Here is a 57671-nt window from a genome sequence, read left to right as displayed (position 1 = left end):
ACGGCCGTGGGGACTGCCACCGCGCTCAATGTCGACGAAAGCTTCCTGCCGACGGGATCGGGGACGGGCCCTACGGGTTCGACGGTGGACACGGAAGCGTTTGCCGGCGCGTTCACCCATGTGAACGGAGCGGATGGAGCGAGCATCAGCTATGGGCTGTCGGTCAGCGCGAGTGGAGTGGACAGCGGGTTGATTGACTCGTTGACCGGCAATCATGTGTTCCTGTTCCTGGAGAGCGGTGCAGTGGTGGCCCGCGAGGGGGCGACCTCGGTCGCGGCAGCGACCGGTTCGATCGAATTCACCTTGTCGGTGGATGGATCGGGTAATGTGACGGCAACGCTGGATCGCTCCGTGCATCAAAATTCGCCGGACTCTCAGGTGGACGCGAATGAAGCAGTCTCGCTGACCTCGGGTTTGGTCACCTTGACGGCGACGATCACCGATGGGGATGGCGATCATCAAGCGGCGAGCATCGATCTCGGCTCGCATGTGAGCATCCATGACGATGGCCCGACGATCACGGCGATCCAGAATCTCATCATGCCGAACATCGACAATACCGTGGACCACGGGACGTGGGTCCCGGTGTTCGGCGCCGACGGTCCCAGTGCGACGAGTGCGGTGAGTGTGTTGATGGGCACGCCGCCGGCGGGAACCACTTACACAGTGACCGACACCCTGACCAATGTCAGCGGTCACGAGCTGTTTGAGGTCGACGTGAGCAGTTCGACTTTGTCGTACACCTTCTACGAGTACTCCGACTACAATACGCTGACCAACAACGGCGAGATGTTCGCCTTTACTGATCTGGCTCACACCACGTCGTTTTTCGAACTCCTGGCCAACACCGGTGGAACCTACAGTTTCCATCTGGATACGAATAGTCTGCAGTCCTCGACGACGATCAGCCTTACCGGTGGAGCGCACAGCGGCACCGGCGACTTCCTGACGTTTGTTGGGACCACTTCGACGTTTGCCAACGGGAACGATCCGACGACGGGTTACGACATCCTGGTCGACGGATGGAACACCGCCGATACCAATCCGAATGACCACACCGTGCACGTCAATAACAACGGCGGGGGCATCGATAGTGCAATCTCAATACCAACTTCACCACGATGTTCCGGTTCCAGGATCACGTGACCAACCTGGCCAATCCGCAAACGATCTTCGAGTTGGGTGTTGGGAAGGGGGGAAACTCCACCTTCGAGCATTTCACCATCACGCTCAAGGATGCCTCAGGCAACACGATCGGGACGGAAGACGCTTTACTGGCGGATGGCACGCAGGTCGTCGTCAGCCAGCAGGAGTGGGGCAAGGTAGCGGATGGATATACCCAGACATCCGGCACATTTGGCGCCTTCACGGAGGTGGATGTCGAGAACGTGGCCAGCGCTTCCAATCAGGATCCGAAGGTTGTGCTCACCGGCTTCAGCGCCAGCGAGCATGTTGTCGTCGGCGATACCCAGTTGAACTTCGGTCTCGGGATCACCGATGGGGATGGCGATACCTTCACCAGCACGAATCCGCTGGACGTCTCGCTGGTCGGCACGCACACCGGCGCCGGTTATCAACTGACCGGCACGGCCATTGGGCGATGCCTTGCGGCCAGCGCCGGTGCCGACACGATCGTCGGCAATTCCACCAACGACACGGTCGACTACAGCAACTCCACCGCGGGCGTCACGGTGAACCTCACGGTGAATCCGCAAGTCTCCGGTGGCTACGCCTCGGGTGACACGCTGACGGGCATCGATAACATCCTCGGTTCCACCTTCAACGATACGCTGACCGGGAGCTCGGGTGCGAATATCCTCATCGGCGGTCAAGGTAATGACACCCTGAGCGGCGGCGGAGGAAACGACACCTTCAAGTGGATGTCAGGGGACGGCGGCACGACTGCTACCCCAGCCGTGGATACAGTCTCCGACTTCAGCAACGTGGCCGGCAACACGGATCGGATCGACCTGAGCAGTCTGTTGATCGGGGAAACCCATCCCATCGACAACAGCTCCGCGGGCAATCTGGCCGACTATCTCCACTTTTCCTTCAGCGGCGGGAACACCATCCTGGAGATCAGCACCACGGGCGCGTTCGCCGTGAGTACGGAGACCAACGTGACGGCCCTTGGAGCGGGCTTCGACCAGGAGATCATCTTCAATGGAGTCAATCTGGTGGGAGCCAGCACCGATCAGAATACGATCATCACCAATCTGCTCAGCTCGGGCAGATTGCTCACCGATGCCTCGGCGACGCCGGTGGTCCTCGACCTCGATCACAACGGCCTGCAATTTGTCTCCCTGCAGGATTCCAACGCGAGCTTCGACTACAATGGTGACGGAACGCTGGTGCATACGGCGTGGGTGGGTGGAAATGATGGCATCCTGGCCTACGACCCCAATGGGAGTGGGGCCGCGAATAATGGCCTCGTCATCTCCTTCACCCACTACGCGCCGGGCACCAGTACCGACATGCAGGCACTCGAAGCGGCGTTCGATACGAACCATGACGGCGTGCTGAATGCGCAGGATGCGCACTTCAACCAATTCGGCGTGTGGGTCGATGCCAATGGCAACGGTGTCGTCGATCCCGGTGAGTTCCACACGCTCGCGCAAATGGGGATCGCGAGCATCAATCTCACGAGCAATGGCCAGAGCTACCTGGCCGCAAATGGCGATGTGCTCGTCAGCGGTGAATCGAGCTATACCATGGCGGATGGCAGCCATGGCATCGCGGGTGACGTCGCCTTCGCCACGAATCCCTACTATCCGACCTCGACGATCACCACCGCCTCGACCACGTCGACGGTCGTAACCGCGCCCATCGTTCTCGACCTGGATCATTCCGGGCTGCAATTCATCAGCCTGCAAAACTCGCAGGCGCACTTCGATAGCACCGGAACCGGCACCTCGCTGCATACGGCGTGGGTCGGGCCGCACAATGGGATCCTGGCCTTCGACGCCAACGGCGATGGTGCCGTGAACAACGGCCTCGAAACCACCTTCACCCACTATGCGCCGAACGCGCACAGCAATCTCGAAGCGCTGGCCATGGCGTTTGATAGCAATCACGACGGCGTGCTCGACGCGAAGGATGCCATGTTCGCCAAGTTCGGCGTGTGGACGGATGCGAACAGCAACGGGGTGAGTGATCCCGGTGAATTCCACACGCTGACGCAGTTGGGCATCACGAGCATCAACCTGACGAATGTGAGCCAGGCGTCGTATACCGCGGCGAATGGGGACGCGCTCATCGTCGGACAGACTACGTTCACGAGTGCCGATGGCACCTTGGGGCTGGCTGGCGATGTCCTGCTGGCCACCAGCACCAATGGCCAGACGGCGAGCACCGCGTCGGCCTCGGTATCGTCGCAGGTCACGTCGACCAGTTCGGTGCCGTTGGATGAAATCCTCACTCCGGCGGACAACCTGGATGCGATGCTCCAAAAGGCGACCACGCAGAATTCGACGACCGCCGCGAGTACCCAGAACGGCAGTTCCACCAGCAACACCACCGCGGTGAACGATGTTGCCACCGGTGCGACGGCGACGACGACCGCGGCCAGCACCTCGAGCACCACGACCGCCAGCACGACCACGGCGGCGGCGACGGGTTCGGCGGCCGCCGATACTGCGACCACTCCGACGAGCAACCAGCCCGCGAGCGAAACCCAGACGGCGACCAACTCGACGGCGACCTCGACGGCGCCGAGTGATCACACATCATCGTCGCACGACGGTGCGGTGGCCTCGGTTCCGTCCAATGTGGCGCCGACCGAAGACGCCCACCACCACGCCGCCGCAGCGGCAGCCTAAAGCCGCGGCGAGCGCGGCCGCGGCGCAGAAATTTTAAAATGAATACAGAAGCGATCCCACCGGATCGTGTCGCGGAGGTACCCGGGCACGATCCTTTGTTGGAGTGTTTGGAACAGGTAGCGAAGTTCCACAGTATGGAAGTCAACCGGGAGGCAATCCTTTCCGGGTTACCTTTGGTGGGCGGGCGGTTGAATCCGGCCTTGCTCCTCCGCGCAGCGCACCGTGCCGGGTTCCGGGCACAGATGGTGGAGAGGTCGATCCGGCGATTGCCGCGCTCGGTGCTGCCGGCGATCGTACTGCTGGATCAGAACCGGGCAGGGGTGCTCTTGCCCGGCAAGGCCGGCGCCGTGGAATTGCATGTTCCCGGCGCGGGAAGCACGGAACCCACGGAGCGGACGTGGAAACGCGCCTACAGCGGCTTCGCCGTGCTGCTCCAGCCGCACGCCTCGGATGCGGAAGAAATCCGGCCGGGGGCGAAGTGGTGGTTCTGGCAGACGATGTGGCGGTTCCGCGCTTACTATGTGCAACTCATGCCGGCGGCGTTTCTGCTCAGTGTCCTGGGGATGGTGATGCCGATATTCACGTTGCTGGTGTACGATCGCGTCGTTCCCCACGACGCCTCTGAAACTCTTTGGGTCCTGGCGTTGGGGATTTCGGCGGTATTTGTCTTCGACTACCTGCTGCGATTGCTGCGTGGCTCCGTCCTCTCCCGGGCCGGACGCGAGGTGGACATGGTCCTGGCCAGTGCTTTGTATGAGCAATTGGTGTCGCTGGAGATGCAAGCCCGGCCCTCATCTCCCAGCGTGCTCGCGGCGCGGATCAAGGCCTACGAAATCCTGCGCGATTTCTTCATGTCCGCGACCATGCTGGCCATCGTGGATTTGCCGTTTTGTCTGCTCATGATGGCGGCGCTCTTTTACATCGCCGGGCCGATTGCCTGGATAGTCGTGGCGAGTGCGATCGGCGCCGTGCTCATGGGCTTCCTCTTTCAGATGCCCCTGCGCCGCTCGGTCGTTCAATCGTCGGAAGCGGGACTCGAGCGGCAGGCGATGGTTTCCGAAACCGTGAACGCGCTGGAGTCCGTGAAAGGGGCGAACGCCGAAGGCGCGCTGCAGCATCGGTTTGAGGGGATTGTCGGAGCCGCCGCGGAAAAGGATGTGGGGATGCACTGGTATTCGCTGCTTGGTAACTCGACCACCACGACGATCATTAACATGACCAACGTTGCGGTCGTAGTCGCGGGGGTTTATCGAGTGCACGCGGGGGAAATGACCATGGGAGGCATGATCGCCAGCCTGATGTTGAGTTCGCGAACGATGATGCCGATCGCCATGATCGCGGGGATGATGACGCGGCTGCAGCAGGCGCTACAGGCCCTGCAGAGCTTGAATACGGTGATGGCCTTGCCGCGGGAAACGGGCGGCCACCGGAAATTCGTGCAGCGCAGCAGTTTCGATTTCAACTATGCGCTGGATAACGTCACCGTGCGCTACCCGGGGCAGATGATCCCGGCGCTGAACGGAGTATCGCTCCGCATCAATCAAGGACAGAGAATCGGGTTGGTGGGCCGTATGGGTTCGGGAAAGAGCACGGTGCTGCGGCTGTTGGCGAAACTCTATTCGCCGACGGATGGGAAGATCCTTCTCGATGGCGTGGATTTGGCGCAGTACCACCCGGCAGTGGTGCGTCACGATATCGGATACCTCGCGCAGGATGCCGCGGTTCTCAGCGGCACGATCCGTGAGAATGTCGCGCTCGGGGAACGCGGGGTCACTGATGAGGAGATTTTGCGGGCGATCCGGTTGGCGGGTCTCGAGGATTTTGTGAAGCGGAACCCGAAGGGAATTCATGCGCCGGTCGGCGAGCAGGGGACCATGCTTTCCGGTGGCCAGCGGCGGGCGTTGGTGCTGGCGCGTGCGTTCCTGCGGTTGCCGAGATTGCTGCTGTTGGATGAGCCGATTTCCAACATGGATCCACAATCCGAAAAGGAGTTCATTCACGCGCTCAAAAACTATCTCGAGCAGGATCCGCGGCGCACGCTGATCGTCGTGACCCACCAGTCTTCCATGCTCCAATTGGCCGAGCACATGATCGTGCTCAATGAAGGGCGGGTTTTCATGTCGGGCGAGAAAAGCGAAGTGCTGGCGAAACTGGCCGGCACCGCCCATCCCCATCCCAATCCCAATTCCTCGGTTCACACGGAGCCGACGGTGGCGGCGCCTCCGCCGGCGCGTTCCACGTTGCGCGTCCACCAGGCGGCGCCCCCGAAAATCACCACCCGGCGATAGAACTGAAGAGCTATGGAAACTGTCTCTCCGAAATCACCGTCCAAAGAAGAAGTCCCGGCATCGTGGGAGCGCTCCGCGCTGCAAGAACTCGCGCGCCCGGCTCGCGTGGGGGAAAACGATGAGCTCAGTGGGGAGGACCTCTCCTATGTGAAAGACGCGCGGTTCCTCATTCGCCGCCGCGTGGCGGGCGGTTTCCGGGGCTGGCTGCCGTGGCTGTGCCTGGCGCTCGTCGGCGGCTTGGTTTGGTGGGCGTCCTGGGCGGAAATCGAAGAGGTGACCCGCGGGGTCGGCAAGGTGATTCCCTCTCAGTCCGTGCAGTTGATCCAAAGCCTGGAAGGAGGGCTCGTGGAGGAGATTTACGTGAAGGAGGGGCAGGTCGTGGAAAAGGACCAGCCATTGCTGCGGATCCGCGATGCGATCTTCGCCTCCAGCTACAACGAAAACCTCGCGAAGCGCGATACGCTGGAGGCACGCCTCTGCCGGCTGGCTGCGGAGTCACAAGGCTTCACTGAACTTACGTTCCCGGACAGCGTCCGGCCGGATCTGGCCGAGTTGGAACGCAAACTCTACGAAAAGCGCAAACAGGATTACGTGACGACCAAGCAGTCGCTCGAGGCGCGACTCAAGCTCGCCCGAGAGGAGGAGAGGTTGCTAAAGGATGGGACGAAGTCGCGGGCAGTTTCGGCGGTCGAATTGATCCGGGCCTCGCAGGAGGTGCAGCAGCTCGACGGTCAGTCGCAGACACTCGATACCAGCACGCAGCGCGATGCGATGGAGCATTACCACCAGGACAAGGCGGACCTGGATTCGCTGGTGCAAGCGCTGAAGCGGGACAAGGATCGTCTGGATCGAACCCTGATCCGCGCCCCCGTGCGAGGCACGGTGAACAAGATCTATATCAACACGGTCGGTCGCGTCATCGGGAGTGCCGTCGATATCATGGATATCGTTCCGACCGACGACACGCTGTTGATTGAAGCCAATGTGCGCCCGGCGGACATCGCCTTCATTCGCCCCGGTCAGCCGGCCATGGTGAAATTTACGGCCTACGATTTTGCGATCTATGGCGGGCTCAAAGGAACGCTGGAACGGATCAGCGTGGACACGATCAGCGCGGATAAGAATCGCACCAAGAGCGATAACAAGAACGAGAACCGCGACGAGAGCTTCTACCAGATCAAAGTACGCACGGCGAAGAACTCATTAGGTAAGGACCGCCAGGGCAAGGAGCTCGAGATTATCCCCGGCATGGTGGCCGAGGTGGATGTCCTCACGGGGAAAAAGACGGTTCTCACCTATTTGCTCAAGCCGATCAACCGCGCGAAAATGCGGGCGTTCCGGGAGCGTTAGGCTCGATCCCTTCCGTTTGAATTACTTCGTGCTGACCGCCGTGATCGAAGCGGGATGAGCCTGGATGGGCGCCTTTTGCGAATCCGCCGCCATCGCGCCCACCGTTGCATTGGCGGGCATGCCCGGAATCTGCGAAGCATAAGCGCCCAGCTCACCCAGGAAGGTGTGGTTGCCAAAGGCCACGTTGGCCCGCTGTTGCGAAACGGCGATGATGCAGCCCACGAGCTCCCAGCGGTGTTGCTCCAGATTGTAGGCAAACGCCGCGCCGCCGGAGTCCCCGTCGGCCGCCTGGCCGGCGAAGAAGGTGCGGTCGAACTGAGTGGTGAAGCAATGGGTTAAAAGAGCCTTGCCGGTTTCGACGGGCTGATCGAGCTCCTGGCTGGCGCGATTGAGGCCCCAAGCCGTATTGCGACGCGGTTCGATGCGATAGCCCAGAACGCCGAAGGCTTTGCCATTGATCGAAAAGGTCATCGGTTGCTCGCTCTGGGTGTAGCCATTGCCGAGCAAGAGAACCGGGCTGTCCGCCTGATGGGAGGCACCGAGGACGATCCGGCCGAGCTTGGCTAGACTGGACGAGGCCGGCACATGAACCCGGAAAAGAGCGAGATCACTTCGGCTCCCGTCGCTGTTCTTCAGCACCGTCCAACTCGCGTAGTCAGGCTCATAGTGGGTGCCGTCACCCAGGCAGAAGGGATAGCAACCGACATGAGTGCTGGTCAGGACGAAGCCGTCGCCCAGATAAACGCCGCTGCCCATACCGACCGTGCCCACGTGTTTCCAGTAAGGGAAAGCGCCCACGCTGGCCAATTCAGAACTAATGACGCGGTTCAAACCCTCCGCCTGCCGCTCGACATGGCCGCTCTTCGCCGCTTGCGAACTGGGCAAATTGTTTACCATCCCGAAGCTCGTCGAGCCCACGTTGAGCGCAATAATAATAACGGCTATGGATCGCACGGTAAGTTTGAAAAGTTGCATCAATTTTAGGAAATGCTGTCCGAGCAATAGGCATTAACTGTGCCACATTCCCGGACGAAAAGCGGTGCCTCGTTTCGCACAGACTTCCCCTTCCGTCAACGAAGAGGGGAAAATTATTTTAGCGCCATTTCTATAGGGTAGAACCCCAATTTCGGCGGCGTTTGAAAATAATTTCTCTGACAACACTGATACCGGCGCAGCGTAGTCATACGTCTGTGATTTGGATTATCTTTCCTAATGATTAGGATAAAACAATGATTAGGCGTTTTCCCATGCATCGCAGCCCAGAAGGAAGCGGCTCCCCCTAATCCCTGACCTGAGCCGCGAATACGGGTGCCTCCGCATTTCGGCCTGCTATTGCTGCGAACGGTCCGCGGGTCAGCGCCGTTGTCGTTTCTGCTTCGCCTGATTGCATTAGGTTGTTGTTTACGAATTTCGAAGGAGCGCAACGGCAGACGCGTCCCGGAGGGACGCCATAAATTAGCCGGTGGCGTAAGCCACCGGATCTCGAACCAAATGGCCTTCGCCCCGGAGGGTCGGCGGAATGGGCGCGAGCTGAACCGTTTGCGTACTTTCGTTGCGCCACCCCTGCCGGGGTGGAGAAGAGGGGCGACGGTTCCGGTGGCTTATGCCACCGGCTAATTTATGATGCCCCTCCGGGGTATGTCCCGCCGCCGGCACAGCGGCACACTGCGAATTCGTAAACGGAACCTAGAATGTTAGTGGGCGGTCACCCGCTTTCGGTGCGTTGCCCGGCTGCTGCGGAAGCTAGCTAATTCTAACCGTGAGAAAGACACCGTTCCGCGCATCGCCCCGGCATAACTTTGCGGGTGAGCCCTCAGCGAATCCATACACTGGCCCGGTGTGGTTTGCCTTGCAACCAGTTGTGGGACTGAGACTGAAATAAATAGCTTTACAAAAGGTAGATATGTGCCACGGCATCCGCTGCCACGAAGACGGACCCTGCCGAAATGTAGACTATCGTATATTAAATGCTTGCCGGACGTCAGGGATTTGCATGATCCTAGTGTCATGCAAAGGAACCTGTGTGTAATGTGGGCGGTCTCTGTCGCATGTCTGTCGACACCTGTCGTCGCTCAAACAACCCTCAACGAGGGCAATTATTCAGTCCCTGGCTCATGACCCCGTGATCGATAAAGTTCACGCGGATGTCACAGAAGCCCAGGGATTCGCTAAGACGGTGAAAGCGGACCTGTTACCCCAGCTTTCGATCGAAGGCCGGTTTGGTGCGGCGATGCATGACCAGGTGGCGGCGGGTGCCGAAGGCGATACCCTCATGAACCGACGAGGTTCCGTTTTAGGGAGGCAGCACCTTTGGGATGGTGGATACTTCTGGAACCGTTGGCAGGACGCCAAACAGCGGGTGGTGGCCAAAGAGTTGCTGGACAAGGCCCAGCGGGAGAGCACGGCGATCGGGATCGTCGAGGCTTATCTGGATGTGGTTCGCGCGCGGAAGCAGATCGAACTCGCGAAGCAAAGTGTGGCGGCGCACCAGAAGGTGCTGGACCTGGCTAAAAAGCGGGCGGAGGCGGCGGGCAACCAGGCCGACATCGAGCTGTCCTCAGCGCGCTACAATCTGGCCCGCACGCTCGTCCTCGAGCGCGAACTGGCGTTGCATCAGGCTGAAGCCGCTTTCACCCGGTGGGTGGGACACAATCCGCCGGCGCACTTGTCCATGCCGGACGTGCCGGAGGTGAACTCCCTCCGGGAAATCGATCCCACGCAGAACTTCCACTATCTTGCGACGCTGAAGCAACGCGAAGCCGCGGAGCTGGAGAAAAAGGCGCTGCTCAAGAAATACTACCCGCGGTTTTACCTCGAGGGCGCGGCGGGCCTTGGACAGGACGTCTACGGAACCAAGGGAAGAGACAACGATGCGAGCATCCTCATCGTTGGCAGTTGGGACATCCTCGATGGAGGAAAACGGAAAGGCGAAGTCCAGCAAGCCACGGCGGATATCGATCGGCAGATTGCCATCATCGAAGAAACGCTGGTCCTCCTCAACCAGGACATCAATGCGCGGTGGCAGGATTATCGGAGCATCGATCAGCGGCTCAAATTGATTCGCGACTACGCCAACAGCCTGGACAAGACCGTGAAGCTGTATCAGGAGCAGTTCGACCTCGGCTCGCGACCGCTTTTGAGCCTGCTCGATATTCAGAATGAAGTGATCTCCGCGTCCATTCGCATCGAAGACGAAGTGCACGATCGTGCGCTTCTCTCCTATCGTTTGCTCTTTTTCGGTGGCCGTTTGATCCGTGACACCGTCGGCGCCGCTTACCTCGAGCCCGCTTCGACCAGGCGAGGAAAGGGGAAGGAGATGATTTCCAAGAATGTGGTGCCGACCCGGAATGCTTCCACGGAAGCCTCGGGTAGCACGCCGGGAATTGGATCCAAGCAGCAGGGACCGAAGCCCGTCGTCGTCTTCCGGACGACGACCAACGTCCAGCTTGTCTTTACCGAGGATTCGGCTGGTGGTGGGGCGTTGCTGGATACGGATCCTGTGGACTAAGTGCGGTGTGCCCGCGCTGGGTGAAAACCCCAGCGAGAACGTAATGATCAGAGAAAAAGTCCACATCAACCCGGCCGATCCGACCAGCTCCGAACTCGATGTAGCACGAACCGGTTTCCTGGTGAGTCACCGGAACCTCCTCGTTTCGGCAAGCGCGCAATCAGGGCGGCGGCGACGGCCCGCGCGGCACCCCCGGCGAAGACGCCGGCCTTCGGCGTGCCTTGTCGGGCGCAATCACCGAAGGCGTAAAGCCTCTTGTCAATGCAGGCGAACTGGTGAGCAGGCAGCGCCGTTTTCATGAAGGCGACATCGTTTCGCGACTCGTGGGTGAGGGGCGGTCCGATTGATATCGGAAGTGGTTCCAAATGGCGGCTTAAATTTTCCCAAAAAAAAGGTTGCCGGACCCAACCGAGTGAGGCATTCATACCGCCCCTTCGCAACCCGGAAAGTCCTGAGTAGCTCAGTGGTAGAGCGATCGGCTGTTAACCGATTGGTCGTAGGTTCGAATCCTACCTCAGGAGCCACCGGATGAGCTTGCCTCAAAACCGCCGGAGGCGCTTACCGGATGAACCTACGGGACCGTGGGGTTAATCCTACCTCAGGAGCCATGCGGATGAGCTTGCCGCCCAACCGCCGGAGGCGCTTACCGGATGAACCTACGGGACCGTGGGGTTAATCCTACCTCAGGAGCCATGCGGATGAGCTTGCCGCCCAACCGCCGGAGGCGCTCACTGGATGAACCTACGGGATCGTGGGGTTAATCCTACCTCAGGAGCCATGCGAAGCGATGGCGGATGAGCTTGCCCCAAGGCCGCCGGAGGCGCTCCCCGGATGGACCTATGGGATCGCGGGGTCAATCCTACCTCAGGAGCCATGCGAAGCGATGGCGGATGAGCTTGCCTCAAAACCGCTGGAGGCGCTCACTGTAACGCCCGAGGCAGTCAGCGACTGCGGAGGGACGGCAGGGCTGCTGCGTGGTGGGTTCTGAGGGAAACACTGGCATGACGTCCTGGAGGAGTTCGCAGCGCTTCGTTGGGCGCTATTCGGGAAGATTCCGCCATATGATCACTGAGTCTCCCTGTTCGCTTTCTATTGTAATCTTCCGGGCGCGTGTCTCGCCCGTGCTACGGACGTAAAACAAGCTCGTATCTGCCGCTCTGAAAACCTGAACGCCAGGGCCATGCGCGGTAAGGATCGCCTGAATCTGATCCGCGTCCTTCTCGCGGATTTCGGGTTGGCCGTCGATCACGCGCATATCGACTCTGCTAAGGCCGGGAATTTCTGGTAGATAAACCCCGGACGCTGTGAGAAATGCCTGACCCGAAATATCGAAGTGTTCAGTCCGATATTCTGACTCGAAGTGATAAACGCCCTCCTTCTTGGCGTCTGGATAGAAAAACCCATCCGTAACGGTGGTAGAAATGGCACCCAGGGATTTTGGGCCGGATAGCGCTTCCGATCTTTGGGCGTCGTTGCTGTTGGCTGCGCTTTCACAAGTCTCTTTTCAGCCAGAGCAGTTCTCGCCACATCACCTGGATCGCCACCCAATAGGTGTTCTCCTATTCAACCAAGAGGGCAGATCGCAGCGTCGCACCCGTGGGCGCGCAAGCAAAGCCCCCGAAAAGGGGCCAGAAACAGCCTGCAAACCGAGACGAATCGGGTTGAACTATTAACTCGATACCAGAGAATCATCCCGGTCCAACCCTTCGAACCCATGAACAACAGTCCGTTTGGGAAATCCGCATTTAAAGAAAGTCTCCCCAAGGTTTTTCCTTTCATGGCCCGAACTCCCAATAGCCAGGGGTTGGTCTTTCGGGCAGCCCGATTCTTTGGGGCAATTCTGTTCCTCGGTTTTTCCGGTCTGGCGGCGGATACTCCGAACAATCTCATTAGCAACGGCGGCTTCGAGGCGGGGATGCAAATCTGGAGGGGCGACGGTAAGATCGTCCTTTTGCCGGACGGTAATCGCGTTTGCGAGATCGAAGCTTCGAAAAGCCGGATGAAGGACCTCAAGCAGGAATTCCATTTGCGCCAGCTTCAGCAGGTAGAGGTGGTCTTTCGCGCACGTGCGATCAACTACACGGGGCCGGGCCTGCGCATCTCGATGCACCAACATGGTGGCGGCTCCATTATCTGGAATCGGGACCTGCCAGCGGATGGAAGTTGGCGAAGCTACCGCATCCTCTATACTCGGGCGACGGCAACCAACGACCTCCGGGAATTGAACATCGCGACGCTGCTGGGGTCCGGAAGCGTGCAGATCGATGACGTAGAGGTTCGTGAACCGAGCAAGATCGCCGGGGACGAGCCGACACCGCCTACGGTGGCACCCACCGCCACACCCGCTCCGCAGGCGACGCCTTTGCCACCAGCAGTGGCCAAACAACTGCCACTGCCCCCGATCCAGCCAACCCAGCCCAAGCCGGTGAACCAACCTCCGCAGCCGAGTTTGCCGCCCGGCACATTTGGCTCGTTGGAACAGGTCATGAATTCCGCACCGGCGGAAGCTTTGGAGAAGGTGAAAGACGAAGCTACCCGCCAAGAAGGGGCCGCCGAACTTGCCGACTATTTTTCGAAAAACGTGAAGGGGAAGCCCGCTCGGTTCCGGGTGAAGATCGATGAAGCGCGCCCGGAAATCAGCAAACCGAAAGAGTTCCTGGTCCACGTGTCGGACATTCCTGCTACGACTTGGAACGGCGCACGTATCGCGGTGTGGATGTGGGTGAGGTTCACAGAAGAGAACCCGACCGCTGCCGAGAAGCTTTCGGTCGGCTCGGAGCGCACGATTTCGGGCGTGATCACCCGCTGCCTGATTGCCAAAGGGGGGCGTCCGCGCATCGACATCGATGTGGGGCAGGCGAAGGTGGAGTAGCAGCCCTCCAGACGGCGGGGACTTCGGCGAATTCCAACTCGAGTCGCCAGGCGTGACCAACCAGAAACTGGAACAACCACCGAAACGCTAAATTGAAACTGCCGCTTTGAGCGGCTCACAATCTCAAGCCTCCGGCTTTGCCGGAGGTCTTTGACTCCGCTTGGTTGAAATAGAGGGCGCTATCTAATTCGTGAACACTGTCTAATTGTTGGCCGGGATTTCGATGAGCACCTCGTAGCGCGTGTGTTGAGCGTCGAAGGGCAGGGTAATCACGATTCGCCCTTCGGCCGGTTCGGCGTGGCCGTCTTTGACGTAAGGGTTGTGCGGCAGCTTCGGCCAGGCGAGTGTGGCTGTGGCAGGCAGTGTCAGTTGGCAGCCGGAATAGCGGAGTTGCCCAGCAAGTTCCCGGGCCGACCATTCCAGCGGAGCATTATCGAGCACGGCCGTTTGCCCGCTGCCATTTGTCAGGGTTTTGCCGATCTTCGGCAGGAGCGTGAGGTGCGCAGCCACCGGCAATCCAGACGTGAGGGTCGTCTCGACTTGATACGCAATCGTCTGCGGTGCGACCCAGCGGACGCGCAGGCGGCACTGCTCCGGGCCGTAGGTCAAGTCGAGTCCTGGTTCGGGGCCTTCAACGAGCTGGGCATCTGAGGGAACGTGAAATAGTCGCCCCGCCGGGGGAATGAAATTGGGATTTGTGTCGCCGGGCTGATGGACCAGGAGACTGGGATCGCCGACCGTGAAATTGCTCCACGCCGGCTGGAGCTTGGTGTTACCGCCACCGAGGAGGAGGCCGGTCTTGTCGTGGTAGATGCTGATCAGATTTTGCCGGTCCTGATGCCAGCGCACATTGGCGACCGGCGTGGTGAAAGCCGAGAGCGCGACGAACCAGCCATCGCGACGAATGGTGGCTGCTTTGGGCACGCCTGCCTCTGGAAGGATGAATGTGTCTTGGGCCGGCAGCGGAGTCATCGGCCCCTCTTCACCATGATGGACCATCGCGGCCATGAGGTCCGCATCCCTGGCGATCTTCGGCTCCCTGGCCCACTGCTGCTGGAGCCAGGCCCGGCCCACGGGTGAAAAGCTGAATCCCACATTGCCCAGGGGGACGACCGGGCTGAAGGGATTCCGCTGGTCGAGTGTTTCGACACTTCTCCCGTCGGGGTAGGTGAAGTGGGTATGGTAGGCGGCGGCCTTCTCCAAGGCCGGCAGCACGCGGCGATCATGCGACATGGCGTAGTAGTGGCCCAGGGCCTCGACATAGACGGCATTGTATTCCACCACCAGCGGCCCGCCCCCTTCCTTCCAATAACCGCCCTCGAACTGTGCGGCGACCACCTTCAGGAGAAAGTCGGCAGCCTGGCGGCACCACTCGGGACGGCCGAGCGTGAGTCCGGCCTGGTAGAGTCCCATCGCACGGAAAGAGGCAATGTTGTGGACCTCTTTCAGGTCGTTGCGGGCAATGGCCGTGAAGCCCAAGGTCAGGGCTTGCTGCCAGGCCTCGCGTCGCTCCGGCGGCATGTCGTCGCCGATCAACGCGAAGGTCATGATCCAGCGCGCATAGACCCAGGGCGAGCGGATCATACCCCAAGTGCTGCCATCCTTCTTGCGATAGACCCACGCTCCTTCGCTGTCCATGGCCTCGATGAGCGCATCGCCCGCCTTCACGATCACGGCCAGAAGCTTGGGATCCTTGTGGCATGGCTGGCCGGGCGTCGCGTAAGCCACGGCCAGGGCATACATTCGGTTCTGGTCCCGGCATTCCCATACCTTGCCATCGAAGTGGCCGGTCGCCGGGTCGTAGACCTTGAGGAGTTCCCGGACCCGGCCCGGCATCGCGGCCACAAATTTTTCCTTGAAGCGCAGCTCCTCCGCCGGGGCCGCGGCGTATAAATTACTGGCCTCGAGAAGCGTCAGGCAGGCCCACGAAATCAGGGTGAACAGGCGGATCATTTGGGTGGGTGCATTATGGTTTCAACCAATCGTCGCGATGCGTGGCGACGAAGTCGTCATCGTTCAAGTGCGGATAGGCCGCGCAGACGCGGTCGATCTCCTCGCGCTGGTGGCGGCTCAATCCTTCGCCCTCGTCCAGGCACCAGATGCCTTCGAGCAGGCCCTGGCGTCGCAGCACCTCATGCAGGCCCGCGATGCAGCCGCGGAAATCGTTCGCGGCATCGAACAACACCGCATTGCTGTCGGTGACCTCCACCCCCAGGCGCAGCAGGTCCGGCGTGACCTCGGCATTCCGGCAGCGCTCGAGCAGTGCCACCGCGCACTTTGTCCACACGGACCAATGGCCAAGCAAGCCGCCGACGAGGCGGCGTTCCTTCCCCGCGATCCGGTACGGGGTGAGCAAGTCGGCGACAATGTTGTCATCGTTGCCCGTGTAAAGCGCGATGTCGTCGCGACCGACTTCCATCACCGCGCGCACGACGTCGAGCGTCTGGTAGCGATTGAACGGCGCGATCTTGATGGCGACGACATTCTCGATTTCCGCAAAGCGCTGCCAGAAGGCGTGGGACAGCACGCCTCCACCCACGCTGCCCTGAAGGTAGAAGCCGATCACCGGAATGACCTCCGCGACGGCCCGGCAGTGCGCGATGAGTTCGTCAGGAGCCGCGTGCTTCATGGCGGCCAGACTGAGCAAGCCGGCATGATAGCCCAGCCCGCGAATCAGCTCCGCCTCGGTGATGGCCTGTCTGGTTTCGCCGCACACTCCCGCGATGCGCACCAGGGGATGGCTCGCCCGATCCATCTCCTCCTTGGCCAGCGATAAAACCGGCTCGAACAAGCCCACCTTCGCATGGCGAATCGCGAACTGAGTTGTGTGTACGCCCACCGCCAGCCCGCCGGCTCCCGCGGCGATGTAGTAGCGGCTCAGGGCCCGCTGGCGACGTTCATCGAGCTGGCGCGCCGCGTTGAGCGCGAGGGGATGCGCGGGAATGGCCAGTCCGCGATGCAGCGCGGCGCGAAAATCAAAACCGTCCATCGCGAACCTCGAAATGAGTGGGCTTGCCAATCGTCTGGCCGCCCGACTTCAGCCAATGAGCCGTCGCGTCGATCATCTCGTCCAACGAGACCGCTGGAGGGCCGAACAGCTCATCGGAGCGCTGGACGTCCCAAAGCCACGCCGTGGGACTTTCCTCGCCCGTGATCGTTACCGTCCGTCCGAGTCTTTCTCCAAATCGCTGCGCCAGCTCGCGAATGGAAATACGCTCCGGGCCCGTGACGTTCAGCGCCATCGGCGGCGAGGCCGTGTGCGCGAGGCATTGGATCGCGCGGGCATTGGCATCGCCCTGCCAGATCACCTGCGTGAAACCCATCGTGACATCCACCGGCTGGCCGGTGGCCACCTTTTGGGCTACATCGATCAACACGCCGTAGCGCAGGTCGATCGCGTAGCACAGTCGGAATAGGAGGAGATGCGTGCCGTGCAGCTTCGCGAAGTGCTCGAACACCCGCTCGCGACCGACGCAGGAGTTCGCGTACTCTCCCGGAGGGGTGAGCGGATCGTCCTCGCGCGCGCCTCGTCCGCTGACTGGCATCAGCGGATACACACAACCGCTGGAAAAGACGACGATGCGTGACTTCGAAAATCGCTCCACCACGAGCGCGGGCACGATGGTGTTCATCGCCCAGGTGCGTTCCGGCGCGTCCCCAGTGCCAAATTTCTGCCCGACCATGAAAATGATGTTCGGCGCATCCGGCAGTGCATCCACCTCATCGCGTTTCAGAAGATCACACGCGATGGTTTCCAGGCCATGCTGTTCCAGGCTCTCCACCGCACCGGCCGACGAAAAACGCGACACCGCGACGACGCGACGCTGCGTGTGTCCCATCTCGTCCAGCCCCCGGCGTACCATGCGGGCGAGCGTCGGTCCCATTTTTCCGCTCGCACCGAGGATCAGGAAATCCCCAGGAACCGCCTGCAGTGCATCCCGCACACCGGCGGTCGGGCGACTGAGCCGTTCTTCGAGTTCATCGATCGTTTCCGGGGGATTCATCAATTCCCAAAATTACGAGACCCCGTTGGTAAATGACATGGACAAGGCGCCGCATTTTTCTGGATTATTTCAAACACCCCCTTGAGCCGAAATCCACCCCATCACCATGACTGGCCGCTGCTGTTGGATGACAATTTCAGCATTCAAGTCCACTGGTTCGGCCGCTTTGCCGGCTACGCGGACTGGCGCATCGACCGCGTGCGCCTCACCCCCCACATGGTGGCGTTTTTCTTTGTCGAGAAATCCGCGTGCTCCTGCGAGTTGAACGGCTCCGCGCTGGAACTGCGGCAGGGTGATTTGCTCATCGTGCGCGGCGGCGACGAGTTTGAATTCCGTCATGATCGCACGAAGCCGGTCACCAGCCTCAGTGCCTGTCTTTCGCTCGGCCAGGGAGATGAGCCAAACGTGCTGCTCCAGCGCAAGTTGCCCCGGCGCGTTCGCTGGAAAGAGCCGAAAGCTTACGGCGAGGAGTTTGAAAAAGTGATGGCCGCCCTCGAGGAAAGCGGCCGGCCTGGCGGCGCCCTGCGGGCCAGCGGAGCGGTCCTGCAATGGCTTGGCAGTATCCTCGCGGGTTTGCGTGCTCCGCTCCTCGGCGGCGGCGAAGCCATGCGGGGACGGACTGCGCTGGATCGCGTCCTCCACTCCCAGCGCTGGGCCAGCGAACGTCTCAGCGAGGTCATCATGCTGGAACAATGGGCTGCGAGTGTGGGCATGCAGCCCGTTTATTTTGGCCGTGTCTTCAAATCAGAAACCGGCCAGCCTCCGATGGCTTGGCTCAATGAGCGCCGCTTGCAACTCTCCCGGCGTCTGCTCGGGCAAACGGCCCACCCCATCACCCAAATCGCCGCCCAGTGCGGCTTTGCCTGCCCCTTCTATTTTAGCCGCATCTTCCAGAAACGATTCGGTCAATCCCCGATGCGCTATCGGCAAGCGCAATGCTAAAGCGCTTCGTTCCCTCGCCGCGCTCGCCGCAAGCGCGCGCCAGGTAATAACCAGATCATCCCAGACCGGTAGGCCGTCTCCCGGCACCTGATAGTATTCCTCATGCTTCAACCTCATCAACGTGCCGCGATGATCCCGAATGAGCCCGGGACGCCTTGGTATTCCTTCCTCAAATCCCGGTTTATTGAGGCGCAACCGCCCTCGGGAAAAGGACCGCTTCTCTCCCTCGTGATCCAGACAATTCAGCAGCAGAGTCCGGTCCTTGCCGATATTCAGGGTCTCGTGGAACTATCCCTGGGTTCAGCACTGCCGGTGGTTTCTGCTTTCGTTGGCCAGCTCAACTTGGAGACCCGTGACTTTTCCATCCGCCAGGACCAGTCAGCCAAAATCTTCTCCGGTCAACTTTCAGATAATGGCAGGGTTATGGTGCTTCGTGAAGCTGGCCAAGCGAAGCAGATTCATTTGGTTCACGAGGCAACGCTGGCGCAGCTTCTCTAGCCCGTTCCGCCCCGCCACCCCCAGGCCAGCTCCCATGAACTCACGCCACCGTTCCTCACGCATCTCGTCCATCCTGTTTTTAGCTGGCATCGAGCTTCTGGCGACCTACAGCACCGCCGAAAGCGCCTCGCCCGTCCCGTATAAAATCGTCAACTCCGTGCAGTGGATGGGCACCGGTAGGATCGACTACGTTTACGCCGACAGTGATGGACGTCGCCTCTATGTGCCGCGTGGCGGGGAGGTTCTGGCCTTCGACCTCGATACGCTAAAGCAGGTCGGCACTCACGCAATAGAAGGTGGCCACGCACAATTTCCTGACCGCACTTGAGAAATGCCGTTCGTGGCGTCCGCGATGAGGTGGCAATCTTATCGCCCCTGCTGATCCCGATATTCAGGGGTGAGTCTCACGCCAGGCCAGCCGGGGATGTGACGAGTGCCATCCTTATCGCGACGCACAATGCGAGTAGGGCGCAGGATGCGGTTGTTCCGGGCAATTAGCTGATCAAACTCTTCGTCACTAAGATTGAAGCCGACTGAACGCAGATAGATGAACGAGCGGGAACTGCGCTTCAATTCGGAGACGAGCCGGTCCAGCAACGCCTTTTCCGATTCATTGGAAGGCTGGGCCGTGGAGGTTTTCTTCTCACTGTTGCCGCCATCACGCTTCATACCGGCGATCACGGGAGAGAGTGTCAGTGCGCTGAAAAGAATGATGATGATGGAGCGGCTGTTCATGGCGGGAGTTACGGAATCCATACGATCGTCGCAGGCGGTCCTCAAGCGTGAACCAGTGGCCGTCCACCGACTCAGGCCGCTACCTCGCTGGGCCCGGCTTTATACTTGAACTGAGCCACGGTGCATTCCTCGCTCGAAATATCCTCGCGCATCCCGCGGAACACCGGCTGGAAGATGGAGCCGGATTCGCGGCGAGCATACAGGTAGCGGCATTCCATGACCCAACCAGGAGCCGGGATGTCGTGATTGGGTGGAATGGTAATTCGTGCGGACTCCTCGCCGCTCACCGCGGCGTTGATGCCGGGTGTCGGTCACGCCCAAGGTGATGCCGCTTTTGCCTTGCGCGACTACGTGTTAACGGGTAACAGCGTTACCCATGAGAATGAATGGAATGAGGAGGTCCGAAGGTGGAACAACCACGTGGGTCGTGGTCTTGTTGTTGATGCTGGCGATCGTGGGCTACCTGGCCTGGCAGAAGTTCGCCTCGCCGACCCCGCCGCCGAAAGTTGTGGTCGCCCCAACACCGGCGCCCGCGACCCCGCCGCCGGCCACTCCCGAACCCGTCGTGGTCAAGGCGACTCCGACACCGCCTCCCGTGGTGGTGGTCGCGACACCGCCGCCCACTCCAGTCCCGACGCCACCTCCTCTCGATATCACGATGGTGGTCCGCACGCCGGCGCTTTGGCCGCAGCAGGTCCTGCTCGTTCAACCGGTTACCCTGCCGGTGATTCTCAATGGCCGAAACGTAGGCGAGGCGAAAGTCCCCGTGGGCACGGCGCTGCGAGTCCTCCGCCTCGGTGCCGAGCAAGTAGAAATCGAATACCAGAATGCGCGGTATACCATTCGTGTCGCTTCCACGGACCTGATGCAGCGCGCGCTGGCGGCGTTTCGCGCCAATGGCTCAGTGCTTCCGACCGCTCCCGTCGCAGCGGCCTCACAGGCCCCACAGGCCCCGGTGACGCCGGCCGTGACCCTGCCTCCCGGGGAGGCCGCCAGGCTGAAAATTGACGTCTCCGTCGATCGGAAGCGCACCAATGTCGCCAAGGACTCTGCCGCGGGGAACCGCGGAGAGGACGAGAAGGTCACCGAAAAATACACCTATGCGATCACCGTCCAGAGCCGGGAGTTTGTCGAGGTCCCGCCGCTCGATGTGCAGTACCTCGTTTTCGTCGAACGACAGAAATTGGGGTCCCAGAGAGACGATAATCCGATCGAGCGAATTACCGGATCGGGCAAAACCGGGCAGATGAATCGGAAGGATCCGACGCAAGTGGTGACCTCCAGCGAGTTCGAAATATCGAGACAAATCCAGAACTCGAAATATGGCGGCTATGTCAACGGTGGTCGTCGCAAAGTGGAGGACAGCATCGTCGGCGTTTGGGTGAAAGTGCTCAAGGATGGGCAGATCGTCGCGGAATACACCAACCCATCCACGATCAAGAAGCGCGGGTGGGACAAGAGCGAGGGAAAATAACCACCGCCGGTTGCTTTGCTCTACCAGCAAAGGCGATGGCGGCAACGTCGCGGCCGCAATGGGGCCGACAAAAGGCAACCCTTTTTTCGCGAACGATCGTGTGAGTTCGCTGGGATGGAGGTGAGCTCCCAGCTGGGCAAACGCGAAGAAGCCGCGCGAATCTTTGGCGCTCTCCATTCATGAAGCACCGAGGGAATGTGCCGGTTGGAGCAACGCACGCCGGGACTCGACTTTTCCACAACCCGGGCTACTCTGGGGCCATCAAAGCACATTTCACCTTCTCACGTCGGGGTCCGGACCGGATTGGTCTGGAGATTGCCAAGGTGCTAAGCCAAAAGGCGCCGTACGAGTTTAAACCGCTCTTTTTGATCGTTCACGCATCCCTTCGGTCTCAAAATGCCGCGGGCGGGGGAGATGAAATGCTGCGACTGCGGACCTACGAAAAGCTGCAAAAAATGGTGCAGGCGGGGATTGTTCAGAAGATCGGCAAGGAATACACTGGGATTACCTCGGCGTTGAAGGCCTTCATCAAATCCGCCACCGAAGTGAACCCGGAACGTCCTTCAGGGATTCAGAGTCGGCCTCCCATTGTCTCGAAGGCGGAGTCTTCCAAAACAACAACAACCAAAGCGAAAAATGCCAAAACCAAATTACCAGTTCGAAAAGCGCAAAAGGGACATGGAAAAGAAATCCAAAAAGGAGGAAAAGCGACTTCGCAAACTAGATAAGGCCAACAACCCTTCTGCGGAAAAACCCGCCGAGGGTGATTCGAGTGGGTCAGCGGCATGAGCTAAAAAGAAAAGCGCCCTAGATGGACTGGGACGCTGCTCTTGAAACAGGACGCAATGGAGTCCTGCGTCAGTGGCTGAGTCTGGCGGCCAATCTTTAGATTGGCTGTGAAATAACTCGCGTCCCCTCCCTGCGTGTCATTCTGAGCGGAGTGGAAGGAGTGGAACGACTGGAACGGAGTCGAAGAACCCCGTCGCTTTACCAGAAACAATCGCTGGTGGAAGCGACGGGGTTCTTCGACTCCGCGCCCCGCCACCTTACCACCGGAGCGCTCCGCTCAGAATGACACGCGGGGGGGAAGCGGCTATTTATTTTACCGTCTCTTACGGATGGTCTTCTATGAGCTCCGCCGGCGGCGGATGCGCTGGAGGCCGAGGGCCACGCCGAGACTGCCTGCGAGCATCGAGAGCGAGTTCGGTTCTGGAATGGCCATGATGGCCACGTCGTTGCCGCCCTCGAATGTTCCGCCGGAGAAGCTTGCCTGGTAGCTGATCGCGAATTCCTGGCCGCCCACGTTGAACGTGCCGAAGTTTGGCAGGTTCGGACCCGCTGCGCCCTGGTTCAGGAAGGTGCTGCTGACCGGCGATTGTTAATCCTTCCGTAGAAACCCTCATCCCTGTAGCGGAATCCTACGCTATCGCGTAAGTGAGGCGACTGTGGTTTTCGCGTTTCTTTCCTAAGACCGCCCGCCTATGCTGTATCGTATTCCCTAAGCACCCCGCGTTATGGGGTGTCGTTCATCCCACACCATCCAAATGAAAAAACTCGCACTCCTCAGCACAATTCTCGTCGCGGCCACTTCCGTGGTCTTCGCGGCTGACACCAAACTCGAAGGCAAAGCCACCTGCGCCAAATGCGATCTCGGGATCGCCGACAAGTGCCAGGCCGCTGTGGTCGTGAAAGGCGCCGACGGCAAGGAAGTAACCTACCTCTCCGAGCCGAACGACAAGGCCAAGGCTCTCCACAAGGAAATCTGCAAGGGCGGCAAGGAAGCCACGGTCGAAGGCACGGTTTCCGAGAAGGATGGCAAGAAGACCATCACGATCACCAGCTACGCGATCAAGTAAGCTAGTTTTCGTCTTTAAAGACTCACACAAAGGGCGTCCGGTCTTCCGGACGCCCTTTTGTTTTAGAGCGTGTACCGAAAGTCGGACAAAAGGAGTTTTCGACCACGGATTACGCGGATTTGCCAGCGCCCTCCGGCGCTGCCCTTCGGGCGACCTTCGGTCGGCTATCTCGCTCCGCTCGGTTCACGGATGAGACGAGCCGACGCGGATTTCTGTAATCCATGCCCGCAATCCGTGGTCCTTTCTCCGCTCAGATTGAATCTCGGTACACCTTCTTGGAGACCTAACCATTACCCACATCTTTTTTGGAGGTCCCGCGGAGAGAAGAAGTGCCTGCGAATCACGCAAATCACGCGAATAAAATCCTCCTCATTCGCGTTATCTGCGTGATTCGCGGGCCCCATCCGCAGTCTTTTTGAGATGTGGGTGATGCTTAGTCTTGGAGACTGTGAAATAAATAAACCGCTTTCCCCCGATGACCGCGAGGAGGGCGGTTTAAGTGGTCTCCGCGGGAGCGGCAGGCCGGTGATGGTTCTCTGGGATTTCGTTACTTCGCGAAGCCCTGGACTTTCAGCCAGTAGAGGCAATCCGCGACCCACGGGTGGTGCGGGCCGCCGGCGTGGCCGCCGCCGAGACCCATGCCGTGGGCGCCTTTTTGGTAGATGTGCAGATCGAAGGGGACGCCGGCATCGTGCAGGGCCTTGGCGAACATCAGCGAGTTTTCGACTTTCACCGCGTTGTCTTCGTAAGTGTGGAAGAGGAACGTCGGCGGTGTGTCCTTGGTGACGTGTTTCTCGTTGGAAAGCAGGTCGACGAGTTCCTGCGGCGGGTTGTCGCCGAGCAGATTCTTTTTCGAGCCGCCGTGGGTGAACGGTCCCATGGTGATGACCGGGTAGCAGAGGATGCCGATGTCCGGCCGCGAACTGAAGCGCTCGATGGGATCGGCGTCATCCGTTTTGCCGGCGTCGAAGTGGGTGAGCAGGGTGGAGGCGAGGTGGCCGCCGGCGCTCGAGCCCATGATGCCCACGCGCTTGACGTCGATGTGCCATTCGCCCGCCTTGGAACGCGCGAGGCGCACGGCGCGCGCGGCGTCGTTGAGCATCGCCGGATGGCGATACCCGTGCGAGCCGAGGCGATATTTCAAGACGAGCCCGGCGATGCCATTTTCCGCCAGCCACTCGGCGTAGCCCTTGCCCTCATGCGGCGCGAGACCGCCGTAGCCGCCGCCAGGGCAGATGACGATCGCCGCGCCGGTCGCCTTGTCCGGGGAGGGGAGGAAGGCGGTGAGCGTCGGTATGTCGTCATCCTTGTCGCCCAGTGCGCCCGGGGCCGCATTCGGCCAGAGCGGAATGGGCGCGAGCGGTTCGGCGTGGAGCGAAAGGGCGGTGGCGAGGGCGAGGAGGAAGAGCGGGAGGCGCATGGGAGAGGGGTGGAGGCGAGTGGTCCGCTCTTAATCTTAATCGTAATCTTATTCTTAATCCCCGGCAGAACGCCGCACCGGGATTAAGATTATGATTAAGAGTAAGATTAAGAAGCGGACCTCTTTTGTGCGGAACGCTTACACGTTCTCCGGCACCACGTACGGCTTGCGATACTCGCGGGTCAGCATCTTGTCCGCCGCGGCGTTGTCGATGAATCGCTCCGTCTTCGGATCCATCTTTAGGAATTCGCCGAGGGTGAGCTTGTCGACGTTGATGTCGACGTCGTTGGCCTTGAGATGCGTGGCCAGCCGCTCCAGCGAATCGAGCGCTTCCTTGTTGCCCTTGAATTTTTCGCGCAATTCATCCGGCGACGCCGTCTTGCCGAGGCGATAAGAGATATTCGCGGTGTGGCAGAGGGCGCTGGAGATGTGGCCGTCGATGATCTTGGCGTTGAGGTCGGCCGCTTTGCGGCTCTTCACGCAGGCGATGAAGTTGCCGAAGTGACTCTCTTCTTTCTCGGAGAATTTGCTGGTGGCGATCTTCGCCTTCTCGCTCTCGGAGATCGGGTTCGATTCGGTCATGCCTTTTACGCCGGGCGGGTTGCCGTACTTGCGGATGAGCTGGTCCTTGTTGTCGAAGACCGCGGCGTTGTTGTAATCGGGCACCACCACGTAACCGTTCTCGTACTGCGCGATCACGCCGATGCTGGCGCCGCGATACTTGTCCATTTCCTTCGCGTCGGTCTTCTCGGGCAGGCCGCGCACTTCGAAAATGAGCGGAGCCTTTTCGTAATCGTGGAAGACGAACATGGAGTTCGGCGTCTCGCCGTCGTCCTTGTAGCCGAGACGTCCGCCGACGGAGACGATCTTGGGCGAGAGCGCAGCCTCACCGGTGAAGCGGCGGGCGATGTCCATTTGATGGATGCCCTGGTTGCCGAGGTCGCCGTTGCCGTAATTCCAGATCCAGTGCCAATCGTAGTGGATCTTCTTGCGATGCGGCGGCACGAGCGGCGCGGGACCGGACCAGATATCGTAATCGATCGTCTCCGGCACCGGTTGATCGGCGGTGACGAGACCGATGCTCGGGCGGCGCTTGTAGCACAGGCCGCGCACATACTGCAGCTTGCCGAGCGGTTCGCTCTTCAGCCACTCGAGCACATTGGCGATGCCCGCGGCGGAACGGCTCTGCACGCCCATCTGCACGATGCGCTGATACTTGTCCGCGGCTTTCACGAGCTGGCGGCCTTCCCACACATTGTGCGAGACGGGTTTTTCCACATACACGTCTTTGCCGGCCTGAATGCCCCAGATGCCGGCGAGCGAGTGCCAGTGGTTCGGCGTGGCGATGGAGATGGCGTCGACTTCACCGGAATCGAGCAGCTTGCGGATATCCTTGAACGGCTTGACTTGGTTGTTCGCCTTGGCGAGCTGGGCCACGCCCTTGTCGAGCACGTTGCTGTCCACATCGCAGAGCGCGACGATGCGCACGCCTTTGAGATTCGAGTAAGCCTTGATGTGCGATTGCCCGCGGCCATTGAAGCCGACGACGGCGATGCGGATATCGCTATTCGCGCCCTCGGACGCAGCGCGAATGTAGGCGGGCAGGGAAAGCGCCGCGCCAGCGAGCGCGGATTGTTTCAGGAATGTACGACGATTGGTTTTATGCATCATGGGGAGTGGGGTGGGTTATTTAAAATGCGGAATGCGGAATGCGGAATGCGGAGTGCGGAATGCGGAGTGCGGAGTGCGGAGTGCGGAGTGCGGAGTGCGGAGTGCGGAGTGCGGAGTGCGGAGTGCGGAGTGCGGAGTGCGGAGTGCGGAGTGCGGAGTGCGGAGTGCGGAGTGCGGAGTGCGGAGTGCGGAGTGCGGAGTGCGGAGTGCGGAGTGCGGAGTGCGGAGTGCGGAGTGCGGAGTGCGGAGTGCGGAGTGCGGAGTGCGGAGTGCGGAGTGCGGAGTGCGGAGTGCGGAGTGCGGAGTGCGGAGTGCGGAGTGCGGGGCGTGATGGGGGTGGCGAAATAGAGGAGTGAGGAGCTGAGGCTTTTATTGGCCGGAAAATCGTGGGGGATGCGTCAAGCTAACCGCAAAAGCGGAAGCAAGTTTCGCAGGGATTCCGAATTCCGCATTCCGCCCTCCGCATTCCGAATTTCCTCATTTCGCCTTGCCAGCGTACTCCTCCCAATGCTGCGCGACCTTGGCTTGGTCGGTATCGCCGGCGTGGAAGTAGAAGCGATAGCGGAAGGTCACGCTCTGGCCCGGGGCGACTTTGAAATCGCCCGCATGTTTGTCGTCCAGCTTTTCAAATTGCGCTTTGCCAAAGGGATTGGCCGCGAAGAGGCCGTAGGTGCGCACGTGCCACCAGGTGGGATGCCGCGGGTTTTGCGGATTGTCGAACATCGCGATGCCGGCGGTCTTGCCTTCCACCGGCCCCCAGTAGTCGCACCAGTTGGCGCGCGTGCCCCACGCCTCGGCGTCCTTCTTGCCTTCGCTGGTGACGATGTGGCCGTCGCCCTTCGGCGCGGTCTTCTCGCCCTTGGCCTTGGGCTTGTCCACGCGCATCGATTCCGGCACGCGGATGGCCATCGAGCCGTCCTTGTCATCACCAAAGACGAGTTCCTTTTCCCCGGCCTTGATGGTGATGTCGAAATCGATCATCGGGCCATCCGTGCCCTTGTGAAAAGTGATCGTCCGTTCGTCGCTGCAGAGCTGCTCGCCCGTGCCGTCGATGATCCACTTGTTCTTGTCGTGGAGCACGGCTTCGCTTTCGCCATTCTTCAAGTCGCCAAAGGAATCGTGCACGATCTGGCCGAGCCTGGCGTTCGGTTCATTTTTGGGCAGGGAGTCTTCCCAAAAGCCGATGCCATTGACATTGCGATGCCCCCACCACAGGCCCTTGTGGTGCGGGTGATCGTGGTCTTCGCCGGGCATGTCGTCCTGCAATGGCCAGTGGCGCGTCATCGCGCCACCGGTCGGTCCGATGATCGGATACATGTAAGGACGGCGCGCCCCCGAAAAGTGGTATTCGGTGAAGAGCTTGCCATCGATCTGCACCGTCACTTTGTCCGCCTCCTGTTTGAGTTCCACCCCGGCGAAAGCGAGTGGAGTGAGCGAGACGACACAGAGAGTGGTGAGGGACCAACGAAGGGGGCGAATCATGGGGAGCGGGGAGGGCGGGGGAAGTCGTGGGGTGTGAGCGGACAACCTGTGTCAGCGGAGTTTGTTTGGCGGGAACTGCGAAGCGTGACAAGGCGGAAAACGCCCCCCAAACGGTAGGAACGATAGAGCACGAACGGGCATAAGACGGGATGTCGCCGTTAGCGCTGGCGTGTAGCGACATCGCCATTAGCACCGTTCCGGAAACCGCCGACTTCGGCAGCGGCCCGGTGGATGGGTACGCGATGCAGGTCCAGATCGTGCCGGAGCCCGGCAGCCTGTCGGCGCTTTTAGGCGGTATCGCCGTCCTCGGTTTCCGCCGTCGCCAGCGGCGGCGCTGATCAACGGAGGGATGCGCTCCTGCGCATCCCACTTTTCGGGCGATCGCGATCGGCAGAAGACCACGGAGCGCACCAGAGCGCGTTCCTCCGTAATTCTGTCCTCCGATTCGAGCCGGTCTCCTTACGCGCAGGACGCCGCCTCGGCATGGCGGGATGGCTCCGTTCCGCCCTCGATTTGCGCCACCCATGCGGCGACGGTGCGCCCGATCGTTTCCGGATGATCCTCCTGCAAATAATGATGCCCGGAACCCAGTCGGATCAGCCGGCAATTCTGCAATCGGCCCACGGTCTTTTCGGCGTAGGCCGGAGAGACGAGTGCACCGGGATCACCGACAAAGAGCAGCTTGGGATAAGTCGACGCATCGAGCGCGGCGTAGGCTTGCTCGAGCATCGACCATACGTCGGCGGGCTCGCCGGCGATGGGAATCTGATTGGGAAACTTCCAGACCGGGCGGCGCGATTGCGGGGTGGGGAAGGGGGCGCGGTAGACGGCCATCTCGTCCTCGCTCAGCTTGCGCACCATCGAGGCCGGGAGCGCCTGCTCGACGAAGACGTTTTGCTCCAGGATCATTTGTTCGCCGACCCCAGGCGTGCGGAACGCCTTGAACATTTCCCGCACCTGCGGCGAGGGGTGGAAATCATCCCACGTCGGCACGGGGTGGATGAACTCCATGAACGCGATGCCGCGAATGAAATCCGGCCGGCGGGCGGCGAGATGAAAGGCCAGCGCCGTCCCCCAATCCTGCGCCACGAGATACGCCGACTCCACACCGGACGCTGCGATGAAGGCATCAAGATAGGCGACGTGATCGCGCAGGCGATATTCCAGGTCCGGCTTGCCCGATTGACCGAAGCCGATGAGATCCGGTGCGATGCAATGCGCCACCGGCGAGACGAGGGGCAGGATGTGCCTCCAAATATACGACGAAGTGGGATTCCCGTGGAGAAAAAGCGCGACCGGCGCTTGCGGATCGGGATGAACGATTTCGCGATACGCCATCTCGGAATCGAGGACACGGCGTTTGGGCAGACTAATGTCGGTGCTGGTTTTCATGGCGATGGAGGTGTGATGAGGACAGGCGGTGGAAGAGGAAGGTGCTGTAACCGGATTCATTGAACTCGGTTACGCGTGGGGCGGTGGGAGGTCGCGGGCGGTTGAAAAACAGTGGCAAAAGCGATGGCCTTGAAACGCTCCAGCGGGGCCGCATTGCGCTCCACTTTCATCCGCAGGATCGCGCCCTCCCACGAAGCGAGCAGAAACTCCGCAAGATCCTCCGGCTCGAAAGCGGAGCCGATCTCTCCCGTCGCCTGAGCCTCCGCGATGCACGCCGCAAACGGAGCGCGCCATTCGGCAAAAATCCCGGCCAGCCGGGCCCGCAGTTTTTCGCTATGCGGCGCGGATTCCAGGCTGAAGTCGCCGATCATGCAGCCGCACGTGAAGCCCCGGCTTTCCAGTCGGTTGGTGATGAGGTCGAGATAGCGCCGCAGCCGCGCGCAGGGGGACAGGCTGGTATCCTGGAGTGCCTGCTCCACCACCTTTTTCGTCTCCGCGAAAAAGCGCTCCAGCACCTCGACGGCAAAATCCTCCTTCGAACGGAAATGATTGGTAAACGAGCCGAGGGGCGCGTTGGCCTCGGCCGCAATATCGCGGATGCCGGCGCCAAGATACCCCTTGCCGTACATGACTCGAAAACCGGCATCGAGGAGCTTTTCGCGCAGAGATTCTTTAGGCATGGCGCATTAACTAATACGTTCGTACGTATTGTGTCAATGCGGAAGATTGCATCGAGCAAATGCATGGGAGGAGAAGAGGGACGAGTTGAGGGTTGAGAGTTAAAAGTTGAGAGCCCCCGCTGGCCAACGAGGGGGCGGCAGCGTTGTTGCCCCAGCGAGTATTTTCCTCGTTCGGCGTGCAGGCGTGGAGTGGATCCCAGTCCGGTTTCCCAAAAGGGGCACCTTGCAGTGCAGTGCTAACCCTAAAAATGTCTGCAGTCTGCGTGGATTTTTTAACCGCGAATGGACGCGAATAAACGCGAATAGAGGAGGAAGATGAATGCAGTGTCCATTCGCGCCCATTGGCGTCCATTCGCGGTTTTTTATTCCACCAGCCCCTCTCCACTTCTTCTCTGCGGTTGTCCCCACGGCACCGCGGACTTCTCACCAAGCTTCGAATCTGCGGCCTCTGCGTTTAAAAATTTCTTTGGTTGCGGCTCGGCCGCGCTGGGGCGGAGGGTTTAGGCCATGCCGTCTGACGATCGGCATTCACCGTTTTGCGATCGAAGCGAGGCGTCGGGGGGGTGTCGCGTGTTCCCAAAATGCGCGCAAAGTCGACTCGACGACGCGACCGGGCCGCGTATGCTAACCCATGCTGGATCAACCAACGCTCCGAGCGAAGGTGCCCGCTATGCGCGTGGAGTATTCCTCGCACCTGTATCGCGTGGCGCGTCACGATTCCTGGAACTGGATCATGCGGCGAAAAAAGGAGGTCGCCACCTGGGGCGGCGTGATCTTTTTTGTCGCGGCGTTTTTCATCTGGATGGTGCGCGGAAGCGAAGCGGAATTTTTGGTGCCGTTCTTCTCGGGATTGATCGCGGTGGCGATCGCGGATGCCGCGGTCTTCGCCATGCATTTGCTCTATCTCACACCGCGAAAATTGTGTGCCCTCAAACAACAGCAGCTCGATTCCGAACGCCACAAATTTGCCGCGACGCTGGAGAAGGAAAAACAGTCCATGCAACTCCTGGTCGCAGAGCTCGACACCTTGAAGTCGAGGATGGACGAGCGCCCTTTGAAACCGCTGGAACTGCGCGAGGAAATCGATCAATTGATCGCCGAGGGCGAGATCCTGCTGGATTCGGCGGAGACCACGATGGTGGAGGAATCGGAGTTGTGGTTTGAGGACGTGGAGCGATTCGCCAAGCGGCACTTGAACCCGGGCCAATACGATCATCTCCACGCCGTTGTTCCCTCGGACGTGGAGGAGCAGGTGAAATTTCATCGGGGCGTGTTCTGAGAGTGCGCCGCTCGCGGAGGAAGAGTTCGCCGTGGCGGAGCGTCTGGTGAAGATGACCTCCCGGCTTGAGGGAATTGCGCGAGGAGATCAGCCGCGCGGCGCCGAGGAAACATGCGGTGAAGTGACTGCCCCGCGCTGCCTCCGAGGAAATTACGGACGCGTCGCGCGGCGAAGCCGCAACCAAAGGCCTACCCATTTAAACGCAGAGGACGCCGAGATGCAGAGAAGAAGTGTTGAGGGGTTGAGTTGGACGAAAAGTTTCTCCGCGCTTTGGAAATTTTTTTGGAATTCGCGCTGGCAGAGAGACGGAGGGATGCGCTCCTGCGCGTTCCCCAATTTTCGCGCTCGAGGATGAGTTTAGATAACGCGCGGCTGTGGGACTCCGGGGAGCGCACCCGTCCCGGGTGCTGGCGAAGGCGTCCTCGCCTTCGCGAACTTTTAGAACTTCCGCTCTTCTCTTTTGCCCTATCGTGGGAAAGTTCGTTTCGGCGAGACGCCGAAACCAGCACCCGAGACGGGTGCGCTCCCCGGAAGTCCCCGGCCGCGCCTCCATTGCACTCCAGGCGCTCCGCTCGGTCCGGGCGCTTATGTTTGGGGACGGGTGCGCTCTCCGGAATCCCGCGGCCGCGCTTTGCCGATATTTTACCCTCACTCCCTCCAAAAGACGGGAAGGGCGACTTCTACTGCGGCAGGTCGGTGTTGCACACCCCGGCGGTGCCGGGATGGAAGATATTTCCGAGGAAATGCAGATCGTGCGGCGGGTTGGGCTCGCCGCTCTCGATGAGGACGGCGTATTTATAGCGCGGGGGTTCGCGTTTGGGGACGCCATCGACGAGCGGTTGGTCGCGCCCGGTGTCGTAAACGATATTGCCCTGGATGATGACGTCGCTGAGCGCAGGATTTTCCGCCAGCGGCGCGTGGGTGAAACGGATGGGCGCAATCGTGCCCCCGTTTTGCCAATTCCACGCGGCATCGCCGTAGCCGAAATCGGTGATGATGTTATTGGCGATGATCGAGCCACCGTCGTTGTTCGGGCTTTGCGCCGGCACGTTGTCATGCGCCGGTTGCGCCGCGCCGGAAGCGGTGCCGGGCATGAGGCCGATGGCCCAGAGATCGTTGCGGACGAATTGATTCCCGGTGATGAGCACATTGCGCGCGCCATGCATCGCCTTCATGCCGACGAAGGAATTCGAGACGAGGTTATTCGCCACGATGATCTGGTCGCAATGCAGGTCCATGCCTTGCGCGGCGTTCTCGATCTGGTTGCCGAGCAATTGGGTGCGCGTGGTGATGCGCGGGCTGTTGATGACGATGCCGGATCCCTGCTGCCAGTTGTTCGTGTAGCCGGCGTCCCACACTTGCTGGCTCATGAGCCTGCCCTTCTCGGGATTCTTTTTCGTGAACTGGCCAAGGCCGTATTTCTCTTTGTTCCCGGGCGTGGGGTGCAGATGGTTTTCCACCACACGGCAATTTTGAATGAGCGTGCCTTCGCTGTATTCGACATTGATGCCGGTGCCATCGAGGCAACGGAAAGCGTAGCCGTAGAGCGGTGAAGCGGTGCGGTCGTCGATGTTCACTCGCATGTAGTTTTCCACCAGGCAGCCGCGCACCTGTGTGCCGCTGCTTTCGCGAATGGCGATGCCGGAGGCGATGGTGCGATTGTCGATGACCCGCACGTCCTCGATGGTCGTCTCGCTGCATTGCCGCACATAGATGCCTTCCTGCGTGGTGTCCATCTGCCCCTCGGGACGCGTCAGCGTGAGGTCGCGGATCCGGACGCCGCGGGCTTTTTCCACACGCAGAATGGGCTGCGCAGGATTGGTCTGGATGATGCGCCCCGAGCCATAAAGACCGCTGTCGCTTGCGCTGATCTCGATGTGCCGCGAAATCGGGTAGTCGCCCGCGGGAACGAAGACCATCTTTCCGGGGTTCGCATCCACTGCGGCCTGGATGGATTCGTACTCCGCCACGCTCGGCGATTGCGCGAAAGTGATCGTGGCGCCGGCGAGCAGCACGGTGAGAATGAGAATCAAGGAGGGACGCGGCATGGCTTCGATGGGGTGGACTTACGGAGAAGGGTCAACGTCTCCAACTCAGTAAAGGGCGGTTTCTTGTTAAGAATCGGCCCTCCGGCGGGATTGACGCTGCGCTTGCATCTTTCGAAAGTAGTCATCCCTCTCATGAGCATTCCTCCTCTCCGCACTTCCATCGTCCTGCTGCTCGGTTCCGCGCTGTTGCCGCTGGCGGCCCAGACGCCCGCGCCCGTGGTACCGAAGCCTTTGCTCGTCTCCGATCCGACGTTGCGGGTGGATCTCTTTGCCACCGTGCCCGAGGTGGAGGCGTGCACCACGGTGTGCGCGGCGCCGGATGGATCGGTCTACGTCGGCAACGACGTGCGCGACGAAAGGCTGAATACCGATCAACCCGTCTGCCAGATCGTGCGCTTCTCCAGCGGCACGATGGAACGCAAGCGGACGGTTTTCGCCGACAAGCTTTACTCACCGGCGGGCAGCCTGTGGTACGACGGCTGGCTCTATGTCATTCATGATCCGCTGATGTCGCGGTTCAAGGACACCGATGGCGACGGCGTGGCCGATGTGCGCGAGGATCTCATCACCAATCTCGGCATCAAGCCGAACGCGGGGCTGAACGATCACGTGGTGAGCGGCTTCACCCTCGGCATGGATGGCTGGTTTTACATCAGCGTGGGCGACCGCGGCATCTTCGAAGCGAAGAGCAACAAGGACGGCTCGATGGTGACGCTGCAGGGCGGTGGCATCGTGCGTTGCCGGCCGGATGGTTCGCAGCTGGAGATTTTCTCGGGCGGCACGCGCAATCACCTCGAGGTCGATCTCGACGCGTTCGATCGCGCCTTCACCCGCGACAACACGGATGACGGCAACGGCTGGTGGACACGCGTGACGCATCACATCGAGGGCGGCTATTACGGCTACCCGTTTTATTTCAAGGAAGACACGACCAATGGCTTGATGGCGCCCGGTCCGCAGAAGCCGCAATTCACCGCCACGGCGCTGTCGCCGAATGAGCGTTTCCTTCCGGCGATGACGGATTTCGGTGGTGGTTCGCCGACGGGCGGGCTCGTCTACATGAGCGACGGCTTGCCGGAGAAATATCGCAACGTGCCGTTCTTCTCCGAGTGGGGCAAGGCGGCGGTGTATGCCACTGACCTGGCCCGCGAAGGCGCGACTTACAAGGTGGCGAAGGACACGTCGCTGGTGAACGCGGACAAGGGCGGCGATTTCCGCCCGATGCAGCTCTCGGTGGCGCCGGATGGCTCGGTGCTCATCGCGGATTGGGGTTGGGGCGGATGGAAGGCGCCGAAGACGCTGGGCGCGGTCTGGCGGTTGAGCTGGCCCGAAGCCCGACCGGCCCCGCGCATCGCGGACAATGCGCCGGTGCCGAAGCTCATCGAAGCACTCGGCCATGTGGATCGCGACCAACGGCTGCGCGCGGAGTTCGCGCTCGTGAAGCAAGGCGAGCCGGTCGTGCCGCCGCTCATCGAAGTGTTGCATGATGCCAAGGCGCCGGCGGTGAAGAAAGCGCATGCGTTGTGGGCACTGGATTTGATCGGCGACGGCTCGCCGGAACTGCGAGACAAAGTGACCGGGTTGATCCGGCAGGTGCTGACGGATTCGGCGCCGGAAATTCGCGCCCAGGCCGTACGGGAACTGGCCATGCGCAATGTCGCGCCGGCCACGGACGAGATCGTCAAGGCACTGAAGGACACCGACCCGGAAGTGCGCCTGCAGGCGGCGATTGGCCTCGGCCGGATGCGTGCCCACGGCGCGGTGCCGGCCTTGATCGGCGCGCTCTCGGAAGAGGATCGCTGGATCCGCTTCGCCGCCCGCGTGTCACTGATGAAGATCGCCGACTGGCAGCAGCTCGCACCCTTGCTCAAGACGCAGGACTCGCGGGTCCGCGAGCAGGCGTGGCTGGCCTTTGATAGCTCGTACGATCCGAACGCCGTCGCCGTGCTCGCTCCGCTGGTCCACGACGAAGATGCCGCGGTGCGTGCCCACGCTGCCGCCGCGCTCGGCCGCATTTCCTATTTGCCGGCGGCTTACCCCGGCTCATGGTGGGGCACGCAGCCGGTGAAGAATCCGCCGCCTTTGAATACGGTGGCTTATGCCGGAACGTCGAAGGCCATCGAGGCACTCACGGCGGCGTTGAACGACACCGATCCGACGGTGGCTCTTGCGGCCGCGAAAGCACTCGCCCAGGGAATCGGACCGGAAGCCTTGCCGGCCCTGCGGGCGCGACTGACTACGGAAGGGGATCCTGGAGTGCGCCGTCAGCTCATCGAAACGCTCGGCGTGCAAAAGGATCCCGAGGCGTTGAATGTGTTTACGCGGATCGCGCTCGATGAAAAAGCCGATGCGGACTTCCGCGACACGGCCATCGCGGCCGTCGCCAATATCGGTGGTGACGAAGCGAAGAAGACGATCGTCAAACTGGCCGGCGCCCAACTCTCGCACATCGCCACGCGCAAGGTCATCGAAGCGGCCGGCGAGATGAAGGCCACGGACGCGGCGCCGGCGATTCTGCCGCGGTTGAGCGATTCCGATCCGGCGATCCGCCTCGCGGCGGCGAAGACGCTCAATTCTCTCGGACACAAGAGCTGGGCTCCCGGCACGGTGGATGCGCTGCTCACCTTGCTCGACGACAAGGACAGCAAGATCGTCATCGCGGGAATCGAGGCGCTGAGCAATGCGCACGACCCGGTCGTGCTGCCGCGCTTCATCGCGCTGGCGGAGAAGAACCGCTACCGCAAGGAAACGGTCGGGGCGATTGCCTCGCTCGGTGGCGAGCAGGTCATGCCGGTGCTCATCACCATGCTCGGCGACAAGAACATCCGCGTCCGGCAGGAAGCGGCCAAGGCTTTGCGCAAGTATCGCGACAAGGCGTGGCCGATCATTGAGCAGAAGTTTCTGACCAACGAGCTGCCGCCGGAATACGAGCCGGAGCTGCGCAGTCTCTTCGAGAGCGGCACGCTCGTGAAGTGGAAGATGATCGGCCCCTTTGAGAACGTGTGGGAAGCCGTGCACCCGCCGGAGACCGATGCGCTCGCGCAAAGCGGCCAGCCGGACCTCGCGAAGAAATACACCAACGCCGAAGGCAAGGAAGTCGGCTGGAACGACGTGAGCGGCAACAGCGACACCGGCCTCGTCGACCTCGGCCAGGTCTTCCACACGAACGGCATGGTCTGCGCCTATGCGTATGCGGAAATCGATTCGCCGGAGGAAGCGGATGGCAAGCTGCTCGCGGGCAGCGACGATCAACTCGCGGTCTGGCTCAATGGCAAGAAGGTGCACGACAGCGGCTCGGGCAGCCGCGGCTTCGAGCCGGACCAGGATCAGGTCGATCTGCACTTCAAGGCGGGTAAGAACCAGTTGCTGCTGAAGATCGGCAACGTGAGCGGCACGTGGCAGTTTGCGGCACGCCTCCCGGGCTTCGATGGGACGAAGTATGTGCAATCCAAGGAGCCCACGCCCGAGGAGAAGCAGCGCGCTTATGCGCTGGCCACGAAACCGGATGGCTCGTGGATGCATGCCGGCGATCCGAAGAAAGGCGAAAAGGTGTTCCGCGATCCGACTGGCCCGCTCGCCGGCATCTGCGCCACCTGCCATACGGTGAAAGGGCAGGGTGGTCAGGTCGGCCCGGACCTCAGCGCCATCGCGGCGAACTACAAGCGCGCCGATCTCATCACCTCCATCCTCGAGCCGTCGAAGACCATCGCGCTCGGCTTCGAGCAGGTGATGATCGAGACCACCGGCGGCGATACCTTCTTCGGCGCGCTGCGCGTCCAGACCGACGATTCATTGACCATCGTCGGCGCCGACGCGGTGAAACACGTGGTGAAGAAGGCCGACGTGAAGAACCGCACCGACATGAAGACCTCGCTCATGCCGCAAGGCCTCACCCTGGCGCTCAAGCTCGACGACTTCGTCAATCTCGTCTCGTTCCTCGAGACGCTGAAGGGCAAATAGCGGCGCTGCGTTGCCAGGAATTCACGAACCCTCTCTGGTGACGACTCGACGCTGCCAATGCGGTTTTAGCCGGGTTGCAATTTTTGCGTGAGGGGTGTTCTGTTCGACTTTTCGGATGCCCTCGCCGCCACTGCGTACTGTCCCTGAAGCTTTCGCCCTGGCGCTTCAGCTTCACCAGGCGGGGCGGTTGGCGGAAGCCGAGACGCTCTATCGGCAGATTCTTGCCGTGGAGCCGAATCACGCGAATGCGCTGCACTTCCTCGGGGTGGTGGCCCATCAGGTCGGACAACAGGAGACAGCCATTGATCTCATTCGAAGAGCAATCGCTCTCGACCCGGCCAATGCTGTCGCCCACTCCAATCTCGGCTATGCCTACCACGCGCAGGGGCGCACCGAGGAGGCGATTGCGGAGTTTCGTCGGGCGCTCGAACTGAACCCTGGCGATGCGTTGGTTTACTACAATCTCGGTAATGCGCTTGGCGAGTGCAGCCGGCGCGACGAAGCGATCGCCGCGTATGAACAGGCGCTTCGCTACCGTCCGAATTATCCCGCGGCTTGTTTTAATCTGGCCAATACCTTGCGAAACCACGGCCGGCTGGACCGGGCAATAGCCGCCTATAGACAGGCCTGGCGATTGGTTCCCGGGGACGCGGATGTCGCGATCAACCTCGGCAACGCGCTCGTCGAACAACGGGAATTCTCCGAGGCAACGGCGGTGTTACGCCACGCGCTGCAACTGCGGCCGGACAGCGCGATCGCCCACTACAACTTGGGCAATGCTCTTCGAGCCCAGGGATTGCTCGATGAAGCGATGCTGGCCTTTCGTCGCGCCTTGGAAATGGACCCGCACTTATCGGAGGCCTGGCATAATCTCGGCAACGCTTTCCGCGACCGCGGGCAGTTCGACGAGGCCATCGCCAGTTACCAGCAGGCACTCGCCAGCAAATGCGACTATGCGGCGGCCATCGTCAGTCTCGGTAATGCCTGCAAAGATCAAGGCCGCCTGGACGAAGCAATGAACGCGTTTCGCCGTGCCTTGCAACTGCAGCCGGAGGATGCGGGAACACACAGCAACCTCGTCTATAGCCTGGAATTTCACCCCGCCTCGGAGACCGGGATCATCACCCGGGAACAGGAGCGCTGGAACGAACGGTTTGCTGCTTCGTGGAAGCAGAAAGTCCCAGCGCACGCCAATGATCGCTCCGGGACACGACGACTGCGCATTGGGTACGTATCGTCTGATTTCAAAGACCATGTCATCGGCAGGAACGTGCTCCCCTTGCTGCAATGCCACGACCGTGCAGGCTTTGAAGTCGTCTGCTATTCCGGAGTCGAAACTGCGGACGAATTGACAGCGGAGTTTCGCCGCCAGGCAGACGAGTGGCACGCGACGGCAGATGTTCCGGACGAGGCGCTGGCCAATGCCATTCGCCGCGATCGAATCGATATCCTCGTGGACCTCACCCAACATTTGGCGGGTAACCGGTTGCCGGCTTTTGCCCGCGAGCCTGCGCCCGTGCAGGTGAGTTTCGCGGGTTATCCGCAAACGAGCGGCGTGGCGGCGATCCCGTATCGCATCAGTGATCGATGGCTGGAGAAAGGTGGCCTCGAAAATTCGGAAGGAATGGTGAAAGCGACTGCCCGGGAGCAAGTTTTTTTGATCGATAGCTTTTGGTGTTACGATCCTTGTGGGGCGGGAGTACAGACGAATGCGTTGCCCGCGGAAAACGCCGGGATGATCACTTTTGGATGTTTGAACAACTTTTGCAAAGTGAACGATCCGCTGCTGAAACTCTGGGCTCGTGGGCTCAAGGCGGTGAAGAACTCGCGTCTGATCCTCCTCAGCCACGAAGGCAGTCAAACGCAGCGCACCCGCCAGTTCCTCGAAGGCGAGGGAGTGGACCCGGCGCACATCGAATTCGTCGCCCCGCGCTCCCGCAAACCATACCTGGAGCTCTATCACCGGTTGGACATTGCGCTCGATCCGTTTCCCTACAACGGTCACTCCACGAGCCTGGATGCGCTCTGGATGGGAGTGCCCGTCGTGAGCCTGTGCGGGGATCGACCCGTTTCGCGGGCCGGCCTGAGCCAATTGAGCAATCTTGGGTTGCCGGAGTTGGTCGCATCGACGAAAGACCGATACGTGGACATCGCCACTGGTCTGGCCAACGACATTCCCCGGCTCAAAGAACTCCGGGCGACCCTGCGTCAACGTATGGAAAAGTCCGTCTTGATGGATGCCTCTCATTTTACCCGGCAGATTGAGAATTGTTACCGGACCATGTGGCGGCAGTGGTGTGCGGATTGGAAGGCCTGAACCTGAGCGCCATCGCGGCGAACTGCAAACGCGCCGACTTCGTCCATCTCGTCTCGTTCCTCGAAACGCTGAAGGGCAAGTAGGAGAGCGCAATCAGCGGGCGATCGGCAGCCGCTCTGGCTAGTGACCGGAACCCATCCCATCCCACCATTGCACACGCCCATCGAAGATGTGCCCGGGGAAATCTTTGAGGGAGCGGGCGAGAGGTTGATTGGGATCCCGCACCACAAAGTCCGGGTGCCACTCCTGGAAATACGGTACGCTGTGGCGGAAAATGCGCTGACACCGATACGCCGGCCGAAGCCAGGCGAGCTGCATCCACCAGCGCGGCTTGTAGATGCCAGAGCGCATCGCTTTCAGACGCAGACCGTTTTGCTCCAGTGATTCTCCCGGCTGTTTATTCTCCGCGAACCGCCGATCCTCGAGGACGAAGCTGGTTTGTCCGATCGGCAAAAATTGGTTTTTGGCCAGCTGGGCGATCCAAAAGTGCGCCTGCCGGTTTTCGTACCGGCTGTTGATCTGGAATTGGAAATGGGAAACTCCTTCCCTGAGCATTTCCTTGTGCAGTTCTTCTGCGACTGCCCGTATTTCGGGCGCCAGTCCCGGGGGCAATGGCAGCAGGAAAATGGGGAGACTGATCTCACCCGGATAGTGCAAGGAATGCCATGTGGGCCGATCCGGGAAAGAAACCCCGGCTGCCGCACGCACCTCGGCAATCGCCCCGGCGTTCAGACACAATGCATTCACCGTCGGGTGAAAGTACCCCGCCAACTTGTCGAACGCATCACGGAGGGCCATAACAGAATGATCTGTGTTGGCTAAGTATATATGCTTAGATGACGATGGCTGTGAAGCCTTATTATGCAGGTCTGGATGGAGGGGAGAAGCGTGCCCGTTTCGACAAGGCGGTGTGTAAAAAAATCCAACCCCAATGAGTGGTCTGAAAGATCGCACTCGAGGTGCAATTTCGCAGGCCACCGCGTTGGGGTTGGCGTTGATGGTTTGTGCTCTCGGCGGAGATGCGTTTTATCTCCGCGCCGACGGCTCAGAACTGCTTGATGAAGACGTTCTTGAACTGCACCGGGTCGTTGTGACCGGCGAAGCCGAAGAAGCCGCTGGTGCGATCCTTGCCCGGATGTTTGCTATGGGCCATGACGTTGTCCATGTCCACCTTGCTCAGGTCGGTATCGAGGATGACCGTGCCGTTGAGCTCGACCTTGATCGTCGAACCCTTGACGGTCACTTCCTCGAAGTTCCAGTCGCCGATCGGGTGCTGATACCCACGCGCGGCGGCGACCATGCCATAAGCACTGCCGTGCGCCTGGCGCGGGTCGATCGGCTGCGGCTTGCCCACGATCTTCTCCTTATTCACTTCATAGTTGTCGTCCAGCACCTGGCACTCGCACATGCCGTCATAAGCCGTGTTGCCGGTGCCGGGATAGCGAATGGCCAGGCCGTTGTTGCCGCCGGGCGGGAGCTTGAAGTCCACGCGCGCGGCGAAGTCCTTGAGCTCGGTATTCCAATAAGGCGTGCCGCCCTTCTTCTCCTGCCACACCATGGCGCCGTCTTCGACCTTCACCATGTCCATTGGGCCTTTGCCGTTGTTCGCCGTCCAGCCGTCGAGGTCCTTGCCGTTGAAGATCGACTGGAAGCCTTCCTGGCCATGGCTGGCGAGGATCTTGCACGCTTCATCGCTGCCGATCTCGCGGACGAAGAGATTGCGCCAGCGGATCTCGCTGCCGTGGGTCTGGAGTTGGATCGGGCCCCGCGGCAGGATCGGCAGACGCTGATCGAGCGGCTTTTTCTTGTCGAAGTAGTTCTCGAGAATGGCGTGATCGACCACCAGCTTGTCGTTCAGCCAGACTGTCACGCGGCTGCCGACCATGATGATGCGGAAGTGGTTCCACTCGCCGAACGGCTTGTCGGCGAGCACGAGCGGATCCTTGCCCGGTGAACCTTTGTCATTGTTCCAAAGTCCGCCGGAGCCTTTGTCTGCGCCGAGGTTCCACTTGCCTCCCTCCTTCGTGTAATCCCAAATCTGCACCTGCGGCACGCCGCGCAGATAGATCCCGCTGTCGCCGAGCGGTTGCATCTTATAATCCACGAGCAGTTCGATGTCGCCGTAGTCCTTGGTCGTCGAGAGATAGAGGCCCTTGCCGTCATTGACGATCTCATCGCCTTCCACGTGCCAGTGCTTGTTGATCTGCTGGTCGCCCTTGATCGCTGGGCCGCCTTCGACAGATTCCTTGTTGTATTCCGCGCGCTGCTCCGGGGTCATCGCGGCCAACTGGCGCGGATCACTCGTGCTCCAGCCGAACCAATCGGAGAGGTCCTTGCCATTCCACAGCGAGGTGAAACCGGCCGGCGGGGCATCCGCGGCATGGAGAAAGGAAGCGCCGAGCACGAGGGCCGCGGCTGCAACGATGCAGGAGGATAATAATCGAGGGATGATCATTGGGAATTTGGGAACAGAATAGGTGGAAAAAGCCGGTTGGTGGCGGCCAACGCGACGATCATCACAAACGTGGATTCTTAGCAACTCATTTAACGAATCAGACGAAAATCGAAATGGGCCATTCACCCCTCGAGCGGACGCTTCACCCGCATCTCCGGGCCGCCGTCCCGACGCGCAGCGTCCCTGGGAGCGGCGACTTCCCAGTCGCTGACCGACCCAACGCGCGCCGCGCCCATCGTTTTGGGCGACTTCGAGGCAATGTCCTCTACCGCGCCCCGACGGAGCGGGTCGACGGCATCGCGTCTCGTAAAAAGCCACACGAAACCGGCCCGACCCGCGCGGCCTGCGGCAGGCGATGACGGCGAAGGGGAGTCAGTCGGCACAGGATGCCAAGAGAGCACGCTGCCATCATACTCCGACTGCGGCGGCCGACCGACAGACCGCCACTGGCCCGTTTTCGTTTTGTAATCAGAGGGATGTTGGTATTACCTCCGAGGTGCGGTCAGTGAACCTCGAAAGAGATGCCGATATTTTCCATCTCTCCCGGTCGGTCCAATAAGATGTTAGGCTACTAGCCATGCGTGTTCTACTCGCCAGCCTCCTCATCTCGATTCCGCTCGCACATGGCGATACGTGGGTTCCTCCGGTTACACAGATTTACCACTCCCGAGACGCTAGCCTCGTCGTGCGCATCGACCCAGTTCAACGCGACCAGAAGGACGCACGCCCAACCGCCACCATCACCAAATGGTCGCCAAAAGACCGTTCGTATCGCTTCGTCCGGCGAGTGACACTCCGCAACCCGCGCAGCCCAATCATTGCTCTGATCACCAACGACGCTTGCTTCCTCATCACCTTTGATGACTGGTTCGGTGTTGGCACCACCGACAACGCAGTCGTGATTTACGACCTCGATAAGGGTTCGATTCACAATTACCGCATCGACGACTTCCTACCGGAATCCTACCGCGAGAAGTTTCAGCGATCCACCTCCTCACTGACGTGGCGCGGCGAGCCGTTTGTGGACGAGTGGGAGCATACCATCTACGTCCCGCTGCCCGACACGACTCCTGACAGCAAGGGATTTGAGCCACACATCGAGATCGATCCCGCCAAGCACAAGATATGGATTCAGAAGGAAGACAAACCGGAACAATAACGCGGCCTATCCAAGCGCTGCAGCAAACACGCCTCCGCGTCACTGCCTGTGCTTCCGACCACCCCCAACCTTTCCGGCCGCCGGCACAGGCCGCGCCACTCCGGCGTGTCGCTGAGCTTGGGGGCGTCGACATACGTTTTCTGTGAAGACTACGTTCAAGATCGCTTATCGAACGCTTGGAGTCGTCGCCCTCTACTCGTGTGGTTGCATTTCGTTTTTACAATCTCACAGCGGATGGACCGTCGAGGGGCAACCGGTGACAACGATTTCGACGCGGTTTTTCGATACAATCCTGCTTAATCTGTTTTACCCTGCCCTCTGCCTACAAGCCCGCATGGAACCAAATCGCATGTACATCCGCACGGATACCTCCGGTCAAGCCATTCCAACGTATAATCGCTATCCTTTTCAGGCCTTGCCGCTGTAGCAATATGCATTTGCTCTGTATCGAAATGACGCCACCATGCGCTGCAGCGAACACGCCTCCGCGTCACGGCCTGTGCTTCCAACCACCACCACCTTTTCCGCCCGCCGGCATAGGCCGCGCCGCTCCGGCGTGTCGCTGAGCTTGGGGTCGTAGGCGACTTGCCACGTCTTCCGTAAAATGAACGACACACAGCCAGCAGTATGGGTCGTCAGTGGGCTCGGTGCATTGATTCCTCTCGTTCTACTCGGTGGCACGTATATCGCGGCTTGGCGTCGTCTAGCGCGGACTTACCCGGCTTCGCCGGTCGACCGCGAGAATATGTTCTACGGAGTCTCCGGGCACATCGGCGGGACCTATGGCGCTGTGGGGTGTTGCATTCGTGTGGGTCTCAGTTGTGAAGGCTTGCGTATTTCCATGGGGCCGCAGTTTCTCTTACCCGCGATTATGGTTCCTTGGTCGGATATTACTTCCTGCGAGCGCGCCCGCTATTATTTCTCTCCTGTCGGTATCCGTATCGCGATTGCCCGCTGGCCCGAACCGATTCATTTTTGGTCTCGCCTATGGCGCCACGAGGGCCTGCCTCAACAAATTCAAACCCTTTGGCATGAGCACGCTCCAAAAGTCGCCTAACCCGCTCAATAGTATGCCAACACCACTCAAAGATGCCGATGACATACGCCCCGGTGAGTTCTATGAGGACTGCGCATATCACCCATGCCTCTGCACCGGAACCGAGATGGGGTGTGTCGATGGCATTTCCCTTGTCGACGGTTCCTATCCACGCAACTGTGGAGTTCCCCAATGCGGCGTTCGGAAACTCTCCTTTGAGGAGGCAGTTCATTGGCGCCTTCATGGTCCGCCAGACGTGCCGCCCGAGATTGAGTCTCAGATGACTGACTCTCAAAAGTATTGGCTAAAGCCTGCAAATGACAACCGCGCCTAAGCGCTGCAGCGAACACACCTCCGCGTCACGCCCTGTGCTCCCAACCACCGCCGCCTTCCCGCCCACCGGCACACTGCCCGCGCGGACGCGCTTCGACTCACCGCCGGAGGCGCTTTTTGCAGGTCGAGGCGGAAACGCGGTGACAATCCGCGCCGCTCCGGCGTGTCGCTGAGCTTGGGGGCGACTCCAATCTTTGTCTGTGAACGCGAGCATCCACGAGGCCATGTATGGTCGGGCACCGAACATTCGTCCGCGTCCAATCGTCGCCCTGACAACGCTCATTTTCGTCCCGGTTGCTTTTGGCACTTGCACGTTGATAGTGCACAGAGCATCGCAGGAGGACTTTCTCGGCTTTGACATCGTTCGTGCGTTTTGGGCCTCGAACGGCATCGCCAGCGCAGTTGTTTTGGCACTTTCCATTTGGTCTCTTCGTCGCCATGAGCGCCACGTCTGGCTTGGCTACTTGCTTATGCTGGTCGCTTGTGGGTGGCTGCCATTAATCATTTTTCTTGGAAGATGGATCTCTTTCTAGCCCAAGCGTCACCTCCAAGCGCTGCAGCGAACGGGCCGGGAACCCTTTCCTGCGTTCGACCCGCCCACAGGCCCGTCGCTGAGCTTGGAGTCTAGGCCCCTTCGACGCGTTATGAGCAACAGAGCGCCATCTATCTTCGCATACCTTGCGCTGCTTGTATTGTCGCTGCCAGTCCCGCTCCTTCACCACTACCACACTGACCGAGTGATTGAGACCATGCGGCCCGTCATCAAACTCGCCGACGGCCACTGGGCGCCGATGCTAATGCCTGTTGACGTTCTCTTGGTCCGCTGGCTCGGTCAGTTTTCCTGGAGTATTCCATGCGCTCTTGTCGCGCTGCTCACGCTTTCTCTCTCCCGAGAGGTTTTCTCCCGCGCTTCCACGATTTGCGTGACAGCCATTTGCCAGTGCGCTTTTACTACATTCTACGCCTTCTACGCGACCTTGATTCTCGGAGTGCAGTGGCTTGATTGGACACAACAGAGGACTAACCAAGCTCAGCGAACTGCTCCGGGCGTAACGGTAGCTGCTTCCGCCGCCGCCTTTCCTTCCACCATGCAGCTACCGCGCCGCTCTCCACAGTCGCTGAGCTTGGGGGCGTAGGCGACTGCCACGCGTTATGAGCATCGCACCTGAACCGATTCTGCGAGCAGGCATGGACACGGTCGGATGGGCCTGCGTCTTTATCCGCAATCAGACGGTTCGTGATGGCGCACCCATAAAGATGATCAACGATGCGATGGAGGCAGTTCACGCCGTGCCGCAGATGTTGACCAATTGGCGGGCCGATGCGCTCCGAGACATTCGGATTCACCTCGCATGTTTCCCGGCATCGCGCTGGCCCGACGCCCCGGATTTGGTTGCTTTCTTTGAGCGGAGATTGAGAGACTATGGCTATAGTGAGAACGTCGCCTCCTCAGGAACTGGAAATTCGGAGCGTTGATTATGAACAACTTACATCGGCCATGAAAACGGCGAGACGGAACCAGCAACAAGATCAGTTCCTTCCCTCATTGCTCCGCGCGCAGCGTGGTTGGGGTGCTAACCAAGCGCTGCAGGCCAACGACACCGGTTGTCATGGCTCCTTCTTCCGGTTTCCGCCTTTCCTCCAGCCATGCAGGAGCCGCACCAGCCTCCGCCGTGGCTGAGCCTGAGGTCGTTGATGTCATTCACGCTTTATGAGCCGAATCCCGCTTTTTTTCTGCATAGTGGCGCTGCTTGCTTCCTGTGGGTCGTCCAGCAAGCGAATGACCAAACAAGAACTTGCCGGCTTGCTCGGCCCCGATGCCCACACCACTTTGCGTTGGAGCCGGACGGACGGCCCAGACTTCGCCGTTTATTACGGTGAGTCAGCAGCGCCAAGTTCCGGCGGCGTTGGCTTTTACTTGGGCATGGCGCCTTCCTTTCAGCCTACGGCCGACAGCACCACCCATCATGGTCGGCTCGGTGCCTTCGATGTTGTTTGGCACCGAACACGCCGCGAAGATGGTTCCCTCTATCAAGCCGCACTTCTTACTAATCCGGATAAGCCCTCCATTCACGTTTGGGTTTATGGCGCGCGCGAGTCCGACTTGGATGCGCTTATCCGCGAACTTTCGGCGCTCCCACAATTTCGGCACGGTCCCTCCAAGCCACACCAATGACGCCTGACAAAGTGCTGCAGGCGAATTGTCGCCATGTTTCCACCTCGACTTGCAAGAAGAGGCTCCGGCCGTTTGCATCGGCGCATTTGCGCAGGCAGTCCACCTCGACACGCTGTTACAGCAGCCGGCTTTTGGGAGGGACACGTCCGCGCGGGCAATGTTTCGGGCCGTCATGCCTGCTGCTCTCCAAGAAACCCACCGCGCAGCCGTTTCGACAGGCTCCCGTTTCGACAAGCTCCCGTTTCGACAAGCTCAAGGTCCCGAGCCTGTCGAGGGAAAGGTCCCGAGCCTGCCGAGGGAAAGGTCCTGAGTTTATCGAAGGACAGCGAACGGGCCGGGAACTCACTCCTGCGTTCGACGCGCTCACAGGCCCGTCTCCCGCCATGGCGGGATTGGGGGCGTTAGGCGTTGCGACACGCATCCTGTAATGAACATCACTTGGCAGAGCGTCTCCCGCGAGTTCGAGCCGGATGGCTCTCTTCGCGACATCTACGTTTCACCTGCCACATTGCACGACTGGCAGCGCGTTCTCGACTTCGTTCGACAGCATGGCAGCGAGGTCTGCTACAGCCTCGATGGTCAGTCGGCTTCGGTTCCCGTTTCTGTTCGCGAGCCTTTTGCAGTTCGTGAGCATTCGTCACCACTTCTGACCTTTCGCTTCGGCAGCATCCACTTCGCCGCGCACTTTTTCTGCGACAATGAGGTAGAGTTCGACATCGTTCCGAACGACATTCGCAGCGAGAGCGAGTTCAAGTCTTTGTGCGACTTTCTTCAGCGCATCGGCGACCTGCTCTCCAAGTCCGTTTCCCTCACTCCTGAGAACTGTCGCGAGGACGCCTTTCTCAAGTATCATCCCAACTCCCGTGAGTTCCACCACGCGCCTTCTGCACTCAACCGCAACGCCTAACCCGCTGCAGGGGACGGGCCGGGACCTTGCCCCTGCGTTCGACACGTTCACAGGCCCGTCGCTGAGCGTGGGGGCGTTAGGCGATGCTTGCCGCTGATGAAGACGACGCTGATTACGTGCGGAATTCTCACGCTGCTGCTCGTGCTATTCCGCCCTCGTCGAATAATCGACCCGCCACTGCCCCCGTTATCTGAGGATCGACAGTTTCTTGCAGATGAGATCGAGCGTCTCGTCCGCCTCCCCCTTTCCAATCAACAAGAGCTTGAGGCATGGTATCGCGCCTGCAATTTGATCCAGGATCGCATCGAAGCACGTTTCGGAAACGCTGCATCTGTTTTGCCTCATGCCATGTTTCACTATTTTTGGCTCCTCGCTATTTTGAGTGGGAAGATGGCGGCGTTGCGGGTTGGAAGAGGATCAGGGAACCACGGTTCCCCGAACCCCTCCTCTAGGGGGAACAGAGGTCGGCTGGTGAGGAACCGGGAGATTGACGAGGGGCTGGGATTGAGGGGCAATAGGGGGAAATGGATGCCAAGGAACTCTTCACGCTCGCGCTGCAACTGACCCCGGAATGGAAAGTCAGCGACTGCCAATTGGACCAAGAAGCACACCGCTTAACGCTCAAACTGGACTTTGTGGCTGGGAGCAAATTTTGCGCACCTGGAGCGGAGCATCAGTTGCTTTGCCCGGTGCACGACACGGTGGAGAAGAGCTGGCGGCATCTGAATTTTTTCCAATACCAGACCGAATTGGTAGCCCGAGTGCCGCGGGTGAAGACGCCGGAGGGTAAGGTAGTGCAGGTGGAGGTGCCTTGGGCGCGACCTGGCAGTGGGTTTACCTTGATGTTCGAAGCTTGGGCGATGCTGCTGTGCACCCAGATGCCGGTCTTGGAAGTGGGCGCACTTTTGGGCGAAGAGGACACGCGCCTGTGGCGTTTAGTGGCGCACTATGTGGAAGCGGCGCAGGCGCGGCGCAGTTGGACCCAAGTGCGCCGGCTGCTGATCGATGAGACCAGTGCGCGGCGTGGGCATCGCTATGTGACCAATTTCGTGGATGCCGAGACGCGGGAACTGCTCTTCTTGAGCGAGGGCCGGGAGAGCGAGGCGGTGGGAGCTTTTGTCCGCGAACTGGGGGCGCATGGCGCCGTGCCCGAGCAGATCGAGTTGGTGGCCATGGATATGAGCCCGGCCTATCGCAAAGGAGTGCGGCAATATCTACCCAAGGCCCGGATCGTTTTCGATCGTTTTCATCTCATGCAGATGGCCGGCAAAGCACTCGATGACGTGCGCAAGCAACTGCGCCGTGAAGGGGCCGGACTGGCCGGTGAACTTTGGGCGATCCGAGGCAACAGTTGGACGCGCTCGGAGGAACAACTCGCGCACCGCCAGCAACTCTGCACCCAATATCCCAAACTGGGCCGGGCCATGATGTTGCGCGAAACCTTCCAGGACGTGCTGGCCGGCGAAGATGCGGTGGCCCTGCGCTGGTGGGTGACTCGTGCCAGACGATCTCGATTGGTCCCCTTTCGCAAACTGGCCGACAGCGTCATGGAACATTGGGACGGGATCGTGGCTTTCCTGGAAACCCGTGTCACCAACGGCGTGATCGAGGCGATCAACGGTCTGCTCCAACTGGCCAAACGCATGGCTCGCGGCTTTCGTTCTTTCCGCAACTTCCGCCTCATGGCTCTGCTCAAAGCCGGCCGCCTCCAACTTCACCTCCCCTCCCTTTCACCCACTTAAAACAGCGAAGCGGCCTCATTCTTTTATCTGGCGCTTTTTTCCCGAGGATAGAAAGCCACGACGCATTTGCTACCGCATCTTTCAAGAACTCGTTGAGCGCGCCGCGATAGATGCAATTTCGTAACTCTTGAGCATTTAATGGAACCGTGTTGGTGTTTAACCGTTCAAATACGTCGAATTTTATTTCCGGATGCGACTCATTCGAGATTAGAACACAGCGGATTGTATGAGTTTTGATTTGTCGCTGCGCCCTCGGCTCCAGTTGATGAAAGCGCAACCCATTCAACTCTTTCAAGACCTCAAGTCCCGCGATCGCAAACTGGTTATCGAGGAACCGATAAATCGAAAAAAGTCGCTGCTGTCCGTCGATCACGTCGAGTTCAAAATCTTCATTTTGGGAGAGATAACACGGCGGAATCGGGATATTCAGGAGAACCGACTCGATCAAGCGCGAGGCCAGAAGGTTCGGCCATACATATCGTCGTTGGAAGCTCGGACGCTCGGAGAGCGGTCGCAAGAACACTGTTCCGTTGTCAATTTGGTCAATTAGAGCCTCGACAACCAAATCGTAAGGATTTGTGACTAGGCGGCGGTCACGAATTGGAACCTCATCCGGGTCTTGCTCGGCGTCTGCAAGATCGGGGTCGATAAAACTCGGGTCTTCTGTACTCATAAACACGCGGGGCCTCAGATATTCACCACGCATTTAGCAGTCGCGTATGTAGAAGAGAAGAGAAACTCGGCGGGAGGCGAAGGATGGTTCTGAACACCTACTGAAAGGCAACTATTCGATCCTCGTTCCCAGAGTGGGGCTTTGGGAACCCTTCTCAGCGGGGCAAATTCACTGCGAGGGCGGTGGGTCTTTCTCGCGGGAAGAAGGGGCAGGCAACAGCTCTTGGCACATGCGCGATCTGCGCTAGTCGCTTCCGAGCGATTTGCCGCAAAGACCGTCGATGACGCGGCGGAACTCATGCCCATCACGTTCGACAAGTCGGCCAAATGGCGCTTGCCCGCGACGCGGTTGCGTGCGAAGAACTGAACCGCCTCCAGAGGCACGATCCCAGATCGTCATGCCGGCATAGCTCAGTTGGTAGAGCAGCTGATTTGTAATCAGCAGGTCATCGGTTCGAGCCCGATTGCCGGCTCCAGCTTCGAGGGGTTCGACTGAATGATTCGTGGCGCGTTTAGCCTCTGGAACTGAGCGAAAACGCAGTTGTTCCCGCTTCTCGTGAGATCTAAAAGGGCAGCATGGCCTTTCGACTGGATGATCTTGTCATTGCGGGCGTCTTCTACAACACGCGTCCATTCTGCGTGCATGGGCGGCTGCTTTTGCGCGGTGAAGAAACGCCGATTTTGGTGGAGCTCACCGGTATTCCGGCGGAAGACCTGCGCGGCCGGGGTTTCGAGTTTGAAGTGCCGCGGAACGATCGGCCGGCGACGGATGACGATCGTGCGCGCGTCGCGCAGTTTCGCAATCAGCAGATTGGCGCGGTCGGAACCATGACCGCGGCCCTCAAGCGAAAGACGGTTGATGGTTCGACCGATGAGTTGAACCGCCGGTCGGAGCAGGGCGAACCGCCGCCCGTCCGATGGTGCCGCTGCCTCTACCTGGAATGGTTCAGCCAGAATGGCCGGGTGGTCGTGGAACTGGCCGAGCCCAGGATGCGCTTTGTCCATGATCACGAAGCTCCGTCGTCACCGGCGGCGGGCGAGGGGGGAACGGGAAGTGGGGCACCGGAAAGCGTGGCCTCGCCGGAAAGCGAAAGCGAGACGGCGTGGACCGTGGAGGAAATCGACTCATTCGATCTGCCCGACGTAGATGGCGAATTCTCGGAGGAGGCCCCCGAAGAAGAAGGCTATGGATTGGTCCCGGACGATCTGAACCGGGAATTGGAACAGGCGGCGCGGCGTCTCGATCGCGAGATCACCGCTCCCTCCGACGATTTCCCGGAACGGGCCGAGTGGGAGTTGCTCGATGATTTGATCGAGAAGAGCGACGGCACCTTGATTGAGAATTTGCTGCGGGAATTCCGGCTGCCCCCGGCGGATGCGGAACTGACCGATCATGAGGCGGCGCTGGCCCTCCGAACCGCGCTCGCCCACCTCGCCTTGTTTGGCGTGGCCTTCCACATCTGCGAGCATTGCTCGATCCGGGAGGCTTACCGGATTTTTCAGGAAAAGGTCTGTTTGGAAGGTCGCATCTTCCCCGAGATGCGCGGGACTTCGTTCGTCCAACACTACATGACCTCGGACTATTGCGAGCGCTGCCAAAACGAACTCTGAGGTGAACCACGGATTGCACCCCGCCTCTCTCCACTTTTTCTCTGTAGTAATAACCCTAAAAATGTACGCCGCCTGCGTAGTTTTTTTACCGCGAATGGACGCCAATGAACGCGAATAGAGCAGAGAGGTGAAGGCGTTTTCGTATTCGCGTCCATTAGCGTCCGTTAGCGGTTTTTTACTCCACCAGCCCCTCTACAATTCTTCTCTGCGCCTCCGCGGCCTCTGCGTTTAGATATTTTCTGGTAGACCGCTATCGTCCAAAAGCCCGCGGCGGCCATTTTCGCGGGCTTGCCCAAAGCGCGGTTTCGGATTTAACTCCCCAACCCCTTCCTTCCCCCAGAAGCCATGAAGCGCATCCCCTTTCTGATTGCCTCGTCCGGTCTTTTCCTGGCCACGGGTGTCTTCAGTTGGGGCGCGGTGCCGGCGATTCAGACGGCGGCTCCAGCCGTTGCCGCCCCGAATTTTCAATCGTCGGTCAAGCCATTGGTCGAAGGCCATTGCCTGGATTGTCACGACGAGACGACCCATAAAGCCGGCCTGCGGCTCGACAATCTCCCCGCCGATTTTCGGACGGAGAAGAGTGCGGCCACCTGGACGCATGTCTTCGACAAGCTCATCGCCGGTGAGATGCCGCCGAAGAAAGAGAAGCGTCCGCCGCAGCCGTTGCTGACGGGCGCGGAGCAATTTCTCTACCTGCAGCTCCGCGCGGCCTCGCTGGATCATCAGGTGAAGCAGGGGCGCGTGGCGGTGCGGCGGCTGAATGCCACCGAATTTGAAAACACCGTGCGCGATCTCGTCGGCACGCCGGTGGCGCTCAAGGACATGCTCCCGGAGGACAATACCACCGCGGGATTCGACAACGTCAGCGCCGGGCTCGATCTATCAGCGACCCATTTCCTCCGTTACCAGGAAGCCGCGACGAAAGCGGTGCTCTCGGCCATTCCGGTGAGCCCGCCGATTCCGTTCAGCGAGCAGCACAGCGGGCGTGAGATCTCGGAGAAAGGCTCGAACTTCAAGCAGACCCTCACCAAGAGCTGCAAACTCGATGGCGACGCGCTGGTCATCTACAGCACGCTGCCGCGCTACGGCCTGTGCGCTACGCCGTCGGTGCCGACCGCCGGCCGCTACAAGATCACGATGTCCGCCGGCGCGGTGGGCGCGGAAGGAAAACCGATTCCCGTGGGTTACATGACCGTCGAGTCGAGCGGTCGCGAATCGCCGGTGCTCAAGGAGGTCCACGAAATCCCCGCTGGTCCGCCGAAGGTCATCGAATTCGAGATCGATCTCGCGCGCCGTCAGCAGTTCGTGGTGAACCTGCTCACCACCTGGGACATCCGCCGTTTCAAGAAACCGATCGAGGAATACACCGGCCCCGGCCTGCGCGTGGACTGGCTGAAAATCGAAGGTCCGCTCGATGCCTTTCCGCCAGCGAGCTACAACCAGCTCTTCGCCGGCGTCCCGCTCAAGGCGCATTCCGTGGTGAAAGCGGAGATGGCCCACACGCGGCTGCCAAACGTGGACAATCGGCGCGCCGACAGTTGGTATGCCGATCCGCTGGAACCCGATTCCGAGCATCCCAAGGAAGACGCCGAGCGCCTCATCCGCAGCTTCCTGCCGCGGGCTTTCCGGCGGCCGGTGAGCGCGGACGTGCAGAAGCATTACGCCGACAAGGTCCACGCCAAGCTGGACGACAAGGCCTCGTTCCTCGACGCGATGCTCTACGGCTACAAGCTCATCCTCTCGTCGCCCGATTTCCTTTTCCTCACCGATGATCCGCTCTCCGGCGCCACCGCCCAGGGCGACCTGACGACCCCGCGGCTCGACGATTACCAACTCGCCGAGCGGCTCTCCTATTTCCTCTGGTCGACGATGCCCGATGACGAGCTGCTCGCCGTGGCGCGCACCGGCCAGTTGCACCAGCCCACGGTGCTCTACGCCCAGGTGGAGCGCATGCTCAACTCGCCGCGCGCGCACGCCTTCACGAAGAATTTCGCCGGCCAATGGCTCGACTTGCGGAAGATCGATTTCACGATTCCCGATCCGGTCCTCTACAGCGACTTCGATCAATTGCTCCTCTGGTCCATGCCGCGCGAGACGGAGTCGTTCTTCGAGGAAGTGCTGCGCAAAAACCTCAGCCTGCTCAGCTTCGTCGATTCGAACTGGGCGATGCTCAATGAACGCCTCGCCTTGCTCTACGGCGTCCCGGGAGTGCAGGGAAACGACTTCCGCAAAGTCACCCTGCCACCGGGCAGCCATCGGGGCGGCGTCATGACCCAGGCGAGCATTTTGAAAGTGACCGCCGACGGCACGCGCACCTCGCCCGTGCTGCGCGGCAAATGGGTGCTCGACCGCATTCTCGGCCAGCCACCCACGCCACCGCCACCGGATATCCCGGCCATCGAGCCGGACATCCGCGGGGCCACGACCATTCGCGAGCAGCTCGACAAGCATCGCCACACACCCGCCTGCGCCACCTGCCACACGCACATCGACCCGCCCGGATTCGCGCTGGAAAACTTTGATCCCATCGGCAACTGGCGCACTTCCTATCGGGTCACCGAGCGGACCAAGGCCGGGGTCGTCGAACTCCCGCGCAATACCGGCCGCCAGGCCTATTACGGCCCGGCGGTGGAGCAGGGGGGCCAGACTGCCGAAGGCAAGCCCTTCAAGGACATCGACGATTACAAAAAGATCCTGCTGGAGAATAAAGATCAGCTGGCCCGCAGCCTGACCCAGAAGCTGCTCATCTACGCGACCGGGGCCGATATCCAGTTTGCCGACCGCGAAGTCGTCGAGCAGATCATCACTCGCATCCGGCCCCGGAATTACGGTTTTCGAGATCTTGTCCATGAAATCGTCGTCAGCCGGATCTTCCTAGATAAGTAACGCACACTAACCGCCGTCTTAATCGTAATCTTAATCTTACTCTTAATCCCCCGTCCGTTTGGCGGAGCAGATTAGGATTAGGATTAAGATTAAGATTAAGAAACTGCAGCCAGCCACCTAACCCTCCTATGCCGACTCCCCGCATCGATCGCCGCACTTTCCTCCGCGCATCCGGTGTCCTCATCGGTCTGCCGTTTCTCGAAGCCATGATGCCCGCCCGGGGCGCCGGAACCAACCAGGACCCGGCCCGGCTGGTCCTCGTCGGCCAGCCGCTCGGCATGTACGGCCCGAACTTTTTTCCGACCAAGCCCGGACGCGATTACGAGCCGAGCCGCTACATGAAGCTGCTCCAGGCGCATCGCGACCGCTTCACCGTCTTCTCCGGCATGTCGCATCGCTACGCCACCGGGCACTTCGCGGAAGTCGGCATCTTCACCGGCGTCGCTCCGGAAATGATCCGCGACAAGGACATCAAGAACGGCATCTCGCTCGACCAGGAAGTGGCCTCGCACATCGGCAACGAGACGCGCTTTTCTTCGCTGATCATCGGCGGCGGCGACGTCGCCTGGAACCGGCGCGGCGTGCGCATCCCCTCCGAGCAGCGCGCCACCCGGGTCTTTCGCCAGCTCTTCATCGCCGGCACGCCGGACGAGGAAGCGCGGGAATTGCAGCGGGTGAAAGATGGCCAGAGCATCCTCGACGATGTCGGCGACCAGATCAAAGCGCTCAACCGCAAGGTCGGCACCGGCGATCGCGAACGGCTCGATCTTTTCCTCACCGCCGTGCGCGAAGCGGAGCAATCGCTGCAGCAGGACGAGCACTGGAGCAAGACGCCCAAGCCGAAAGTGGACTTCCAAACGCCGACCAGCGATTTCGGCGGCCCGCAGTTGGTCGAGCGTTCGCGGCAATGGTACAACATCGTCCATCTCGCCTTGCAGACCGATTCCACGCGCGTGATTTCGCTCTGGCTCGGCACCCAGGAGCGGCCCGATATCGAGGGCGTCACCCTCGGCCACCACGACGCCTCGCATCACGGGCAGGATCCCGCGAAGCTCGAGCAACTGGCCTTGATCGAGGAAGAGGAGATCAAGTTGTTCGCGGAGTTCCTCGACAAAATGAAGGCCTCGAAGGAAGGCAGCAACACCCTCCTCGACCGCACCGCGGTCCTCTACACGAGCAACCTCGGCAACTCCTCGTCGCACGATAACAACAACCTGCCCATCGTGCTTGCCGGCGGCACCTTCAAGCACCAGGGCCACCTCGCCTACGACCCGAAAAACAACACGCTCCTTTCGAACCTCTATGTGCGGATGCTCCAGCACATGAACGTCGACGCCAAGTCGTTCGGTGCGAGTAACGGGATCATCAGCGGAGGTTTAGTGATCGAGAAATACATGGGCCTCGAGCCGTACAAGTGAGCCTAAAAGCGGGACTGGGAATGGCCGCAAAAAGGCCCAAGAGGCACAAAAAGAGAATGCTCCCCTAGGTAAGCGGGTGGTGCTCATCGACACCCTGCGGGTGACATTGCCGTGTTTTGCAAGGACCCTGCTTTTGTGCTTTTTGTGCCTCTTTGTGGCCATTCATTCCCTGATTTTAGGCTGAGTCGTGCGGACCGCTCCGCAAATCACGGCGATGTCGCTCGCCAATCGCGTGGTATCCTTTAGAAAAAGGCACCGCGCTTGTGACCTCCCCTCCTTCTCTCGTCATTTTCGATAACGACGGCGTCCTCGTGGATAGCGAGGAACTCTCGACGCAGATGCTGGTGGACGCGGCGCGCGAGTATGGTCCGCTGGCTATGGAGCTCTCCGAGGCGATGCGGTTGTTCCGCGGGCGCAAGATGGCGGAATGCGTGGCCGTTCTCTCCGAACGTCTCGGCCACCCCTTGCCGGAGGATTTCACTCCCAATTTCCGGGCGCGCCAGGCGGAGGCATTCCGACACCGCCTGAAACCGATTCCCGGAATCCACGAGGTGCTTTGGGAGATCCGCATGCCGGTCTGCGTCGCCTCGAATGGGCCGCGCGAAAAAATCGCGCTGGCTTTGTCGGTCACCGGGTTGCTCCCCTTTTTCGAAGGCCGCATTTTCAGCTCTTACGAGCTGGGGACCTGGAAGCCGGATCCTGGGCTGTATCTCCACGCGGCCGCGGAGATGGGAGTGGCGCCGGCGGATTGTGTGGTGGTGGAAGACAGCGTGTTAGGTGTCCGCGCGGGAATCGCCGCCGGGATGCGCGTGTTAGCTTACATCGCCGCGGGCGACGCGGAGGAATTTCATGTGCCGGGAGTGACTCGCTTTGAGCGCATGTCGGAGTTGCCCGCGCTTTTGCGGTGAGAGGCGGAAGCGGGGGTGGGCGCGGTATTGCTCGAGAGGAAAATGAGTGCGGCTCTCGAAAACCATTTTCGGATACAGAAAGCGCGCTGGAGGGCGCCGCCTCGGCTAACCATTACCCACATCTTTTTTGAAGGTCCCGCGGAGAGAAGAAGGGCCTGCGAATCACGCAAATCACGCGAATAAAATCCTCCTCATTCGCGTTATCTGCGTGATTCGCGGGCCCCATCCGCAGTCTTTTTGAGATGTGGGTAATGCTTAGCCCAAGTTCGACAGTCGTTAGGGATAAAAAGCTTTTTCCGTGAGGGGATGTTGGGTTGGCTTCTGGAGAGGCGGTTGGTTGTCAGGGATTGGATGTTGTAGTGGAGACCGCCGCCTTGCTGGAGCAGAGAGGAAAGGGGCAAGCTGGGGCATGTTTTTGCGGCGCAATCGCAGACAGAAGAACGGTCAACAATACGAGTATTGGACTTTGGTGGAGAGTCACCGCACGGAGCGCGGGCCGCGGCAGCGGGTGGTGGCGACGCTAGGCAAACTGCCCGGACTCGACGAAGAGGAACGGGCCGGCTGGGAGGAGATAGCGCGTTTACTGGATGGGGATGGGGCGCCTGCGGAGCCCACGCCGCCGGGAGATCTTTTTGGATCGCCGGCCGCGCCACCGTCCCTACCGCCGCCGCAGTGGGCGCAGGTGGATCTTTCTCGCGTGCGCGTGGAACGGTTGCGGCAGTTTGGCCAGGTCTATTTAGCCTTGGCGCTTTGGCGGCGCTTGGGATGCACGAT

At 60.4% G+C, this 57671-nt stretch carries 41 protein-coding genes, 2 tRNA genes and 1 pseudogene (1 of these 44 running past the window's edge); 29 read left to right on the top strand and 15 right to left on the bottom strand.

Annotated features, from left to right (window positions below):
- The 4 genes from CFE428DRAFT_RS29530 to CFE428DRAFT_RS29515 form a co-directional block, all read left to right on the top strand.
- On the top strand, positions 1–1146 hold part of the coding region annotated (locus CFE428DRAFT_RS29530) for a DUF5801 repeats-in-toxin domain-containing protein (protein WP_157447682.1) (this coding region is incomplete at its 5' end). Its footprint begins 1537 nt before the window's first position; 1146 of 2683 annotated nt are visible.
- Entirely contained in the window at positions 1122–3818 is a 2697-nt protein-coding gene (locus CFE428DRAFT_RS29525) for a type I secretion C-terminal target domain-containing protein (protein ID WP_006983388.1), read from the top strand. The genes CFE428DRAFT_RS29530 and CFE428DRAFT_RS29525, both read left to right, overlap by 25 nt.
- Positions 3819–3856: 38 nt before the next feature.
- The gene (locus CFE428DRAFT_RS29520; protein WP_006983387.1) at positions 3857–6106 is read left to right on the top strand and encodes a type I secretion system permease/ATPase; all 2250 of its coding nucleotides are present in this window, start codon (positions 3857–3859) and stop codon (positions 6104–6106) included.
- A gap of 12 nt (positions 6107–6118) precedes the next feature.
- Positions 6119–7456 (top strand): HlyD family type I secretion periplasmic adaptor subunit, encoded by a 1338-nt coding sequence (locus CFE428DRAFT_RS29515; protein WP_006983386.1) that lies wholly within the window; start codon positions 6119–6121, stop codon positions 7454–7456.
- Positions 7457–7477: 21 nt separating this feature from the next.
- Here the strand turns inward: CFE428DRAFT_RS29515 and CFE428DRAFT_RS29510 are convergent, their stop codons facing one another.
- The gene (locus CFE428DRAFT_RS29510) at positions 7478–8410 is read right to left on the bottom strand and encodes a hypothetical protein (protein WP_131990111.1); all 933 of its coding nucleotides are present in this window, start codon (positions 8408–8410) and stop codon (positions 7478–7480) included.
- A gap of 1087 nt (positions 8411–9497) precedes the next feature.
- On the opposite strand from CFE428DRAFT_RS29510, the gene CFE428DRAFT_RS29505 reads away from it, so the two are divergent.
- The 3 genes from CFE428DRAFT_RS29505 (at position 9498) to CFE428DRAFT_RS29485 (ending at position 13836) form a co-directional block, all read left to right on the top strand.
- Positions 9498–10964, top strand: a complete 1467-nt coding sequence (locus CFE428DRAFT_RS29505) for a TolC family protein (RefSeq protein WP_337442780.1) — start codon at positions 9498–9500, stop codon at positions 10962–10964.
- 449 nt (positions 10965–11413) lie between these two features.
- Positions 11414–11488, top strand: a tRNA-Asn gene (locus CFE428DRAFT_RS29500).
- 1253 nt (positions 11489–12741) lie between these two features.
- Positions 12742–13836 (top strand): carbohydrate-binding protein CenC, encoded by a 1095-nt coding sequence (locus CFE428DRAFT_RS29485; RefSeq protein WP_131990113.1) that lies wholly within the window; start codon positions 12742–12744, stop codon positions 13834–13836.
- 201 nt (positions 13837–14037) lie between these two features.
- On the opposite strand, the gene CFE428DRAFT_RS29480 is transcribed toward CFE428DRAFT_RS29485, so the two are convergent.
- From CFE428DRAFT_RS29480 to CFE428DRAFT_RS29470, 3 genes are read right to left on the bottom strand one after another with little or no spacing between them, the layout of a single operon-like run.
- On the bottom strand, positions 14038–15789 hold the full coding sequence (locus CFE428DRAFT_RS29480) for a hypothetical protein (protein WP_006983381.1): 1752 nt from the start codon (positions 15787–15789) through the stop codon (positions 14038–14040).
- Positions 15790–15802: 13 nt separating this feature from the next.
- Positions 15803–16825, bottom strand: coding sequence for a dihydrodipicolinate synthase family protein (locus CFE428DRAFT_RS29475; RefSeq protein ID WP_006983380.1), 1023 nt, complete (start codon positions 16823–16825; stop codon positions 15803–15805).
- Complete coding sequence (locus tag CFE428DRAFT_RS29470; protein WP_006983379.1) at positions 16812–17840, bottom strand: NAD-dependent epimerase/dehydratase family protein; 1029 nt, start codon at positions 17838–17840, stop codon at positions 16812–16814. The genes CFE428DRAFT_RS29475 and CFE428DRAFT_RS29470 overlap by 14 nt, the downstream gene beginning before the upstream one ends.
- Positions 17841–17921: 81 nt before the next feature.
- Here CFE428DRAFT_RS29470 and CFE428DRAFT_RS29465 point away from each other — a divergent pair, with 81 nt between their 5' ends.
- From CFE428DRAFT_RS29465 to CFE428DRAFT_RS29455, 3 genes are all read left to right on the top strand, one after another.
- Positions 17922–18782 (top strand): helix-turn-helix transcriptional regulator, encoded by an 861-nt coding sequence (locus CFE428DRAFT_RS29465; protein ID WP_131990114.1) that lies wholly within the window; start codon positions 17922–17924, stop codon positions 18780–18782.
- A 102-nt stretch (positions 18783–18884) separates the two neighbouring features.
- A complete protein-coding gene (locus tag CFE428DRAFT_RS29460; protein WP_131990115.1) occupies positions 18885–19280 on the top strand; it encodes a hypothetical protein in 396 nt (131 codons plus the stop codon).
- Positions 19281–19314: 34 nt separating this feature from the next.
- Positions 19315–19608 (top strand): hypothetical protein, encoded by a 294-nt coding sequence (locus CFE428DRAFT_RS29455; protein WP_006983376.1) that lies wholly within the window; start codon positions 19315–19317, stop codon positions 19606–19608.
- 38 nt (positions 19609–19646) lie between these two features.
- On the opposite strand, the gene CFE428DRAFT_RS29450 is transcribed toward CFE428DRAFT_RS29455, so the two are convergent.
- Positions 19647–20015, bottom strand: a complete 369-nt coding sequence (locus tag CFE428DRAFT_RS29450) for a hypothetical protein (protein WP_042726067.1) — start codon at positions 20013–20015, stop codon at positions 19647–19649.
- A 391-nt stretch (positions 20016–20406) separates the two neighbouring features.
- Here CFE428DRAFT_RS29450 and CFE428DRAFT_RS29445 point away from each other — a divergent pair, with 391 nt between their 5' ends.
- A complete protein-coding gene (locus tag CFE428DRAFT_RS29445; protein WP_131990116.1) occupies positions 20407–21489 on the top strand; it encodes a hypothetical protein in 1083 nt (360 codons plus the stop codon).
- 179 nt (positions 21490–21668) lie between these two features.
- Positions 21669–22217 carry a hypothetical protein gene (locus CFE428DRAFT_RS37980; RefSeq protein ID WP_006983372.1) on the top strand — a complete coding sequence of 183 codons (549 nt, stop codon included), beginning with the start codon at positions 21669–21671 and terminating at the stop codon, positions 22215–22217.
- Between the two features lie 398 nt (positions 22218–22615).
- Here CFE428DRAFT_RS37980 and CFE428DRAFT_RS37975 read toward each other — a convergent pair whose 3' ends face one another.
- On the bottom strand, positions 22616–22792 hold the full coding sequence (locus CFE428DRAFT_RS37975; protein WP_006983371.1) for a hypothetical protein: 177 nt from the start codon (positions 22790–22792) through the stop codon (positions 22616–22618).
- 241 nt (positions 22793–23033) lie between these two features.
- On the opposite strand from CFE428DRAFT_RS37975, the gene CFE428DRAFT_RS29435 reads away from it, so the two are divergent.
- Entirely contained in the window at positions 23034–23345 is a 312-nt protein-coding gene (locus tag CFE428DRAFT_RS29435) for a DUF6370 family protein (protein ID WP_006983370.1), read from the top strand.
- Positions 23346–23892: 547 nt separating this feature from the next.
- On the opposite strand, the gene CFE428DRAFT_RS29430 is transcribed toward CFE428DRAFT_RS29435, so the two are convergent.
- From CFE428DRAFT_RS29430 to CFE428DRAFT_RS29420, 3 genes are all read right to left on the bottom strand, one after another.
- Complete coding sequence (locus CFE428DRAFT_RS29430; RefSeq protein ID WP_006983369.1) at positions 23893–24765, bottom strand: alpha/beta hydrolase; 873 nt, start codon at positions 24763–24765, stop codon at positions 23893–23895.
- A 138-nt stretch (positions 24766–24903) separates the two neighbouring features.
- Positions 24904–26436, bottom strand: a complete 1533-nt coding sequence (locus tag CFE428DRAFT_RS29425) for a Gfo/Idh/MocA family oxidoreductase (RefSeq protein ID WP_006983368.1) — start codon at positions 26434–26436, stop codon at positions 24904–24906.
- A 477-nt stretch (positions 26437–26913) separates the two neighbouring features.
- A complete protein-coding gene (locus CFE428DRAFT_RS29420; protein ID WP_006983367.1) occupies positions 26914–27918 on the bottom strand; it encodes a DUF6807 domain-containing protein in 1005 nt (334 codons plus the stop codon).
- 149 nt (positions 27919–28067) lie between these two features.
- Between CFE428DRAFT_RS29420 and CFE428DRAFT_RS36395 the strand changes: the two genes are divergently transcribed.
- Positions 28068–28256 carry a PEP-CTERM sorting domain-containing protein gene (locus CFE428DRAFT_RS36395; protein ID WP_006983366.1) on the top strand — a complete coding sequence of 63 codons (189 nt, stop codon included), beginning with the start codon at positions 28068–28070 and terminating at the stop codon, positions 28254–28256.
- A gap of 121 nt (positions 28257–28377) precedes the next feature.
- On the opposite strand, the gene CFE428DRAFT_RS29415 is transcribed toward CFE428DRAFT_RS36395, so the two are convergent.
- Together CFE428DRAFT_RS29415 and CFE428DRAFT_RS29410 are read right to left on the bottom strand one after the other, a co-directional pair.
- A complete protein-coding gene (locus CFE428DRAFT_RS29415) occupies positions 28378–29310 on the bottom strand; it encodes a haloalkane dehalogenase (protein WP_006983365.1) in 933 nt (310 codons plus the stop codon).
- A 56-nt stretch (positions 29311–29366) separates the two neighbouring features.
- Entirely contained in the window at positions 29367–29990 is a 624-nt protein-coding gene (locus CFE428DRAFT_RS29410; protein ID WP_006983364.1) for a TetR/AcrR family transcriptional regulator, read from the bottom strand.
- 631 nt (positions 29991–30621) lie between these two features.
- Between CFE428DRAFT_RS29410 and CFE428DRAFT_RS29405 the strand changes: the two genes are divergently transcribed.
- The gene (locus tag CFE428DRAFT_RS29405) at positions 30622–31269 is read left to right on the top strand and encodes a hypothetical protein (protein WP_157447681.1); all 648 of its coding nucleotides are present in this window, start codon (positions 30622–30624) and stop codon (positions 31267–31269) included.
- Positions 31270–31949: 680 nt separating this feature from the next.
- On the opposite strand, the gene CFE428DRAFT_RS29400 is transcribed toward CFE428DRAFT_RS29405, so the two are convergent.
- On the bottom strand, positions 31950–33317 hold the full coding sequence (locus tag CFE428DRAFT_RS29400; protein ID WP_006983362.1) for a right-handed parallel beta-helix repeat-containing protein: 1368 nt from the start codon (positions 33315–33317) through the stop codon (positions 31950–31952).
- 132 nt (positions 33318–33449) lie between these two features.
- Here CFE428DRAFT_RS29400 and CFE428DRAFT_RS29395 point away from each other — a divergent pair, with 132 nt between their 5' ends.
- Positions 33450–37277, top strand: coding sequence for a PVC-type heme-binding CxxCH protein (locus tag CFE428DRAFT_RS29395; protein WP_006983361.1), 3828 nt, complete (start codon positions 33450–33452; stop codon positions 37275–37277).
- A 115-nt stretch (positions 37278–37392) separates the two neighbouring features.
- Complete coding sequence (locus tag CFE428DRAFT_RS29390) at positions 37393–39594, top strand: tetratricopeptide repeat protein (RefSeq protein ID WP_006983360.1); 2202 nt, start codon at positions 37393–37395, stop codon at positions 39592–39594.
- 120 nt (positions 39595–39714) lie between these two features.
- Here CFE428DRAFT_RS29390 and CFE428DRAFT_RS29385 read toward each other — a convergent pair whose 3' ends face one another.
- Positions 39715–40392, bottom strand: a complete 678-nt coding sequence (locus CFE428DRAFT_RS29385; protein WP_006983358.1) for a hypothetical protein — start codon at positions 40390–40392, stop codon at positions 39715–39717.
- Positions 40393–40639: 247 nt separating this feature from the next.
- Positions 40640–42049, bottom strand: a complete 1410-nt coding sequence (locus CFE428DRAFT_RS29380; RefSeq protein WP_006983356.1) for a 3-keto-disaccharide hydrolase — start codon at positions 42047–42049, stop codon at positions 40640–40642.
- 577 nt (positions 42050–42626) lie between these two features.
- Here CFE428DRAFT_RS29380 and CFE428DRAFT_RS29370 point away from each other — a divergent pair.
- The 6 genes from CFE428DRAFT_RS29370 (at position 42627) to CFE428DRAFT_RS29330 (ending at position 49402) form a co-directional block, all read left to right on the top strand.
- Entirely contained in the window at positions 42627–43208 is a 582-nt protein-coding gene (locus CFE428DRAFT_RS29370; protein WP_006983354.1) for a hypothetical protein, read from the top strand.
- A 1569-nt stretch (positions 43209–44777) separates the two neighbouring features.
- Positions 44778–45110, top strand: coding sequence for a hypothetical protein (locus CFE428DRAFT_RS29360; RefSeq protein WP_042726062.1), 333 nt, complete (start codon positions 44778–44780; stop codon positions 45108–45110).
- Positions 45111–45729: 619 nt separating this feature from the next.
- Positions 45730–46053: a hypothetical protein gene (locus CFE428DRAFT_RS29350; protein ID WP_131990118.1), complete on the top strand. Its 324-nt coding sequence runs from the start codon at positions 45730–45732 to the stop codon at positions 46051–46053.
- A 235-nt stretch (positions 46054–46288) separates the two neighbouring features.
- Positions 46289–46753 carry a hypothetical protein gene (locus CFE428DRAFT_RS29345; RefSeq protein ID WP_131990119.1) on the top strand — a complete coding sequence of 155 codons (465 nt, stop codon included), beginning with the start codon at positions 46289–46291 and terminating at the stop codon, positions 46751–46753.
- A 427-nt stretch (positions 46754–47180) separates the two neighbouring features.
- A complete protein-coding gene (locus tag CFE428DRAFT_RS29335; protein WP_006983350.1) occupies positions 47181–47660 on the top strand; it encodes a hypothetical protein in 480 nt (159 codons plus the stop codon).
- Positions 47661–48184: 524 nt separating this feature from the next.
- Positions 48185–49402: an ISL3 family transposase gene (locus tag CFE428DRAFT_RS29330; RefSeq protein ID WP_006983348.1), complete on the top strand. Its 1218-nt coding sequence runs from the start codon at positions 48185–48187 to the stop codon at positions 49400–49402.
- Here CFE428DRAFT_RS29330 and CFE428DRAFT_RS36390 read toward each other — a convergent pair.
- Positions 49353–50075 (bottom strand): DUF262 domain-containing protein, encoded by a 723-nt coding sequence (locus tag CFE428DRAFT_RS36390; protein WP_157447680.1) that lies wholly within the window; start codon positions 50073–50075, stop codon positions 49353–49355. The two genes, CFE428DRAFT_RS29330 and CFE428DRAFT_RS36390, sit on opposite strands and share 50 nt — an antisense overlap.
- A gap of 399 nt (positions 50076–50474) precedes the next feature.
- On the opposite strand from CFE428DRAFT_RS36390, the gene CFE428DRAFT_RS29320 reads away from it, so the two are divergent.
- From CFE428DRAFT_RS29320 to CFE428DRAFT_RS40130, 6 genes and pseudogenes are all read left to right on the top strand, one after another.
- Positions 50475–50550, top strand: a tRNA-Thr gene (locus tag CFE428DRAFT_RS29320).
- 100 nt (positions 50551–50650) lie between these two features.
- Positions 50651–51685: a hypothetical protein gene (locus CFE428DRAFT_RS29315; RefSeq protein WP_006983346.1), complete on the top strand. Its 1035-nt coding sequence runs from the start codon at positions 50651–50653 to the stop codon at positions 51683–51685.
- A gap of 345 nt (positions 51686–52030) precedes the next feature.
- Positions 52031–54571, top strand: a complete 2541-nt coding sequence (locus CFE428DRAFT_RS29310; RefSeq protein WP_006983345.1) for a DUF1592 domain-containing protein — start codon at positions 52031–52033, stop codon at positions 54569–54571.
- A 128-nt stretch (positions 54572–54699) separates the two neighbouring features.
- The gene (locus CFE428DRAFT_RS29305) at positions 54700–55989 is read left to right on the top strand and encodes a DUF1552 domain-containing protein (protein WP_006983344.1); all 1290 of its coding nucleotides are present in this window, start codon (positions 54700–54702) and stop codon (positions 55987–55989) included.
- 263 nt (positions 55990–56252) lie between these two features.
- Complete coding sequence (locus CFE428DRAFT_RS29300; RefSeq protein ID WP_006983343.1) at positions 56253–56897, top strand: HAD-IA family hydrolase; 645 nt, start codon at positions 56253–56255, stop codon at positions 56895–56897.
- Between the two features lie 409 nt (positions 56898–57306).
- Positions 57307–57671 (top strand): annotated as a pseudogene (locus CFE428DRAFT_RS40130) (hypothetical protein); the annotation flags it as partial.

It is taken from the genome of Chthoniobacter flavus Ellin428, assembly GCF_000173075.1.
In the GTDB taxonomy this organism is placed as follows: domain Bacteria; phylum Verrucomicrobiota; class Verrucomicrobiia; order Chthoniobacterales; family Chthoniobacteraceae; genus Chthoniobacter; species Chthoniobacter flavus.
The sequence above is the reverse complement of the archived record's forward strand: the minus strand, read 5'-3'. Positions and strand labels throughout refer to the sequence as shown.

What these genes read in the sequence shown, in the direction of transcription:
- CFE428DRAFT_RS29520 (WP_006983387.1), top strand. Translation starts at nt 3,857, where the DNA reads ATGAATACAGAAGCGATCCCACCGGATCGTGTCGCGGAGGTACCCGGG.
- CFE428DRAFT_RS29445 (WP_131990116.1), top strand. Translation starts at nt 20,407, where the DNA reads ATGAGGAGGTCCGAAGGTGGAACAACCACGTGGGTCGTGGTCTTGTTG.
- CFE428DRAFT_RS29420 (WP_006983367.1), bottom strand. Translation starts at nt 27,918, where the DNA reads ATGATTCGCCCCCTTCGTTGGTCCCTCACCACTCTCTGTGTCGTCTCG.
- CFE428DRAFT_RS29370 (WP_006983354.1), top strand. Translation starts at nt 42,627, where the DNA reads ATGCGTGTTCTACTCGCCAGCCTCCTCATCTCGATTCCGCTCGCACAT.
- CFE428DRAFT_RS29485 (WP_131990113.1), top strand. Translation starts at nt 12,742, where the DNA reads ATGGCCCGAACTCCCAATAGCCAGGGGTTGGTCTTTCGGGCAGCCCGA.
- CFE428DRAFT_RS29350 (WP_131990118.1), top strand. Translation starts at nt 45,730, where the DNA reads ATGAGCATCGCACCTGAACCGATTCTGCGAGCAGGCATGGACACGGTC.
- CFE428DRAFT_RS29410 (WP_006983364.1), bottom strand. Translation starts at nt 29,990, where the DNA reads ATGCCTAAAGAATCTCTGCGCGAAAAGCTCCTCGATGCCGGTTTTCGA.
- CFE428DRAFT_RS29330 (WP_006983348.1), top strand. Translation starts at nt 48,185, where the DNA reads ATGGATGCCAAGGAACTCTTCACGCTCGCGCTGCAACTGACCCCGGAA.
- CFE428DRAFT_RS29415 (WP_006983365.1), bottom strand. Translation starts at nt 29,310, where the DNA reads ATGAAAACCAGCACCGACATTAGTCTGCCCAAACGCCGTGTCCTCGAT.
- CFE428DRAFT_RS29475 (WP_006983380.1), bottom strand. Translation starts at nt 16,825, where the DNA reads ATGGACGGTTTTGATTTTCGCGCCGCGCTGCATCGCGGACTGGCCATT.
- CFE428DRAFT_RS29470 (WP_006983379.1), bottom strand. Translation starts at nt 17,840, where the DNA reads ATGAATCCCCCGGAAACGATCGATGAACTCGAAGAACGGCTCAGTCGC.
- CFE428DRAFT_RS29405 (WP_157447681.1), top strand. Translation starts at nt 30,622, where the DNA reads ATGCTGGATCAACCAACGCTCCGAGCGAAGGTGCCCGCTATGCGCGTG.
- CFE428DRAFT_RS29515 (WP_006983386.1), top strand. Translation starts at nt 6,119, where the DNA reads ATGGAAACTGTCTCTCCGAAATCACCGTCCAAAGAAGAAGTCCCGGCA.
- CFE428DRAFT_RS29395 (WP_006983361.1), top strand. Translation starts at nt 33,450, where the DNA reads ATGAGCATTCCTCCTCTCCGCACTTCCATCGTCCTGCTGCTCGGTTCC.
- CFE428DRAFT_RS29430 (WP_006983369.1), bottom strand. Translation starts at nt 24,765, where the DNA reads ATGCGCCTCCCGCTCTTCCTCCTCGCCCTCGCCACCGCCCTTTCGCTC.
- CFE428DRAFT_RS29310 (WP_006983345.1), top strand. Translation starts at nt 52,031, where the DNA reads ATGAAGCGCATCCCCTTTCTGATTGCCTCGTCCGGTCTTTTCCTGGCC.
- CFE428DRAFT_RS29390 (WP_006983360.1), top strand. Translation starts at nt 37,393, where the DNA reads ATGCCCTCGCCGCCACTGCGTACTGTCCCTGAAGCTTTCGCCCTGGCG.
- CFE428DRAFT_RS29345 (WP_131990119.1), top strand. Translation starts at nt 46,289, where the DNA reads ATGAGCCGAATCCCGCTTTTTTTCTGCATAGTGGCGCTGCTTGCTTCC.
- CFE428DRAFT_RS29425 (WP_006983368.1), bottom strand. Translation starts at nt 26,436, where the DNA reads ATGATGCATAAAACCAATCGTCGTACATTCCTGAAACAATCCGCGCTC.
- CFE428DRAFT_RS29435 (WP_006983370.1), top strand. Translation starts at nt 23,034, where the DNA reads ATGAAAAAACTCGCACTCCTCAGCACAATTCTCGTCGCGGCCACTTCC.
- CFE428DRAFT_RS29525 (WP_006983388.1), top strand. Translation starts at nt 1,122, where the DNA reads ATGTTCCGGTTCCAGGATCACGTGACCAACCTGGCCAATCCGCAAACG.
- CFE428DRAFT_RS36395 (WP_006983366.1), top strand. Translation starts at nt 28,068, where the DNA reads ATGTCGCCGTTAGCGCTGGCGTGTAGCGACATCGCCATTAGCACCGTT.
- CFE428DRAFT_RS29455 (WP_006983376.1), top strand. Translation starts at nt 19,315, where the DNA reads ATGAACTCACGCCACCGTTCCTCACGCATCTCGTCCATCCTGTTTTTA.
- CFE428DRAFT_RS29385 (WP_006983358.1), bottom strand. Translation starts at nt 40,392, where the DNA reads ATGGCCCTCCGTGATGCGTTCGACAAGTTGGCGGGGTACTTTCACCCG.
- CFE428DRAFT_RS29400 (WP_006983362.1), bottom strand. Translation starts at nt 33,317, where the DNA reads ATGCCGCGTCCCTCCTTGATTCTCATTCTCACCGTGCTGCTCGCCGGC.
- CFE428DRAFT_RS37980 (WP_006983372.1), top strand. Translation starts at nt 21,669, where the DNA reads ATGAAGCACCGAGGGAATGTGCCGGTTGGAGCAACGCACGCCGGGACT.
- CFE428DRAFT_RS29460 (WP_131990115.1), top strand. Translation starts at nt 18,885, where the DNA reads ATGCTTCAACCTCATCAACGTGCCGCGATGATCCCGAATGAGCCCGGG.
- CFE428DRAFT_RS36390 (WP_157447680.1), bottom strand. Translation starts at nt 50,075, where the DNA reads ATGAGTACAGAAGACCCGAGTTTTATCGACCCCGATCTTGCAGACGCC.
- CFE428DRAFT_RS29450 (WP_042726067.1), bottom strand. Translation starts at nt 20,015, where the DNA reads ATGAACAGCCGCTCCATCATCATCATTCTTTTCAGCGCACTGACACTC.
- CFE428DRAFT_RS29335 (WP_006983350.1), top strand. Translation starts at nt 47,181, where the DNA reads ATGAACATCACTTGGCAGAGCGTCTCCCGCGAGTTCGAGCCGGATGGC.
- CFE428DRAFT_RS29315 (WP_006983346.1), top strand. Translation starts at nt 50,651, where the DNA reads ATGGCCTTTCGACTGGATGATCTTGTCATTGCGGGCGTCTTCTACAAC.
- CFE428DRAFT_RS29305 (WP_006983344.1), top strand. Translation starts at nt 54,700, where the DNA reads ATGCCGACTCCCCGCATCGATCGCCGCACTTTCCTCCGCGCATCCGGT.
- CFE428DRAFT_RS29380 (WP_006983356.1), bottom strand. Translation starts at nt 42,049, where the DNA reads ATGATCATCCCTCGATTATTATCCTCCTGCATCGTTGCAGCCGCGGCC.
- CFE428DRAFT_RS29480 (WP_006983381.1), bottom strand. Translation starts at nt 15,789, where the DNA reads ATGATCCGCCTGTTCACCCTGATTTCGTGGGCCTGCCTGACGCTTCTC.